57 protein-coding genes and 1 pseudogene (1 of these 58 running past the window's edge) are annotated in these 57,671 nt (G+C 35.7%); 10 read left to right on the plus strand and 48 right to left on the minus strand.

Features of this window, described 5'->3' with window-relative positions:
- Positions 1–269: 269 nt before the first annotated feature.
- From AC59HC_RS19925 to speB, 3 genes are all read right to left on the minus strand, one after another.
- Positions 270–878 (minus strand): alpha-ketoglutarate-dependent dioxygenase AlkB family protein, encoded by a 609-nt coding sequence (locus AC59HC_RS19925; protein WP_496559242.1) that lies wholly within the window; start codon positions 876–878, stop codon positions 270–272.
- Positions 879–1,065: 187 nt separating this feature from the next.
- Positions 1,066–1,908, minus strand: coding sequence for a bifunctional helix-turn-helix domain-containing protein/methylated-DNA--[protein]-cysteine S-methyltransferase (locus AC59HC_RS19930; RefSeq protein ID WP_496559243.1), 843 nt, complete (start codon positions 1,906–1,908; stop codon positions 1,066–1,068).
- Between the two features lie 70 nt (positions 1,909–1,978).
- Positions 1,979–2,836 carry an agmatinase gene (gene speB / locus AC59HC_RS19935; RefSeq protein ID WP_062674087.1) on the minus strand — a complete coding sequence of 286 codons (858 nt, stop codon included), beginning with the start codon at positions 2,834–2,836 and terminating at the stop codon, positions 1,979–1,981.
- 240 nt (positions 2,837–3,076) lie between these two features.
- On the opposite strand from speB, the gene AC59HC_RS19940 reads away from it, so the two are divergent.
- Positions 3,077–3,736, plus strand: a complete 660-nt coding sequence (locus AC59HC_RS19940) for an HAD family hydrolase (protein ID WP_429813046.1) — start codon at positions 3,077–3,079, stop codon at positions 3,734–3,736.
- A 116-nt stretch (positions 3,737–3,852) separates the two neighbouring features.
- Here AC59HC_RS19940 and AC59HC_RS19945 read toward each other — a convergent pair whose 3' ends face one another.
- The 6 genes from AC59HC_RS19945 to AC59HC_RS19970 form a co-directional block, all read right to left on the minus strand.
- Entirely contained in the window at positions 3,853–5,247 is a 1,395-nt protein-coding gene (locus AC59HC_RS19945; RefSeq protein ID WP_002977177.1) for a type III PLP-dependent enzyme domain-containing protein, read from the minus strand.
- 122 nt (positions 5,248–5,369) lie between these two features.
- Positions 5,370–6,245, minus strand: coding sequence for a tyrosine-protein phosphatase (locus AC59HC_RS19950; RefSeq protein WP_496559224.1), 876 nt, complete (start codon positions 6,243–6,245; stop codon positions 5,370–5,372).
- A 201-nt stretch (positions 6,246–6,446) separates the two neighbouring features.
- Positions 6,447–7,094 carry a thiamine diphosphokinase gene (locus tag AC59HC_RS19955; RefSeq protein WP_411413562.1) on the minus strand — a complete coding sequence of 216 codons (648 nt, stop codon included), beginning with the start codon at positions 7,092–7,094 and terminating at the stop codon, positions 6,447–6,449.
- Positions 7,084–7,653, minus strand: coding sequence for a cob(I)yrinic acid a,c-diamide adenosyltransferase (locus AC59HC_RS19960; protein WP_034699206.1), 570 nt, complete (start codon positions 7,651–7,653; stop codon positions 7,084–7,086). The genes AC59HC_RS19955 and AC59HC_RS19960 overlap by 11 nt, the downstream gene beginning before the upstream one ends.
- A 156-nt stretch (positions 7,654–7,809) precedes the next feature.
- Positions 7,810–10,230 carry a TonB-dependent receptor plug domain-containing protein gene (locus tag AC59HC_RS19965; protein WP_496559225.1) on the minus strand — a complete coding sequence of 807 codons (2,421 nt, stop codon included), beginning with the start codon at positions 10,228–10,230 and terminating at the stop codon, positions 7,810–7,812.
- A gap of 346 nt (positions 10,231–10,576) precedes the next feature.
- Complete coding sequence (locus tag AC59HC_RS19970; RefSeq protein ID WP_496559226.1) at positions 10,577–11,161, minus strand: hypothetical protein; 585 nt, start codon at positions 11,159–11,161, stop codon at positions 10,577–10,579.
- A 173-nt stretch (positions 11,162–11,334) separates the two neighbouring features.
- On the opposite strand from AC59HC_RS19970, the gene AC59HC_RS19975 reads away from it, so the two are divergent.
- Complete coding sequence (locus AC59HC_RS19975) at positions 11,335–11,826, plus strand: DinB family protein (RefSeq protein ID WP_110009992.1); 492 nt, start codon at positions 11,335–11,337, stop codon at positions 11,824–11,826.
- Positions 11,827–11,985: 159 nt separating this feature from the next.
- Here the strand turns inward: AC59HC_RS19975 and AC59HC_RS19980 are convergent, their stop codons facing one another.
- The 3 genes and pseudogenes from AC59HC_RS19980 to lptB all read right to left on the minus strand — a co-directional run.
- Positions 11,986–12,939: a helix-turn-helix transcriptional regulator gene (locus tag AC59HC_RS19980; protein WP_496559227.1), complete on the minus strand. Its 954-nt coding sequence runs from the start codon at positions 12,937–12,939 to the stop codon at positions 11,986–11,988.
- 62 nt (positions 12,940–13,001) lie between these two features.
- Positions 13,002–14,729 carry an ABC transporter ATP-binding protein gene (locus tag AC59HC_RS19985; protein WP_395974892.1) on the minus strand — a complete coding sequence of 576 codons (1,728 nt, stop codon included), beginning with the start codon at positions 14,727–14,729 and terminating at the stop codon, positions 13,002–13,004.
- A gap of 503 nt (positions 14,730–15,232) precedes the next feature.
- Positions 15,233–15,958: pseudogene (gene lptB / locus AC59HC_RS19990) on the minus strand (LPS export ABC transporter ATP-binding protein); the annotation flags it as partial.
- 152 nt (positions 15,959–16,110) lie between these two features.
- Here lptB and AC59HC_RS19995 point away from each other — a divergent pair.
- Positions 16,111–16,404: a TM2 domain-containing protein gene (locus AC59HC_RS19995; protein WP_496559228.1), complete on the plus strand. Its 294-nt coding sequence runs from the start codon at positions 16,111–16,113 to the stop codon at positions 16,402–16,404.
- Positions 16,405–16,483: 79 nt separating this feature from the next.
- Here the strand turns inward: AC59HC_RS19995 and hemB are convergent, their stop codons facing one another.
- Positions 16,484–17,473 carry a porphobilinogen synthase gene (gene hemB / locus AC59HC_RS20000; protein WP_062674069.1) on the minus strand — a complete coding sequence of 330 codons (990 nt, stop codon included), beginning with the start codon at positions 17,471–17,473 and terminating at the stop codon, positions 16,484–16,486.
- A gap of 118 nt (positions 17,474–17,591) precedes the next feature.
- On the opposite strand from hemB, the gene AC59HC_RS20005 reads away from it, so the two are divergent.
- The 3 genes from AC59HC_RS20005 to AC59HC_RS20015 all read left to right on the plus strand — a co-directional run bounded on the left by AC59HC_RS20005 (position 17,592) and on the right by AC59HC_RS20015 (position 20,278).
- Positions 17,592–17,942, plus strand: coding sequence for a T9SS type A sorting domain-containing protein (locus AC59HC_RS20005; RefSeq protein WP_110009998.1), 351 nt, complete (start codon positions 17,592–17,594; stop codon positions 17,940–17,942).
- Between the two features lie 109 nt (positions 17,943–18,051).
- Positions 18,052–18,963, plus strand: coding sequence for an ABC transporter ATP-binding protein (locus AC59HC_RS20010; RefSeq protein WP_496559229.1), 912 nt, complete (start codon positions 18,052–18,054; stop codon positions 18,961–18,963).
- 4 nt (positions 18,964–18,967) lie between these two features.
- On the plus strand, positions 18,968–20,278 hold the full coding sequence (locus AC59HC_RS20015; protein WP_429813028.1) for an ABC transporter permease: 1,311 nt from the start codon (positions 18,968–18,970) through the stop codon (positions 20,276–20,278).
- 104 nt (positions 20,279–20,382) lie between these two features.
- Here the strand turns inward: AC59HC_RS20015 and AC59HC_RS20020 are convergent, their stop codons facing one another.
- From AC59HC_RS20020 to AC59HC_RS20060, 9 genes are all read right to left on the minus strand, one after another.
- Positions 20,383–21,054, minus strand: coding sequence for a porin family protein (locus AC59HC_RS20020; RefSeq protein WP_202840991.1), 672 nt, complete (start codon positions 21,052–21,054; stop codon positions 20,383–20,385).
- A gap of 15 nt (positions 21,055–21,069) precedes the next feature.
- Positions 21,070–21,942 carry a succinate--CoA ligase subunit alpha gene (gene sucD / locus AC59HC_RS20025; RefSeq protein ID WP_002977143.1) on the minus strand — a complete coding sequence of 291 codons (873 nt, stop codon included), beginning with the start codon at positions 21,940–21,942 and terminating at the stop codon, positions 21,070–21,072.
- A 90-nt stretch (positions 21,943–22,032) separates the two neighbouring features.
- Positions 22,033–22,935: a UDP-3-O-(3-hydroxymyristoyl)glucosamine N-acyltransferase gene (locus AC59HC_RS20030; protein WP_062674061.1), complete on the minus strand. Its 903-nt coding sequence runs from the start codon at positions 22,933–22,935 to the stop codon at positions 22,033–22,035.
- A gap of 67 nt (positions 22,936–23,002) precedes the next feature.
- Entirely contained in the window at positions 23,003–23,569 is a 567-nt protein-coding gene (efp, locus tag AC59HC_RS20035) for an elongation factor P (protein WP_002977139.1), read from the minus strand.
- A 17-nt stretch (positions 23,570–23,586) separates the two neighbouring features.
- Positions 23,587–24,258, minus strand: coding sequence for a hypothetical protein (locus AC59HC_RS20040; RefSeq protein WP_137905072.1), 672 nt, complete (start codon positions 24,256–24,258; stop codon positions 23,587–23,589).
- A complete protein-coding gene (gene lpxA / locus AC59HC_RS20045) occupies positions 24,258–25,052 on the minus strand; it encodes an acyl-ACP--UDP-N-acetylglucosamine O-acyltransferase (protein WP_076596575.1) in 795 nt (264 codons plus the stop codon). Before lpxA ends, AC59HC_RS20040 begins: the two co-directional genes overlap by 1 nt.
- Positions 25,053–26,450 (minus strand): bifunctional UDP-3-O-[3-hydroxymyristoyl] N-acetylglucosamine deacetylase/3-hydroxyacyl-ACP dehydratase, encoded by a 1,398-nt coding sequence (locus AC59HC_RS20050; protein ID WP_110010003.1) that lies wholly within the window; start codon positions 26,448–26,450, stop codon positions 25,053–25,055. It abuts the gene before it with no gap.
- A complete protein-coding gene (gene lpxD / locus AC59HC_RS20055; RefSeq protein ID WP_343639478.1) occupies positions 26,443–27,474 on the minus strand; it encodes a UDP-3-O-(3-hydroxymyristoyl)glucosamine N-acyltransferase in 1,032 nt (343 codons plus the stop codon). The genes AC59HC_RS20050 and lpxD overlap by 8 nt, the downstream gene beginning before the upstream one ends.
- A 71-nt stretch (positions 27,475–27,545) precedes the next feature.
- A complete protein-coding gene (locus AC59HC_RS20060) occupies positions 27,546–28,772 on the minus strand; it encodes an HD domain-containing protein (protein ID WP_496559230.1) in 1,227 nt (408 codons plus the stop codon).
- A gap of 294 nt (positions 28,773–29,066) precedes the next feature.
- On the opposite strand from AC59HC_RS20060, the gene AC59HC_RS20065 reads away from it, so the two are divergent.
- The 4 genes from AC59HC_RS20065 (at position 29,067) to AC59HC_RS20080 (ending at position 33,676) form a co-directional block, all read left to right on the plus strand.
- On the plus strand, positions 29,067–30,650 hold the full coding sequence (locus AC59HC_RS20065) for a S41 family peptidase (protein ID WP_496559231.1): 1,584 nt from the start codon (positions 29,067–29,069) through the stop codon (positions 30,648–30,650).
- 132 nt (positions 30,651–30,782) lie between these two features.
- A complete protein-coding gene (gene porX / locus AC59HC_RS20070) occupies positions 30,783–32,327 on the plus strand; it encodes a T9SS response regulator signal transducer PorX (RefSeq protein WP_110010007.1) in 1,545 nt (514 codons plus the stop codon).
- Between the two features lie 118 nt (positions 32,328–32,445).
- A complete protein-coding gene (locus tag AC59HC_RS20075; protein ID WP_411413556.1) occupies positions 32,446–32,823 on the plus strand; it encodes an MliC family protein in 378 nt (125 codons plus the stop codon).
- A gap of 88 nt (positions 32,824–32,911) precedes the next feature.
- The gene (locus AC59HC_RS20080) at positions 32,912–33,676 is read left to right on the plus strand and encodes an exodeoxyribonuclease III (protein ID WP_202840999.1); all 765 of its coding nucleotides are present in this window, start codon (positions 32,912–32,914) and stop codon (positions 33,674–33,676) included.
- A 62-nt stretch (positions 33,677–33,738) separates the two neighbouring features.
- Here the strand turns inward: AC59HC_RS20080 and AC59HC_RS20085 are convergent, their stop codons facing one another.
- The 26 genes from AC59HC_RS20085 to lhgO form a co-directional block, all read right to left on the minus strand.
- Positions 33,739–34,110, minus strand: coding sequence for a septal ring lytic transglycosylase RlpA family protein (locus tag AC59HC_RS20085; RefSeq protein WP_202841000.1), 372 nt, complete (start codon positions 34,108–34,110; stop codon positions 33,739–33,741).
- A 566-nt stretch (positions 34,111–34,676) separates the two neighbouring features.
- On the minus strand, positions 34,677–35,324 hold the full coding sequence (locus AC59HC_RS20090; protein ID WP_202841001.1) for a hypothetical protein: 648 nt from the start codon (positions 35,322–35,324) through the stop codon (positions 34,677–34,679).
- 81 nt (positions 35,325–35,405) lie between these two features.
- A complete protein-coding gene (locus AC59HC_RS20095; RefSeq protein WP_202841002.1) occupies positions 35,406–36,032 on the minus strand; it encodes a phage tail-like protein in 627 nt (208 codons plus the stop codon).
- 371 nt (positions 36,033–36,403) lie between these two features.
- Positions 36,404–37,705 carry a 30S ribosomal protein S12 methylthiotransferase RimO gene (gene rimO / locus AC59HC_RS20100; RefSeq protein WP_202841003.1) on the minus strand — a complete coding sequence of 434 codons (1,302 nt, stop codon included), beginning with the start codon at positions 37,703–37,705 and terminating at the stop codon, positions 36,404–36,406.
- Positions 37,706–37,800: 95 nt separating this feature from the next.
- The gene (gene rfbC, locus AC59HC_RS20105) at positions 37,801–38,346 is read right to left on the minus strand and encodes a dTDP-4-dehydrorhamnose 3,5-epimerase (RefSeq protein WP_110010014.1); all 546 of its coding nucleotides are present in this window, start codon (positions 38,344–38,346) and stop codon (positions 37,801–37,803) included.
- A 14-nt stretch (positions 38,347–38,360) separates the two neighbouring features.
- Positions 38,361–38,930: a sugar transferase gene (locus AC59HC_RS20110; protein ID WP_496559232.1), complete on the minus strand. Its 570-nt coding sequence runs from the start codon at positions 38,928–38,930 to the stop codon at positions 38,361–38,363.
- Positions 38,931–38,945: 15 nt separating this feature from the next.
- Positions 38,946–40,082: a DegT/DnrJ/EryC1/StrS family aminotransferase gene (locus AC59HC_RS20115; RefSeq protein WP_202841007.1), complete on the minus strand. Its 1,137-nt coding sequence runs from the start codon at positions 40,080–40,082 to the stop codon at positions 38,946–38,948.
- Positions 40,083–40,102: 20 nt separating this feature from the next.
- Entirely contained in the window at positions 40,103–40,696 is a 594-nt protein-coding gene (locus tag AC59HC_RS20120; RefSeq protein WP_110010017.1) for an acetyltransferase, read from the minus strand.
- A 9-nt stretch (positions 40,697–40,705) separates the two neighbouring features.
- On the minus strand, positions 40,706–41,308 hold the full coding sequence (locus tag AC59HC_RS20125) for a sugar transferase (protein ID WP_496559233.1): 603 nt from the start codon (positions 41,306–41,308) through the stop codon (positions 40,706–40,708).
- A 21-nt stretch (positions 41,309–41,329) separates the two neighbouring features.
- Positions 41,330–42,535 (minus strand): glycosyltransferase family 4 protein, encoded by a 1,206-nt coding sequence (locus tag AC59HC_RS20130; protein WP_202841011.1) that lies wholly within the window; start codon positions 42,533–42,535, stop codon positions 41,330–41,332.
- Positions 42,532–43,668, minus strand: coding sequence for a non-hydrolyzing UDP-N-acetylglucosamine 2-epimerase (gene wecB, locus AC59HC_RS20135; RefSeq protein WP_202841013.1), 1,137 nt, complete (start codon positions 43,666–43,668; stop codon positions 42,532–42,534). Before wecB ends, AC59HC_RS20130 begins: the two co-directional genes overlap by 4 nt.
- Positions 43,669–43,672: 4 nt before the next feature.
- On the minus strand, positions 43,673–44,746 hold the full coding sequence (locus AC59HC_RS20140) for an EpsG family protein (RefSeq protein WP_202841015.1): 1,074 nt from the start codon (positions 44,744–44,746) through the stop codon (positions 43,673–43,675).
- Between the two features lie 3 nt (positions 44,747–44,749).
- The gene (locus AC59HC_RS20145) at positions 44,750–45,868 is read right to left on the minus strand and encodes a polysaccharide biosynthesis C-terminal domain-containing protein (RefSeq protein ID WP_202844137.1); all 1,119 of its coding nucleotides are present in this window, start codon (positions 45,866–45,868) and stop codon (positions 44,750–44,752) included.
- Positions 45,869–45,870: 2 nt separating this feature from the next.
- On the minus strand, positions 45,871–46,293 hold the full coding sequence (locus AC59HC_RS20150; RefSeq protein WP_496559234.1) for a WxcM-like domain-containing protein: 423 nt from the start codon (positions 46,291–46,293) through the stop codon (positions 45,871–45,873).
- Between the two features lie 3 nt (positions 46,294–46,296).
- Complete coding sequence (locus AC59HC_RS20155) at positions 46,297–47,331, minus strand: polysaccharide biosynthesis protein (protein WP_343639502.1); 1,035 nt, start codon at positions 47,329–47,331, stop codon at positions 46,297–46,299.
- The gene (locus AC59HC_RS20160) at positions 47,315–48,445 is read right to left on the minus strand and encodes a glycosyltransferase family 4 protein (RefSeq protein ID WP_482400164.1); all 1,131 of its coding nucleotides are present in this window, start codon (positions 48,443–48,445) and stop codon (positions 47,315–47,317) included. Before AC59HC_RS20160 ends, AC59HC_RS20155 begins: the two co-directional genes overlap by 17 nt.
- Entirely contained in the window at positions 48,442–49,077 is a 636-nt protein-coding gene (locus AC59HC_RS20165; protein ID WP_343639504.1) for a hypothetical protein, read from the minus strand. Before AC59HC_RS20165 ends, AC59HC_RS20160 begins: the two co-directional genes overlap by 4 nt.
- A gap of 710 nt (positions 49,078–49,787) precedes the next feature.
- On the minus strand, positions 49,788–50,906 hold the full coding sequence (locus AC59HC_RS20170) for a glycosyltransferase family 4 protein (protein WP_343639506.1): 1,119 nt from the start codon (positions 50,904–50,906) through the stop codon (positions 49,788–49,790).
- The gene (locus tag AC59HC_RS20175; RefSeq protein WP_496559235.1) at positions 50,899–51,798 is read right to left on the minus strand and encodes an MATE family efflux transporter; all 900 of its coding nucleotides are present in this window, start codon (positions 51,796–51,798) and stop codon (positions 50,899–50,901) included. The genes AC59HC_RS20170 and AC59HC_RS20175 overlap by 8 nt, the downstream gene beginning before the upstream one ends.
- A 353-nt stretch (positions 51,799–52,151) precedes the next feature.
- The gene (locus AC59HC_RS20180) at positions 52,152–52,793 is read right to left on the minus strand and encodes an LbetaH domain-containing protein (protein ID WP_202841024.1); all 642 of its coding nucleotides are present in this window, start codon (positions 52,791–52,793) and stop codon (positions 52,152–52,154) included.
- Complete coding sequence (locus AC59HC_RS20185; RefSeq protein WP_120232066.1) at positions 52,783–53,739, minus strand: NAD-dependent epimerase/dehydratase family protein; 957 nt, start codon at positions 53,737–53,739, stop codon at positions 52,783–52,785. Before AC59HC_RS20185 ends, AC59HC_RS20180 begins: the two co-directional genes overlap by 11 nt.
- A 32-nt stretch (positions 53,740–53,771) precedes the next feature.
- On the minus strand, positions 53,772–54,878 hold the full coding sequence (locus AC59HC_RS20190; RefSeq protein ID WP_343639513.1) for a DegT/DnrJ/EryC1/StrS family aminotransferase: 1,107 nt from the start codon (positions 54,876–54,878) through the stop codon (positions 53,772–53,774).
- A gap of 2 nt (positions 54,879–54,880) precedes the next feature.
- The gene (locus tag AC59HC_RS20195) at positions 54,881–55,894 is read right to left on the minus strand and encodes a Gfo/Idh/MocA family protein (protein ID WP_411413552.1); all 1,014 of its coding nucleotides are present in this window, start codon (positions 55,892–55,894) and stop codon (positions 54,881–54,883) included.
- A gap of 8 nt (positions 55,895–55,902) precedes the next feature.
- The gene (locus AC59HC_RS20200) at positions 55,903–56,475 is read right to left on the minus strand and encodes an acyltransferase (protein ID WP_202841031.1); all 573 of its coding nucleotides are present in this window, start codon (positions 56,473–56,475) and stop codon (positions 55,903–55,905) included.
- A 12-nt stretch (positions 56,476–56,487) separates the two neighbouring features.
- On the minus strand, positions 56,488–57,612 hold the full coding sequence (locus AC59HC_RS20205) for a DegT/DnrJ/EryC1/StrS family aminotransferase (RefSeq protein WP_496559236.1): 1,125 nt from the start codon (positions 57,610–57,612) through the stop codon (positions 56,488–56,490).
- 31 nt (positions 57,613–57,643) lie between these two features.
- Positions 57,644–57,671, minus strand: partial view of an L-2-hydroxyglutarate oxidase gene (gene lhgO, locus AC59HC_RS20210; protein ID WP_202841035.1) — the 3' portion only. Its footprint extends 1,163 nt past the window's final position; 28 of the gene's 1,191 nt are visible here — the last part of the coding sequence; its start codon lies beyond the right edge, outside the window; it ends in the stop codon at positions 57,644–57,646.

The following is a 57,671-nucleotide window of genomic DNA, read 5'->3' on the forward strand; positions in this document are numbered from 1 at the left end:
AGGGTAAAAATCAAAGACGTTCACCCTACGCAAGCTAACTCAAGGTCGCTTTTATAAATATAAATGTATAAAAAATATTTGGAAGTTAACACAGAATCTAAAGCCGGATGATTTTGTTCTTTTGGTTTAAGTGGGCTAAAGCCCACTTCTATTGATGGAAATGATAAGCGTAATTCTCTAAAGTCTGCATAAACAGCTTGCCATTAGATAAAGCATCATTAGGACTCCTTCGGAGTGACAAACGTTATGGATAAAATTTCTCTTAAAAACTATTCTTCAATGGTTCTGAAAGTCAGGTTTACTCTTGGAGTTTTCACTTTTGTAGTGGGTGGAAGCCTGTGAAGCCAGTTGTCTTGGGTAGTTCCTTTCATAATTAATAAACTTCCGTTTTCGAGGAATATCTCAACTTTTTCTTTGGTTACTTTATGTTTAAATAAAAATTTTCTTTCGGCTCCGAAGGTCAGAGAAGCAATGGCTCCATGTTTTTTCAGATCTGTCTCGCCATCGCTATGGTAGGCCATTCCTTCACTTCCGTCGTGGTACAAATTAAGCAGACAGGAATTGTAGGTTTCTCCCGACACTTCTTCACATTTTTTCTTCAGTTCCAGTAATTCGGGAGTCCAGAATTGGGCATATTTTGTTCTTTTTGAATAAGTGTATTCAAATGCTTTTTCTCCAAACCAGGCCACTTTTCTTTTGGTTAAAATCAGTTTTCCAAAGATTACCGCCTCATCATTCTCCCACGGAATCTGATTAAGCAGATATTTATAGTAAAAATCTGATTGTTCTTTGGAGAAAACCTTACCATAATAATGAACGGTTCCATCATGGGGAAGGATATTCAGTGGATAATCTGATATTTCTTCGAAAAGGCTCATCATAATATTCTAATTAAATGTTTTTTGGTAAAACGTACAATGTAAAATGTATATATGATTTTTATATTTAAACACAAATTACACCAATATTTTTCACAAATAACACGAATTTTTATATCAATAGGAATGGACTTTAGTCCGTTTTATTAATATGATCCTTTATAAAATCTTTTGTGGTAAAAATACGTTACGAGTATACCTGTGATCCTTCCCAGCCTACTATCAACTGTTTCCTGTCACTTCCCCAGCGATATCCACCGAGATGTCCTGTAGACTGAATCACGCGGTGGCATGGGATAAGAAATGCAACCGGATTACTTCCCACAGCTGTTCCCACAGCTCTGGAGGCTTTAGGATTTCCTATTTTTTCGGCTAAAGTGCCATAAGTAGACAGTTTACCCATCGGAATAGTCAGCAGACTTTCCCATACTTTCAACTGAAAATCGGTTCCTTTTAAGTGTAGTTTTATTGTGTTGAGTTTTGTCCAGTCTTTATCAAATATGGACAGTGCGTTCTTTTGAAGGGCATCCTGTTTTTCAATAAAAGAAGCATTGGGGAATTTTTGTTTCAGTTCCCCGAATGCTTTTTCTTTATCGTCTTCAAAAGCCATATAACAGATTCCTTTTTCTGTAGAAGCTACTAAGATATTTCCGAAAGGACTTCCGGAAAAACTGTAATGAATACTAAGGCTTTTTCCTCCGTTTTTATATTCTGCCGGAGACATTCCTTCAATCTTTACAAACAGGTCATGAAGCCTGCTTGTACTTGAAAGTCCTGTCTCATAGGCGGTATCAAACAAGCTTGCTTTTTCTTCCTTCAATAAATTTTTAGCATGTTCAAGACTGATGAACTGTAAAAATTTTTTCGGACTTGTTCCTGCCCAATCTGTAAAGATTTTCTGGAAATGAGCCGGACTTAAGTGAATATTCTCTGCCACTTCCTCCAAACTTGGCTGAAGCCTGAAATTGCTCCGGATATATTCTATCGCCTTGGCAATTCTGTTATAATCTATCTGACTTTGTGTGGACATCATATTATTGTTTTTACCTCACAAATTTCCAAAGAATATACGGCAGAAAAAATCCGATTCTTGCGGAATATTAGTTGTTGTTATAAATATCGTAGTAAGCAAGCATTTTGTAATATAACTTTGCAGACAGGAAAGCTGTTGGCTTAGCCATTGGTGAATCCATTAATTCTACAATGTCAAATGCTACAACGTTACATTTTTCAAATACTTTTCTTAATAATTCCAACGTTGGATACCATTGTAATCCACCCGGCTCAGGAGTTCCTGTAGATGGGGCAATAGAAGGATCAAAAGCATCTAAATCAATCGTGATATACACATTTCCTGATACTTTCTCCAGTACATCGTTGATCCAGTTTTCGTTGTTGGCAATTTCGTGAGCAAAGAATACTCTTCCCTCAGGTAAATATTGCGCTTCTTCAATATCCATAGAACGGATTCCCACCTGCACCAGGTTATGCTTTTGATTGGCTTCAAAAACAGCACAAGCGTGGTTGGAAGTAGAACCGTGAAACTCTGGACGTAAATCTGTATGAGCGTCTAATTGAAGTACCGTTAAATTTTCAAATTTTTCTCCTACTGCACGGATAGAACCGATAGAAACAGAGTGCTCTCCACCGAAAAGAGTAAATAATTTACCGTCATTGTTCAAAAGCTCTTTTGTTTTCTGATAAACAGCTTCCGTCATTGCTTCCGGACTAGAGTTTTCAGACACTTCTCCTGCTAAGTAAACTCCCTGAAGGTATGGTTCTGTTTGCGTTTCAATATCATAAAGCTCCATGTTTTCAGAAGCGTTTAAGAATAATTCCGGACCTTTATCAGCTCCTTTCCCCCATGTTGAAGTTCCGTCATAAGGAACAGTTACCAACATTACTTTCGAATTCTCTAACGTTGCGTTTTCTTCGGGAATTCCTGCGTATGTTCTCATGCTTTATTTAAAAATTTTAATGTTTTAAAATTGAAATATTGACCACAAAGATACAAAGAGTTTATGAGTTGGAGAGTAAGAGTGTAGGAGAGTTTATGAGGATCAGAATTTACCACTCGCAGTCTATTACCTGCTACCTAAAACCTATCATCTATCATCTATCATCTATCATCTATTATCTGTTACCTCTTCCCTTTCCACTCTCAACTCAAATAACTATTTTTGTATAAAACTCATTATATGCCTTTAAAAGCTGTACTTTTCGATATGGATGGTGTTATTGTAGATACGGAACCATTACATAGAAAAGCTTATTTCAAAACTTTTGACGAACTGAAAATCGTAGTTTCCGAGAAGCTGTACACTTCTTTTACTGGTGCTTCCACCAAAAGAGTCTCTGAAACATTGATTAATGAATTTAATTTAGATCAGACTTATGAAGCCATTGCTGGAATCAAAAGATCTCATTTCAAGGATTATTTTTACAATGATGATGAGTTTGATTTAATTCCGGGAGTAAGAAAACTGATCGAGCATTATCACGAAAACGGAGTCAAGCTGATTCTGGCTTCTTCTGCAACAATGGTAACCATCAATATGGTTTTTGAAAAATTCGGACTGGAGCAATATTTCAGCGGAAAGATTAGTGGTGCGGATTTAAAAGAATCAAAACCTCATCCTGAAGTTTTTTTACTGGCCGCAGAAATGGCAGGAGAACCTGTTGAAAACTGTATGGTGATTGAGGACTCTACCAACGGAATTCTGGCAGCCCACAGAGCAAAAATTTTCTGTGCCGCATACAGAAGTCCTCATTCTAAAAATCAGGATTACACGTTGGCAGACACTGTAGTTTCTGATTATGAAGATCTGGAACTGGATAAAATTTCAAAATATTTTTAAAATAAAAAAGCTCTCAGAAAAACTGAGAGCTTTTGTTTTCTATAAGTTTTGGCTAAAGCCAAATTGATTTTTCTATTGATTGTAAACGGGCTAAAGCCCGTTACTATTGATATAAATTATTTATACCCAAGAAGTTTCAATACATCTTCAGGTTCCTGCTTTTCGCGGAAAATCTCATATTGTAATTCGCCGTTTTCATCTTTCTGAATCAGGACGTGTCTCGGCTGAGGCATCAGACAGTGGTGTACTCCGCCATATCCTCCGATTGTTTCCTGGTAAGCTCCGGTATGGAAGAATCCGATATACAAAGGTTTTGTATCACTGAAAACAGGTAAATAAATGGCATTGGTATGCTGTTCAGAGTTATAATAGTCATCCGAATCACAAGTCAGTCCTCCTAAGAATACTCTTTCATATGTATCTTCCCAACGGTTAAGCGGAAGCATGATAAAGTGTCTTGAAATGGCCCATGTATCAGGAAGAGTGGTCATGAAAGAAGAATCAATCATATTCCATTTTTCTCTGTCGTTCTGACGTTTCTGAGAAATGATTTTATAAAGATTGGCCCCACTTTCCCCTACGGTAAAGCTTCCGAACTCGGTATAGATATTAGGTTCTTCTACTCCTTCCTCTTCACAGAATTTTTTGATCTGAGAAACGATTTCTTCCACCATGTACTGATAATCATAATCAAAATTCAAAGAAGTTTTAATTGGGAAACCACCTCCTATGTTCAGTGAATCCACCTCCGGAGCGATTTTTTTCAGACGTGCATATACACGAAGACATTTATACAATTCATTCCAGTAATATGCTGTATCCTTAATCCCTGTATTGATAAAGAAATGAAGCATTTTCAGTCTTGCGTTCGGATGTTCCGCGATCTTCTGGCTGTAATAAGGAATAATATCTTTATATCCGATTCCTAATCTTGAGGTATAGAATTCGAACTTCGGTTCTTCCTCTGATGCAATTCTGATTCCGATATCAAAAGTGGAATCAATACTTTCAGTAAGCTTATCCAGCTCTCTGTAATTATCAAGAATCGGGGTAATATTTTCAAATCCGCTATTGATCATATCTGAAATCTTTGCCAGATAATCATCGGTTTTAAAACCATTACAGATCACTTCGATATTCTTATCTACCTTACCCTTCTCATAAAGAGATTTTACGATATCCATATCATAAGCTGAAGATGTTTCTATTGAAATATCATTCTTCAGGGCTTCTTCCAATACAAAATTAAAATGACTGGATTTTGTACAGTAGCAGTAGGTATAATTCTTTTTATATTCGGTTTTCTCAAAAGCTTCTTTAAACCAGCCTTTCGCTTTCTGAATATTTTGAGAAATTCTCGGCAGGTAGCTAATCTTTAGCGGGGTGCCAAATTGTTCAACAACATCCATTAACGGAATATCGTGAAACAACAAATTGTTCTCAGAAACATTAAATTCCTCCGTAGGAAAATATAATGTCTGATCAATAAGTTCCGAGTACTTTATTTTCATTTCTAAACAAGTGAATTAAGAAATGCAAAATTGCTAAAAAAGTTTCATTTTTAGGTGTTAAAATTATTATAATTTTAAATTAACACCCGATATTGAATCTCAGAAAAATTTATCTCTGATAATCAATACGTAAACTTCTGAATGTATTCTTTTCTTTTGGCATCTGAAATCCCTAATACCTGCTGAATATAGACATCTGTAGAGCCATACTTTTTATTGATCTCCTCAAAAGCCGCATCAAGGTATCTTTTTTCTACCCAGCTGAGTTTTTCCAGCACCTGTAAATCCATCTTCGGATAGAGGAAATGTAAAGTATGGGCAAGGCGTAATCTTTTTTGAACAAGATTTTTTCTGTAGTTATTGGATAAAAGATATTCATTATAAACAGTCTCTTTATCAAACTTCAGAATGGTAAGAATTAATGCGGTGGTAATTCCGGTTCTGTCTTTTCCTGCGGTACAATGGTAAAGGATAGGATCTTTGGATTCCAGTATTTCCGTAATAATTCTTTTTATCATTTCCGGATTTTTGGTAACATACTCACGGTAGAAATCGATCATTCTTTTATCAGCATCGGAAGCATTTACTTTACCTTTAAGAACAAGTTTTTTGGCCTGAGCCAGCTGGTCTCCTTCATCTTCAAATGCTGAGAAGTTTTTGTAAACATTTTCCGAAGGCAGCTGATCGGGCTTTTGAGCAATTTCCCTGGAGTTTCTGAGATCAATAATTTCTTTGATTCCCAGTTTTTCAAAATCGTCAAAAGATTTCTTTTTAAGCTTATGAAGATGGGCACTCCGGTAAAATTTCCCTTCTTTTAAAGTTCTTCCATCTGTATTTTTGATATTTCCTACCGTACGGAAATTGGTTACTTTCCTGATCGGGATCACTTTTTCAGTTTCATTTTTACCATATTCAGGTGTTTCAAAATGCTGTGTTTTACATGAGAAAATACAGCATAATGAAATGGTGAAAACTGATATTCTGATTAGTTTATTCAATGGTTTTTAATAAGTTTTGGCTGAAGCCAATGGATTCTTGTATTTTATTAAACGAGCTTCCTTCGTCTAAGCTCAGGATTATTGCCCGTTTCTATTGATGTAAAAATTCGTGCCACTTGTGAAAAACATTGGTGTAATTTGTGTTTAATGACAGTCTTTTTTTACAATAGGTAAGGTCCATTTCTATTGATAATAATCACTCTAATAAATTGCCGGATATTCAATCTCCTTGATCCCTACAAAAAACAAGACATCTCCTGATTCATACTCTATAGAAACCTCATCTTCAACGGCAAAATTCCGGGTTCCTATTCTTGAAGTAATGCTAAGGCTTTCATTAGTCAAAGGCCAATTGAGACCTTTTGTCGTGATATTATTCACTGATGGAAACGGATAAAGAGAAATCATCCTGTTTTTCACTCCTCTCAATGTAAAATGATTGGGAATAAAATAATATTCTGAAAACTCATCATAAAATTTAATATTCATCAGGTCTTTGAATGCAAAAGCAACGGTAAGATTTCCAAGAAAATGATCCTGCTCACCACCGCTTCCTCCAAAAACATCAACTGCTGAAAAACCTTTTTCCTGAATAATTTCCAGAGCCTTATGAAAGTCTGTTTTTTCCTGATCTAATGTAAGGATAAATTTTTCCTCATACATATCTTCATCTGATCCGGAGTGCGAATCAAAATCGCCGGATATAAAATCCAGCTTATCCAAAGGAAATCCCATTCTTTTTAAATAATGAAAGGCACCGTCTGTGCAGGCAATCAATTCATAATTTTCAGGGCTGGGTAATGATTTTGGAGCATCTCCGTTGATGAAAAGTACTGCTTTATCTTTCATTCGGATTCCAGTATTCTTCCGGTTCGTTGTTCAGTTTTGATATGTATCTGGCCAATACAAAAAGATAATCTGAAAGCCTGTTTAAATATTTAATTAATTCGGGACGTACTTCTTCTGATTCATTCAGAAATACCAGTGAACGTTCTGCTCTTCTGCAGATGGTTCTTGCTGCGTGTAAAAAAGTTGCCGATTTTCCTCCACCTGGCAAAATAAAATACTGAAGCGGCTCCAGTTTTTCATCAAAAGCATCCATCCATTGTTCCAGTTCCTCAATTTCTGTTTCTGAAATAATGATCGGAAGGCGGGATTTCCCATTGGCAAGCATCAGCTTATCCACAGGTGTTGCCGCTTCTGAACCTACAGTGAACAAATCAAACTGGATTTTCTTCAGCTGTCTCAGCACTTCTTCATCTTCGATATGGCTTTTTGCAATCCCTATGAATGAATTCAGCTCATCTATATTTCCATAACTGTCTACTCTTGCACTGGCTTTGGAAACTCTTGTTCCACCATACAGTGCAGTCTGACCTTTATCTCCTGTCTTTGTATAAATTTTCATAGTACTAAAATACCTTTTTTTATACAATGTAAAAAGTAAAATGTAGTAATAGCTTCCTGTCCGGCCTGAAAAAATAAAACTGACATTAAAAATTAATGTCAGTTAAATATTTGCATAGTTAAGTTTTGTTTCTTTTGAGTTACTTTTTCTTTTAGATTAAAAAGTATAATTGACATTAAGCTGAAAAGTGGTTCCGTTAAATCCAAACTGGTTGACCTCCCATGGATACTTGAATCTTCCTCCAAGATCTGTCACTACATCTCCTTTGCTGTCTATGACGTCCGGGTAAACATTAAATAAATTATTTACAACTCCGGAAACTTTAAGGTCATTCGTAATTTTATAGGTTAAAACTATATCTGTAACCACCTTACCGGAAAATGTCTGATCTTTGGCAGGATCAGTGGCATGCTGCCATGTAACAGAACCAAAGTAAGTATTATTAAGGTTAAAATTAAACTTTGTAATGTCATAAGACAGACTAAGGATTGTTTTTGTTTTTGGCCTTGCAGAAGTAATTCTGGATTGTTCCTTTCTGTCAAAAAAGTTTTCTGAATAGCCATTTTGCGCCAAAATAGACGGAACGGCAATATTATCTACTATTTTAGTCTCGTTATAATTGAAGGCAGCAATAACGCCTAATCTTCCTTTTCCAATAGCAGAAGTATAATAATTCGCGACAAAGTCTACTCCCTGAGTAACTGTATTGACAGCATTGGTGAAAAACTTCAGGGAAGTTATTTTATTATTGTTTAATATGACTTCCACAGGGTTTGACAGGTCCGGACTTCCGGGAGCTCCGGTTTTGTATCCAATATCTCCTGAAAAAAGTACACGGTCTTCAATTTTTATTCTGTAATAATCTGCTGTAATAGTAAGGTTTTTAAAAGGTTTTACGGCCAATCCCCCGGTAATGTTAAAGGCTTTTTCAGCATTTAATTTTGGAACACCAAGATCAGATCTTACAATTTGAGAGTCATTATTAAAGGTACCTTGATTGGCTACCGTATTCCCTGTAATTTTGGTCTGAACATTGGAATAATATATCTGGTGTAAGGAAGGTGCACGGAATCCTGTAGAAACAGATCCACGGAAAACCAATTTATCATCCAGCAATTTATATCTTGCATTTCCTTTCCAGGAAACATTATTTCCGAAATCACTGAAGTTTTCATATCTCACCGTTCCTCCAACTAATAAGTTTTTTGTAACATCCCATTCAGCATTGAAATAGGCTCCGATATTCTGACGGTTTTTATTGACTTCATTTTGAGGCTGCAGTCCCGGAAATGATTCTGCGCCACTTCCCATATAAGAGGCTTCTTCTCCTGCCCTAGCCTGATAGTTTTCATTGCGCACCTCAACTCCGGCTCCTAAAACAAGCGCACCAAAATCCCGGCTGACATCTATGTTTCCTATAATATTACTGAACTGATGACCACCTGCCTTAAAACTTGTTGGTGACTTTGCACCCAAAGATGTATTAATGGTATTTCCTACTACATAATCTACTGCATTAGAGCCAAAGGTGGCACTCCCGTCAAAACTCCATTTTCCAAACATTCCTTTCCATCCGGAGGTTAAATTATAATCATAAACATCTGTTTTAAATTCCGGCTGAAATCCATTGTAAACCTGCCCTTTTGGAGTTAATAAACCAAAATCTGACGGTACCCAATAGGGTGTTCTATACAAAGCGAAACTGGTCCCATTTCTATAAGTTGTACCCCCAAAAGCATAAAATTTACCCGTCTCACCTGTTGGCAATTCAAAATTTACAAACATATTGCCCACTTTGGTCTCCGGTTGCCCGATGATCATTCCTAAACCGGGATTGGCCTGAGTCCAGGCATTATCTACACCAAAAAGTTCATCTTTTGTAACAGAACCTGCGCGGTTCGTTTTATTTTGGGAAGAAAATCCTAAGGTAATATTCAGGCTTCCTGTTTTTGCAACCCTGATTCCTGTATTAAAATCTGCACCGATATTAAAACCGTCTCCTTTTGAAGTAATTCCGGAAAAGAGATTCACTGTGCTTTTCCCAACACCATTCTTAAGGATAATATTGATCACTCCTGCAATAGCATCAGATCCGTATTGTGCAGATGCTCCATCCCTCAGGACCTCTACGTTTTGTAAGGCTGCTGAAGGAATACTTTTCAGGTCTGTACCTACTTCACCTTTTCCCGGTGTATCATTTACGTAAATGAGAGCACTTTGATTTTTTCTTTTATTATTAACTAAAACTAATGTTCTGGAAGGCCCCAAACCCCTTAAGTCTGCCGGATCAAAATGGGCCGTGGCATCAGAAACAGTTTGTTGTGATGAATTAAAAGAGGGAACAGCATAGGTTAAAGCTTTGTCAAAAGTAACCTGTCCTGTAGATTTTAGCTGCGCTGCTGAAATATTGTCTATAGGAATTGCTGAGGTAATGATGGTTCTGGGCTTAGTTCTCCCCGTGGTCACCACCACTTCGTCTATTTTATTTTGTTTTATGCTGTCCTGAGCATATCCCATAACACCAGCTCCGCTTAATACTAAGACATAGATTTTTCTATTCAATAAATTTTCCTTCATGTTGATTGTTAATTATTCAATAAAACTAGTAAAAAAATTAACATTAAACATGAAAATAAAAAATATAATAACAATTATATTTCATAATTGCGAAAACTATGCCATTTAATAAAAATAGGAATTAATACTCGAAACGTAAAGTGAATTATTAATAACATGAAAAAATATAAATCAACAACATCATATTTGTATAAAAAAATTAATTAGTTAACATCACAAATAAACATGATTTTATTCGTTCTGAAAGGTAATTTTCAATGAGTTAAGATGGGTTCGCTTTGGCTCGCAATGACCGGAAAATGAATGGAAATAAAAAAATGGCCAGGAGAAACCGGCCATATCCAAATTATTTATTTACCTCTACGTATTGTATGATGGTCTGATTTTTTGGGTTGTAGATAATGGTACTACTGTTCGGAAATCTTTTCAGCTTATAGTACTGAATATTTTTATCGGATTTAATATCTTCGAGAATACTGGTATCAAATGTATTATCAGGAAGAAATTTTGATAGAAAGCTTATTTTATCAATAATGTTCTGGCCATCAATCTTTCTGGCAGTTTTATCAGATTTATTTTCATCAGACGTTGGCTGACTTTCCAAAAATGGCAGCAACACTGCAATGTCGGCTTTATATTTAAAGATATATCCTTCTGGTCTTCCCGGAATTTTAATTTTCTTTCCTTTTTCTTCAGAAACAATGGAAGCCCCTGTACCAGGGAAAACGGTATTAAACTTTACGTCTTCAGCGTTGGCTAAAGAATTTATAGATTCATTGACTGTTTTCTTTACTGTTTCTTCTACAGCCTGCTGTGTTTTTTGTTGTACTGCTTCGGTTGTTTTCTGAACAGTCTGGTCAATTTTTTCCTCAATCTTATTGCATGATACTAATAAAAAACCAGTAATAACAGGCAAAATATACTTCTTCATAATTCTAATAATAGCGATTTTTTTATTAATATCCTCTTTTCTAACGTAAAAACAGGCCTGGATATTTTAGCAAAGAAAAAAATATTTTTTCAATATGAAAAATCCTGCTGACAAACTGTTGTCATAACCCTCTCTTACCTTTGTATCAACAACAAACAAAAAAACAAAACATTATGACAACTACAGCAACAGCCACTAAACAATTCATGACTACAGATCAGTTATTAAAAGACTGGCAGGGACACAGAAATCTTACAAGAAGAGTGATTGAAGCTTTTCCTGAAAAAGAATTATTTGAATTTTCCGTTGGAGGAATGAGACCTTTTGCCAAACTTGCCACAGAGATGATCAGCATTGCAGGTCCTGCTTTGAAAGGAATCATTGAAGGGAATATGGAAGGTTATAATGAAGAAGGCTTCAATCCTTCAACTAAAGAAGAGTTATTAAAAAAGTGGGATGAAGAAACAGAAGTAATCAACCACTATTTCAATCAAATTTCTGAAGAGCGTTTCCAGGAAGTATTCAACCTGTTCGGACAATATGAATTCCCGGTGTATGAGAATATCCTTTATTTTATTGATAACGAAATCCACCACCGTGGACAGGGATATGTTTATTTAAGAGCTTTAGGAATTGAACCACCTTTCTTCTGGGAGAGATTTTAATACAATGGGAAGGTAAGATTGCAGAAAGGATAAACAAAACTTATATCTTTTTTTGCGACACAACAAATTTTCTTATTTGCAATTCTGCCTTTTCCTTAAACCATTTCATTTATTGCCTCAATTAAGTCTTTAAACCTCAACAGTCTTGTTGGGGTTTTATTATTGATGTCTTTCAACCATTTTTACAAGCAGTTCATTCAAACGGATGCGAAGACTTTCCGGTTCCAGAACGGTAGCATAATCTGCAAAAGTAATGAGCCAGCGGGGAAATCCGTCACTGATCCACTCTGTTTCAAACGTGAGTTCCATCCCCTGCTCGGTTTCCACTTCTTCTATCAGTCCGTAATATTTTTTAGAATTTACAAGATGATTCATGATCTTTTTATCAACCAGCAGTTTGGCTTTAACCTTATTTCCGTTTGCTTTTTTACGGTAATCATTCACTTGTCCGTATTCCTGTAAAAAAGGATTCTGTGTTTTTGAGATTTCCAGAATTCGGTCGATACGAAACTGTCTAAAATCTTTTCTCAAGGTACAGTAGGCCATGATATACCAGAAATTAAATTCGAAAAACATCCCGACTGTTTCAATCGTTCTGTTGTTTACTCTTTCATCTACGGTTTTATACCTGATATTGAGCTGGGTTTTCTCCGCAATACTTTCGAGAATAATAGGAATTACGTTTTTAAGAGAATCTCCGGAATCTGTATGAAAACTGAAAACATCTATTTGCTTCTCGATATTTTTAATCAGATTTTTATCAGAATATTTCAGTACTGAACGTACTTTTTCCATGGCAGCCTGATAATGATTTCCTAAGCTTTGGTGGGAAAATTTCTGCATCAGCTTTTCAGCAGTAATGAAACTTAACACTTCTTCTTTGGTAAACATAATCGGAGGAAGCTTATAGCCTTCCATTAAAGAATAGCCGTTTCCCGCTTCTCCAACAATAGGAATACCCGCATTTTCCAGGGTTTTTACATCACGGTAAATAGTTCTGATACTTACATCAAACTTTTCAGCCAGATCCTGAGCGCGTACAACAGGTTTCGACTGCAACTGGGTAAGGATAGCCGTTACCCTATCGAGCTTTTTTAAATAGTGATCGTTCATGATGGAACAAAGCTAAAATTCTTTTTTGAGGTATGACTTATAAATGAGATGGCTTTTTGACTTTAATTTTCTTTAAAAGTATTCACCAGTTTATCGAGATTAAGACTGCGGGCTGAGGCATCAAAAATCTCACGGTATGTTCCTTCTTTATTGTATAATTCATCATGAGTTCCATTTTCCACCACTCTGCCTTTTTTCATCACATAAATCGTATCTGAATCCAGAATCTGTGAAAGAGAATGGGAAATGATGATCACCGTTCGTCCTTCTTTAATAGCATCCAGAGAATTCTTGATCTGTTCGGTGGCAATAGCATCAAGGCTGGCTGTTGGTTCATCCAGAAAAATAATCGGTGGATTTTTAAGGAACAGTCTGGCAATGGCAATTCTCTGCTGCTGTCCTCCTGAAAGCTGAGTAGCATCATGCTGATATTTTTCAGGAAGATCCATGATCTGATCGTGCAGATAAGCTTTTTTTGCAGCCTCCTGAATTTTTTCAAAACCGGCATTCATATCTCCGTAACGGATATTATCTTCTATGCTTCCCTGAAAGATATGATTTTTTTGAAGTACCAACCCAAGATCACTTCTCAGGAAAGTATTTTCATATTCATTAAGGTTGACTCCATCCAAAAGAATCTCCCCGGAATCCGGAAGATAGAATTTACACAAAAGATTGATAACCGTTGACTTTCCTGCACCGCTCAATCCTACCAAAGCAGTCGTTTTTCCGTTTTCAATTTTCATGGAAACATTATGTAACGCTTTTGTACCGTTGGGATAGGTGAAATCAACATTCTTCAATTCAAAAGTTCCTTTGATTTCTTTTTCTACAAAAGTACCGTTTGATTCTGTCTCACTATCTGCATTTAAAATATCGAAATATCCTTCGGCATAGATCATGGCATCGTTCATATCATCATAAATCCTGTGAAGCTGCCGGATCGGTGCCGAAACATTGTTGAAAAGCATAATATGAAGCATAATTGCTCCAATGGTCATTTGCTGGTCAAGTACAAGATAAACGGTTAAAAGGATAATCAAAACAACACCGAACTGCTCAATAAAAGTTTTTAAACCATCATAAATAAAATTGGTTCTTCTTGTGATCATCTGGCTTTCCATCAGCTCCATCTGAAGGTCATATTGTTTTTTCCCTTCAAATTTTTCCCGGACAAAACTTTTAATGACCATAATAGAATTGATCAGGTTCAAAAGTCCGGAGGTCTTTTTTTCTCTCTGATTTCTAAGCTGGCGTCTCACTCCACCCAGTTTTTTGGCCTGCAGAGAACTAATGTAGAAATAAATCGGAACAATGATGGTAGAAACGAGCCCTACATACACATTCTGCATATACATAATGATGAGTGCAATAATGGCATTGGAAAAAAGAGGAAGGATATCAATAAAAAAGTTCTGAACCAATCTTGTCAGACTTTCTATTCCGCGGTCTATTCTGATCTGTAATTTTCCGGACTCATGGTTTTCATCATTAAAATAAGCAACTCTGTAGGTCAAAATCTTATCAATGGCTGATTGTGCCAGCACGGAGCTCACATTGATCCTTATTTTTTCGCCATAAAATTTCTGTCCGAAGTTGATAAAGATGTTCAACAATTCTTTCCCCAGTAAAATAATGGAAATAATAATGAGAATATGAATTCCCTCCGACATCGGATGCGGAAGATGCGTAAGTTTAGTGACTTCATCCACCGTGTATTTCAGAACAATCGGGTTCACCTGTGCTGCCAGAGCACCCAGAAAAGTAAGAAACAAGGTTCCGTAAATCATAGGTCTGTAAGGTCTGATGAACGGGACAAGCTGTTTATAGATTCCGAATAAGGTGACAGTTCTGTTAAAAGGTTTAGCCATAGAAATCATTTTAAATGAAAAACGTACCGCTTTCAAAAGAAAAAGGTACGTTTTATTATCATGTTCAGCAAGTGAATGCTTATATTTTATCCTTCAAATACATAAGTTGTAAGGTAGTGCAGTTCTTTTCTGCTGGCTTCTTTAGACTCTGCTTCTGCCTGTTCTAAAGAATAATGGGAATTGATTTCCTTCTTCTGGAAAATAAATGAGTTGTTGGCATTCTTATCTATAACTTCATCAAAGATATGCTTAATTTCAGGGTTTCCTAGTGAAGAAAAACTGATATCTTCAAAACCGTACATCCGTCTCAGATCATCAAACTGACTGAAATTTTCATTGACAAATGCCTGCAGCTGTGCTTTGGAATCAAAATTACCAGCCCAGATATTGTAAGCATATTTCTTCTTTTTAGGCTTATCTAAAATACTCTGATACACGAAGTTTTCACCCAGATAGGCTTCTCTTACCTGTGGATCATTGGCAAGATCTTCCGGAAGTCCTTCTTTAAGGATCTTTCCTTCAAACATAATATAGGTTTTATTGGTAATCGCCAGGGTTTGCTGTACGTTGTGGTCGGTAATCAGAATTCCGATATTTTTATCAACAAGACTTCTTACGATTTTCTGAATATCTTCTACGGCAATCGGGTCTACCCCTGCGAAAGGCTCATCCAGAAGAATGAAGTTCGGGCTTGTGGCAAGACAGCGTGCAATCTCGGTTCTACGTCTTTCTCCCCCGGAAAGAAGATCACCTCTGTTTTTACGAACGTGCTGTAAAGAAAACTCTTCAATCAGTTCATCACATTTGATCTGCTGTTCACGTTTTGAAAGCTTGGTCAGCTGTAATACGCCCATGATATTTTCCTCTACAGATAGTTTTCTGAAAACCGAAGCTTCCTGAGCCAGATACCCGATTCCCTTCTGGGCTCTTCGGTACATAGCATCGGTAGTAATCTCCTGCTTATCCAGAAAAATTTTTCCTAAAGTGGGCTTAACCAACCCTACAATCATATAAAACGATGTGGTTTTCCCTGCTCCGTTCGGACCCAGCAAACCAACAATTTCTCCCTGTTGAACCTGTACAGAAACGCCTTTTACAACTTTTTTAGGACCGTATTCCTTGATTAAGTTTTCTCCTCGTAAAATCATAGGGCAAATATATCAAAAATATAAACTTCACTTATAGGTTAATATCAACTTGTTTACGTTAAACGCAAACTTATTCATTTACAACCTATTGTAACTTTTCACTACTTTAATCTACTTATCGTAAAACATCAATCAATTATAAATAGTAAGAAATGGAAAATTACGGTTATACAAAAACAGAAAATGTGCAAAACCAGCAAAGCAATGTTCCCTACCGTTCAGAAAAGAAAATCCCTGCTGCTATATTGGGAATTCTTGTGGGATGGCTGGCTTTAAATAAATTTTATCTTGGATATACGAAGGAGGGAATTATTCAGCTGCTTCTGAATATCGTTACTTTTGGTGCTGCCTCTGTTATTCCTTTTATCGAAGGTATTTTATATCTTTTTATGAGCGATAAACAATTCGATGATACGTATGTCTATGGAAAAAAAGGATGGTTGTAAAAAATTATCATCACCTCATTAGAAATAAAAAGAAACTACCGATTGAGTAGTCTCTTTTTTATTGGAATGAATTTAATCATTATTTATTTAAAAGAATAGCTGCTTCTTTTGCAAAATAAGTAAAGATCATATCTGCACCAGCTCTTTTAAAACAAGTCAAACTTTCAATGATTGTTTTGTCGTTATCCAGCCAGCCGTTTTGAGCCGCTGCTTTTACCATGGCATATTCTCCACTTACATTGTATACTGCAATCGGAAGATCGATGGCTTCACGTACTTTGGAAACGATATCCAGGTACGGAAGTCCTGGTTTAATCATAATTACATCAGCTCCTTCATCTATATCTTTAAATACCTCATTCAGGGCTTCGCGTGAGTTGTGGAAATCCATCTGATATGTTTTTTTATCTTTCGGAATTTCCATATCATCTTTCGGAGCACTGTCTAAAGCACTTCTGAAAGGGCCGTAGAAAGAACTTGCATATTTGGCAGCATAACTTACAATTCCTACATCTGTAAATCCGCTTTCTTCCAAAGCTTCACGAATGACCATTACTCTGCCATCCATCATATCACTTGGTGCTACAAGATCAGCTCCTGCTTCTGCATGAGATACCGACATTCTTGCCAGTGCATCATTGGTAGCATCATTTACAACTTTTCCGTTTTCAATAATTCCATCGTGTCCGTAGATTGAATAAGGATCTAAAGCTACATCGGGCATCACAATCATTCCCGGAACGGCATCTTTAATGGCTTTGATCGTATTCTGCATCAATCCGTCTTTGTTCCAGGCTTCTTTTCCTGTATTGTCTTTCAGATGTTCTGACACTTTCATATACAAATTGACAGCTTTTACCCCCAAAGAAAATAATTCCTTACATTCCTTCACCGTTAAATCTATACTGCGCCTGAAAATTCCCGGCATAGACGGTATTGCCTCCTGCTTGTTTTCGCCCTCCATTACGAAGATCGGCATTACAAAATCATCAGTTGTAAGCACATTTTCTCTTACCAGACTTCTGATAGATTCATTAACTCTAAGTCTTCTATTTCTTGAATGTATCATTTTGGAATACTTTTTGAATAAGTTTCTACAAATTTAATATAAGTTCTGCAAAAAACTATTGTACGAAATTGCAGAATGTATTACATTTGTTATATATATTCGAGAAATTATAAATTTGATGAAAAAACTTTTACTTTTATTTCTATTTGTAGGCACTTTTGTTGGTTTTTCCAACAATTTCAAAGCTCAGCTTAGAGAGCCGGGTTCCACCACTCAAAAGGCGGATGACGGCGTATTGCTTGCCTATCCAAATCCTGCAAAGGATTTCCTTATCATTAAGGCAAAAGATTCTTCTTTAAGAATCAAAAGCGTGACTTTTTATTCAATTTTGGGTATGCAGGTCGCTAATTATACGGTGAATATGAATTCCGGAGAGATTAATATTGAAAAATTAAAGCCCGGAAAATATATGATCCGATATATTTTAAGTGACAACACACAGAAAGTTACTCAAATCGTGAAACAATAAATTAAAATCCTGATAATCATCAGGATTTTTTCTTTTTACATTAATTCTGTTTTAATATTTCCGTAACTTTCGGGACTTTTTCATACTAATAGTAAAAAAGAACAATTTAATGCTAAAAGCTGAACATATTAAAAAGACCTATAATGCCGGAAAAAAGGTCGCCCTGGATGATTTCAGCATCCATGTCCCGAAAGGCAGTATTTATGGCCTTTTAGGTCCTAACGGAGCCGGAAAGACTTCTTTTATCCGTATCATTAACCAAATTACTCAGGCAGATTCCGGAGAAATCCATATCAATGGCCAAAAGCTTAATCCAGGTCATATTAAAGATATTGGCTATATGCCTGAAGAAAGAGGACTGTACAAAAACATGACGGTTGGTGACCAGATTCTCTATTTCGGGGAACTGAAAGGCATGAAAAAAAGTGATGCCTTGAATGAAGCCAAAAAATGGTTTGAAAAGCTGAACATCGACCAATGGTGGAAGAAAAAGCTTTCTGAACTTTCTAAAGGAATGGCTCAAAAAATCCAGTTTGTAGTTACTGTTCTTCACAGGCCTCATCTTTTAATTCTTGATGAGCCGTTTTCAGGTTTTGATCCGGTGAATGCCAACTTAATTAAAGATCAGATCATTGACCTTAAAAATAACGGAACGACCATCATTCTTTCTACCCACAGAATGGAAAGTGTGGAGGAAATGTGTGATTATGTTGCGTTGATCAACAATTCAAAGAAGATTATTGACGGAAGAGTTTTTGATGTAAGAGAAAAATTTAAGAAAAATATTTTTGGGATTACGCTTTCTGAAGTAAGCAATGATCACTTTGAAAATTTCAGAAATAAATATGAGATCTTCAATTTATCCAATGAAAATAATCTTGTTTCTTTTGACCTGAAAAATGAGCAGAGCCAGAATAATGTTCTTCTTGATCTTGTACAGGTAGGTAAAGTGAGATCATTCGACGAAAGAATACCAAGTATGAATGAAGTTTTTATTAATGCTGTAAGTAACCATTCTTAATTTTATGAATAATATTTTTTTAATTACCAAGAGAGAGTTTCTTACCCAGGTTAAGAAAAAATCCTTTATCATATTGACTCTGCTTGCCCCTGTCCTGATTATTGCTTTCGGAGCAGTGGTAGGGCTAATGTTTAAGGCGAATGAATCACATAGTATCATAGAAGTGGTTGATAAGAGCGGCTTGTTTACCAATCAGCTTCAATCAAATGATAAATTAAGCTATGTTTTTGTTTCTGCAGCGGATGAAAAGTCCAAGATTAACAATCTAAAAGGGAATGAATCTCTCGATGGCATCCTGATTCTTCCGCAGCTGAAAAACCAGAATTTTGATGAGCTTGAAAAGGAAACCAGACTAATTATCAACAGTAAAATCGGGTTTGACACAAAACAGAGAATTGTATCTGATATCAGCAATGTTGTCCGAAAAGAAAAGATCAAGCAGCTGGGTATTCAGGAAACTCAATTAAATGATCTTGATAAAAACTTTACCTTAAAAACCATCAACGTTACGGATAATAATAAAGAGGACTCGGATCTTGTTTTCGGGGTGAAATCCGGATTGAGCATGGTACTGATGTATGTTACTTTTATGTTCATCATTATTTACGGAGTAAGGGTGATGAGAAGTGTACTTGAAGAAAAAAATAACCGTGTTGTGGAGATCATTATTTCTTCTGTAAAACCTTTTGAACTGATGATGGGTAAAATTCTGGGAGTAACCATGGTTGCACTGACCCAGTTTCTGATCTGGATTACCATGTCTGTTATTGGTGCATTGGTACTCAATACAGGGTTCTCTCCTCTTCAAAAGAATATTCCGGGGGGAAATGAGGAGATGGCAAGTAAACTGGATATGGGACAGCTTGCTACCCAGATTTCTCACAGTTTACTGGAGTTGAACTTCCCGCTCATCATTTTTGTATTCATCGTATTTTTCCTTTTAGGGTATATCTTCTATAGTTCTATTTATGCAGCTATTGGTTCTGCAGTGGATAACGAAACAGAAACCCAGCAGTTTACTTTATTTGCTATTTTACCGCTGACATTAGGAATGTATGGAAGCTTCACATTGATGAACAATCCGGAAGGTCCTTTAGGCTTCTGGCTATCCATCATCCCGTTTACTTCACCGGTTGCTATGATTGCCCGAATTCCGTTTGGAGTTCCTGCATGGCAGATTGCATTGTCTATTACATTATTGCTGGTAACTACTATTTTCATGATCTTCCTTGCCGGAAAAATCTATCGTGTAGGAATTTTAATGTATGGAAATAAAGCTACGTTAAAAGAGCTTTGGAAGTGGATTAAAGGGTAATGGCTAAATAACGGAAAAGCTGAAAACGCTGATTGATTTGCCAACAGATAAAAAAAAAAATCCCGGAAGCTGCGTTTCCGGGATTTTTTATATTCTGAAATATTCTATTTGAATATATAGCTTAAAGTAAGTGCAATTACCTGTTCTGATTTTTTCTTATCAGTACCTTTGGTTTCTTTAGCAAGACCAGGATAAGTATCGCTTAGACCTAAGTCATATTTTACCGCTACTTCAAGTTGTCTTTTGTAGCTATATCCTACGCCCAGACCAAGTCCCCAGTTAAAACTGTTGGCCTTACCGTTTACGCCTGCCGGCTGGTTAGGATCAGTAACATCGGGATCATAATAAGGTCTGCTTACTGGAGCGTCTTTAACGTTCTGGCTCAGCAAGAAGTTAAATCTAGGTCCTATCAATCCAAAGAATTCTGATTCTGCTTCAGAAAAATATCCTTTAAAATAAAGAGGTACACTCAGGTAGTTATTAGCATATAATGCGTCATAACCACTTACCCCTTTAGCATCTTTATCTTTTCCTGTTTCTCCTGCACCATAATACAGAACTTCAGGTTGAATAAAGAATTGGTTTGCCTTTCCTACGGGAATCAATGCCAAAGCTCCAGCCTGGAAAGTATATCTTGGGCCTGAAGGATTATGGGCGTTAGATACTCTGGAGTAGTTTAAACCTCCTGTCACTCCAAATCTTGTACTTTTCCACTGCACTTGTGCAAATGATAAAGCAGAAAGCATTAAAGCTGAGGCTAATAAAAGTTTTTTCATATGTTTGGTTTTATATTATCCTAGAATTTTAGCTACAGTAGCACCAATATCAGCAGGAGAATCAACAACGTTGATACCGTTTTCTCTCATGATTTCCATTTTAGCCTGAGCTGTATCTTCAGCACCACCTACGATAGCACCTGCGTGTCCCATTGTTCTTCCTTTTGGAGCAGTCTGTCCTGCGATGAAACCTACAACCGGTTTAGTAGATCCGCTAGCTTTGTACCATCTTGCAGCTTCAGCTTCAAGACCTCCACCGATTTCACCGATCATTACAACAGCTTCAGTTTCAGGATCGTTGATGAATAGCTCTAATGCTTCTCTTGTAGTTGTTCCGATGATTGGGTCACCACCGATTCCGATTGCAGTAGAGATACCGTAACCTGCTCTTACTACCTGGTCAGCAGCTTCATAAGTAAGCGTTCCTGATTTTGAAACGATACCTACTTTTCCTTTTTTGAAAACGAAACCTGGCATAATACCAATTTTAGCTTCTTCAGAAGTAATGATTCCAGGGCAGTTTGGTCCGATTAATCTGCAGTCTCTGTCAGCGATGTAAGATTTTACTTTTACCATATCAGCTACAGGAATACCTTCAGTAATACATACAATTACTTTGATTCCTGCTTCAGCAGCTTCCATGATAGCGTCTGCTGCGAATGCCGGTGGTACGAAAATGATACTTACGTTTGCTCCTGCTTTTTCAACAGCGTCAGCTACTGTATTAAATACCGGTTTTCCTAAGTGCTCGCTACCTCCTTTTCCCGGAGTAACACCACCTACTACGTTTGTTCCGTATTCAATCATCTGACCAGCGTGGAAAGTTCCTTCGTTCCCTGTAAATCCTTGTACAATTACTTTAGAATCTTTGTTTACTAAAATTGACATTTTATTGTTGTTTTAATTTATTTATTATTTTATTAATGCTCACAAATTTACTCAAATTTCTTTGATTTTGGATAAAACCTTTGGAATTGTTTATTTGAGATTTCTCAGTTTTACTTCTTTTTTCAGATAAGTTTTAAAATCTTCTGCAAACATCCCGATATAGGTTCCTTTTTCAAGATCTCTGTTGACGCCGGTTTTTCCCAAAAGTACAGATCCCGACTCAATTTTGTTTCCAGAAGCGATTCCTACCTGTCCCCATAATGTCACTTCATCACCGATGATACAGCATCCTGCAATTCCAACCTGAGAAGCAATCAGACATTTTTTTCCGATAACGGTATCATGTCCGATCTGAATCTGGTTATCCAAAACGGAGCCTTCCCCAATGATGGTAGAGTCTGTAACTCCTCTGTCAATGGTACAGCCGTTTCCAATCTCCACATTGTTTTCAATAACAACATTTCCAACAGAAATCAGACGGTCAAAATTTCCGTTTAATTTTCTGTAATAAAATGCATCACCTCCTAAAACGGTGTTGGACTGAATAATTACGTTATCTCCGATTTCCGTACGGTCACCAATGACAACATTAGGAAAGATTAAGGTATTTTTCCCGATTTTCACGTTGTTCCCGATTACTGCCGAAGAATGGATTTTTGTTCCCTCTCCTATTTCAACATCGTGTAATTCTTCCGTGAAATTATAGATTCTGGTAAAATGGGTATTGATTTTATTAAAGTCTCTGAAAGGATCATCAGAAACCAAAAGCGCTTTGCCTTCCGGGCAATCTACTTCTTTATCAATTAAAATAATAGTAGCTGCAGAGTTTAATGCTTTGTCGTAATATTTAGGGTGATTCACAAAAACAATATCACCTGGTTTTACCATGTGAATTTCATTGGTGCCCAATACTTCGAAATCTTCAGGGCCTACAAATGCAGAGCCTATTAAATCTGCAATGGTTTTAAGCTTTTGCGGAGAATGGAATCTCATAACAATAGATTTTCTTATAAAACAAAATTCGGAGTGCTGATGCAAACCGAATTTATGTAAATTTTATTTATTCTTTTACTCTTTCTAAGTAGCTGCCGTCTTCAGTGCTTACTTTAATTCTGTCTCCCGGTTCAATGAACAAAGGAACCATTACTCTTGCTCCTGTTTCAACGATTGCGTTTTTAAGAGCATTGGTTGCTGTATTTCCTTTTACACCCGGATCAGCTTCGATAACATCAAGGTATACGGATTGTGGAAGTTCAGCAGAAAGTGGAGTTTCATCAGCTTCTTTCAAAATGATAGTCACTTCTTCACCCGCTTTCATAAACTGAGAGTTCTCAATCATTTCTTTGTTGATGTATAACTGAGAGAAATCATCATTGTTCATGAAGTGGAATCCGTTCTCATCATCATACAGATACTGGAATTTTCTGGTGATTACTTTTACTTCATCAATTTTGTGTCCTGCAGAGAAAGTATTATCAATTACTTTACCGTTCGTCACTGACTTTAATTTTGTTCTTACGAAAGCAGGTCCTTTTCCCGGTTTTACGTGGAGGAACTCGATTACTTTATAAATATCATTGCTATATTCGATGCATAGCCCTTTTCTGATATCGTTACTTGTTGCCATTAATATATTATATTCTTTTATTTATTATTCTCTTTGTTCACCAAATCAATTATATCCTCTAAGTAATACTGATTGGTCTTTAGTTTTGAAATGACTTCAGGATCATTATCTGTGAGCTTCACAATAAGTTTTGTATCTACTACCAATCCGAAGCTGACATCTCTTTTATCAGAGGTATTATTTGATTTTTCAATATCAATCAAAAGAACCTTGTAAGAATTTCCTTTTTTATCCTTCCATGCAAACTTAGGAGTCAGCCCTGCATTTAAAGCACCTCCCAGCAAACCTCCTCCATAAGGATTATTGTATGAAATTGCTTTTTTATCTTTTACTTCATCAAGATAGACCAGAAAATATTTCTTCCCAATTACATTGACTCTTGCAAATGTATCAAAAGAATAGATATACGCTGCATAGGTCATACTAAAATACAGATTATCCTGATATTTCATCAGCCATGCTCTATTCTCCTTCTTTGCTTTTTTATCCGTATCTGTATATCTGAATGGAGATATTTTGATGTAATCTTCATTCTGACTTTTTACTTCTGCATAAACACTGGGTTTAGCAAGGCTGTCTTTTTTATAGTCCGAGAAGCCGTAATAGAACTCCATACCTGTTATTCTCTGGTTCTGGGACAGATAAAAATGGGAAATCGCCAGTACAAAAAGGAAAGACAATTTTTTCATCAGTTACTCTCTTTACCGGTTCCGTATCCTTTTACGATACCTCTTGGTGAGTTTTGAATAAACTGTAAGATCTCATCTCTCTCAGCCGTTGGAAGCATTTCTTTTTCAATATGGGAAATAGCCTGTGAAACGTTCATCTTCATCTGGAAGATGGCTCTGTAGATTTTCTGGATTTCAAAGATTTTCTCATTGGTAAATCCTCTTCTTCTTAAACCCACAGAATTGATACCGGCATAAGACATAGGCTCTCTTGCAACTTTTACGTAAGGCGGAATATCTTTTCTTACCAGAGTACCTCCGGAAATCATGACATGTTTTCCGATTTTACCGAATTGGTGAACTGCTGATAAACCTCCCATTACAGTATAATCTCCAATCTCCACATGTCCTGCAATACCACAACCGTTTACAATGATAACGTGATCTCCGATAACACAATCATGGGCAATATGCGAGGTAGCCATAATAAGGCAGTTCGCTCCTATTTTAGTATATCCCAAAGCCTTTGTCCCTCTGTTTACGGTAACACATTCTCTGATTGTTGTATCATCACCGATAATTACCTGGGTATCTTCACCATCAAATTTCAGATCCTGAGGAATTGCAGAGATTACAGTACCCGGAAAAATCCTACAGTTTTTTCCTATTCTTGCGCCATCCATAATGGTTACATTAGGACCAATCCATGTTCCTTCTCCAATTTCTACATCCCCTGCAATGGTAGTGAAAGGTTCTACGATTACATTTTTGCTGATTTTCGCACGTTTATCTACGGCTGCTAATTGATGAATCATTTAATCAACTTTATTTTTTGCAACTTGAGCCATAAGCTCTGCTTCTACTGCTACAGTATCTCCAACATATCCATACCCCTGCATATGAACAATTCCTCTTCTGATAGGCTCTATCAATTCAATTTTGAATATAAGTGTATCTCCCGGAATTACTTTTCTCTTGAATTTCACCTTATCAATTTTGATGAAATAAGTAGAATAGTTTTCAGGATCCGGAACGCTGGCCAATACAAGAATTCCTCCTGTCTGTGCCAATGCTTCTACCTGAAGAACTCCAGGCATTACAGGTTCTTTAGGGAAGTGTCCCACGAAGAAAGGTTCGTTCATGGTTACGTTTTTCAAACCTACTACGTGAGAGTCTGAAAGTTCAAGAACTTTATCGATCAATAAGAACGGAGGTCTGTGAGGCATAAGCTTCATAATTCCGTTGATATCGAATACTGGTTCTTTTGTCAGGTCAAAATCCGGAACGTTTTTCTTTTTCTGCAATTTCCACTGGCGGTTTAGTTTTTTCGCAAACTGAGTATTCACAAAGTGTCCCGGTTTGTTAGCAATAACTTTACCTTTTATTTTTACTCCTGCCAAAGCAAGGTCACCGATTACATCCAGTAATTTGTGTCTCGCCGCTTCGTTAGGATAGTTTAAGTTAAGATTGTCAAGAATACCGTTGGGTCTTATCGATACATTATCTTTCCCAAAGGCTTTCTTTAATTTTTCTGTAGTTTCAGGAGTAAGATCTTTATCTACATATACAATGGCATTGGAAATATCTCCACCTTTGATCAAACCATGATCTAAAAGCATTTCCAATTCATGCAGGAAGCTGAATGTTCTTGCTGATGAGATTTCGTCTTTAAATTCTGAAATATTTTTAAGAGTAGCATTCTGAGTACCTAATACTTTAGTCCCAAAATCTACCATAGTAGTTACCTCGTAAGTATCCGAAGGAATGATGGTGATTTCCGAACCAGTAGCCGGATCACTGTAGGTAAGAACCTCTTTTACAACAAGATATTCTCTTGCAATGGCTTGTTCTGCTACTCCCACACTTTCGATAGCTTCCACAAAGTATTTTGAGGATCCATCCAAAATTGGTGGTTCAGAGGCATCCATTTCTAAAATTGCGTTATCAATATCACAGCCAACAAGGGCTGCCAGAAGATGTTCGCAAGTGGTAATTTTTACCCCTAATTTTTCTAATGTAGTTCCTCTTTCGGTTGCTACCACATAATTTACATCAGCTTCTACCTGAGGATGTCCCTCCAAGTCTGTTCTTACAAATACAAAACCTGTATTTTCTTTAGCAGGTTTAATGGTAAGTTTTACTTCTTTACCTGTATGAAGGCCAATTCCAGAAAGAGTTACCTCTTGCTGAAGTGTTTTTTGCATATCACTCATTAGTATTATCTTTTGAGTTATTCTCAAGATTATTTATTCTATTTACAATTCCAGGCAAGTTCCTGAAATGAACATAACTCCTTAAATAGTCATTGTAACTGATTGCAGGTGAACCGTACAAAGTTTCTCTGTCATTAACACTGGAATTCACGCCACTCTGAGCCTGAATTTTCACCTGGTTTCCTATTTTGATATGTCCTACGACACCTACCTGGCCACCAATCTGATTCCAGTCTCCGATAGTGGTGGAACCTGCAATTCCTGCCTGTGCAGCAATTACGTTGTTCTGACCAATTTTCACGTTGTGGGCAATCTGAATCAGATTATCAATCTTGGTCCCTTTTCCTATTATTGTAGAGCCTATTGTAGCTCTGTCGATACTACAGTTTGAACCAATTTCTACATCGTCTTCAATGATTACATTTCCAAGCTGCGGAATTTTCTTGAAGCCTTCAGCCGTTGGCTGGAAACCAAAACCGTCTCCTCCGATTACCGTGTTGGAATGAATCACACAGTTATCTCCAATAATACAGTAGTCGTAAATTCTGGCACCACTGTCTATCTTACAGTTTTTACCAATTTTCACTCCTTTCCCTATATATACATGTGGATAGATCTGTGATCCTTCCCCGATCTTAGCTTTCTCGGAAACATAAGTAAATGCCCCGATATACGCTTTATCTCCTATGATAGCGGTATCATGAATAGATGAACCGTTCTCAATACCTTCTTTTCTTCCCTGCATTTCCTGATATAAATTCATCAGAATCTGAAAAGAAAGATAGGCATCTTTTACAACGATTAAGGTAGGGTTATAATGATTTTTCTCCAGAAGTTTTTCCGAAACGATGATAACAGAGCATTTTGAGCTATCCAAAAAATGAGAAAACCGATCTTGTGCTATAAAAGAAAGATGTCCCGATTCCCCATTTTCAATTGGTGAAACTCCCGTAATAAGTGCATTCTCGTCACCTATTATTTTTCCGTCAATAAAACTTGCAATTTGCGAAGCTGTAAATTCCATATTCTGCAAAGATAAGAAATTCTATAATTTGCAAACATGTTTTAGTTTCAGATCGTAAATTTTAATATTCTTTAAGAGTCCAGTCTTGAGATATCTCTTGGAAACATAAGGATATAGCGGGTCGTCTTATTTACGATTAATCCTGATAAAAGCTGATCTTCCGACTCATGCAGCCTTGTTCTTTTTCCATTTTTATGCAGTAAATAAATGGGCTGTTTCTCTGCATGATAAGGCAATAATTTTCTTTTAATTTCATGAACCAATTCATCACCATTATCGATTCCGAAAAGTTCGTTACTCTTTTTTATTTTTTCCTCAATTATTTCCTGGCCAAAAGGATGTGATGAAATAATTGTTTTAGGCAAATTTCTCTGAATTACACATTTACACCAGTATGACAATACAAAATCTTCTGAATTCTGCCATTCTTTCATGGCCTGAATTACATCATTATCATCAAGCTGAGTAAATCTTTCTATATCTTCATCTGTGGCACCGCTCTTTTCACGGTATAAAAAATATTTCAGATTGTCTGTTGCCGGAAGTTCTACCCCCTGGGAAATCAGATATTTTGCCCTTTCAAGGATTTTAACCAAAAGAAACTCTGCCAAGGCTGAAGTTTTATGATAATACACCTGCCAATACATAAACATTCTGGCAGTAAGGAAATTTTCAATGGAATAAATTCCTTTTGCATCAATCACCAGTTCGCCTTCTTCGCAGACATTCATCATAGAGATAATTCTCTGGGTATTAATATTTCCTTCGGAAACACCTGTAAAAAAACTGTCTCTTTTAAGATAATCCAAACGGTCAACATCCAGTTGGGAAGAGATCAGCTGATTAAAAAACTTTCTGTGATACTTCCCCTGAAACATTTCAATAGCCATGGATAGTTGGCCTTCAAATTCCTCATTAAGCTTATTCATCAGCAGCAAAGAAAGATTTTCATGATGCCAGTCATCCATCAGCATACTTTCCAATGCGTGTGAAAACGGACCATGACCAATATCATGCATCAAAATGGCCAGCATCGCCCCTTTTTCTTCTTCCTCAGAAATTTTCACTCCTTTCTGCTTCAATGTTTCTAAAGCTGTAAACATCAAATGCATCGCTCCAAGAGCATGATGAAATCTTGTATGGGTAGCACCGGGAAATATCAGGTTCAGAAGTCCGGTCTGCCCGATTCTTCTCAATCTCTGAAAGTAAGGATGCTCAATGATATCAAATAAAATTTCGTGTGGAATTTTGATAAACCCGTGAACAGGATCGTTGATGATTTTTAGCTTATTCTGCATTGAAACTTCAGTATTAGTAAACAAAGTTAGGCATTTTAAAATTTAGCCTTTTATTAAATTACTATTAAGATTTTGGGATAACATGATTATACACCAAATATTTTTCATCAAAAACATCTTCATATCAACTTCAGAAATTCCTAAATATCTATTTATTATCAATTCGAGATTTTTTGAAAACCTTTTGCGTCTGTTATATTAAAGGATTATCTTTGAGAGAAAACACGGCAACCTTTAATGAGACGCTTCCCGCTTTTCCTCTTTTTACTTTTAAGTTTGAACTTTTCCGCACAAATGATCACTGAGACCCAAAAGCTGGAATCTCTTTGCAGGATTTGGGGATTTTTAAAATATTACCATCCCCGTGTGGCAAAAGGAAATCTTAACTGGGATAAGCAGCTTTTTCAAAAAATCAATGAACTTGAAAATATTAATGATAAGCAGTCTCTCAATAATTTTTATTCTGAATGGATTGAGAGCCTGGGAGAAGTTCCGCCATGCAAAGAATGTTCAGTTAAAGATCAGAAGGTGTATTTCCTTAAAAATTTTGATCTACGCTGGATGGACAATTCACAAATTTTCTCTGATGATGTATCTCAAAAGCTTCGTTACATCGAAAAAAACAGAAATCTTGGAGACAATCACTATGTGGGAAAAGGGGGAAGAAAAATATATTTCAGGAATGAAAAATCCTATGGTTCTCAATTCACTTCCACAGCCATTAGTTTACTGGAGTTGTTCAGATACTGGAATTACGTGGAATATTTCTTTCCTTATAAATATGAAACCGATCAGAACTGGAATGATGTACTTACAGAAATGATTCCCAAATTTCTATTGGTTGATAATGATGAAAATTTTCACTTAACATTAGCAGAACTAGTGGCTAAAACGGATGATTCACACGCTTATCTTTCTTCAAAGGAGATTCAGCTTCATCTGTATGGTCAACGAAAAGTTCCTGTAGAATATATTTATGCTGAAGGAAAACTAGTGATTACAAAAGTTAATGACACACGGCCTGAACATCAAGGCCCACTGCATACCGGAGATGTTATTTATGATATTGAAGGAAAAACTATTCCACAGATGATCAACAGTTTGGGAAAGTATGTACCTGCCTCCAATTCATGGGGCAAGGTCAGCAAAATAAAAGAAAAGCTGCTTTTCACTAACAATGATTCTGTTTCTTTAAAGATTGAAAGAGAAGGACAAAATATAGAAATAAAAACCAGAACATATCTTAGTAAGAATATTATTCATGAAAAGAAACCTGTTGTAAAAAAGTGGAAATTGATGGATGATGAAAAGACAACCGGATATGTTAATATGGGGATGATAGAAAAGGATGATCTTGATGAAATGTACAGCAGTTTAAAATCCACAAAATCCATTATCTTTGATCTCAGAAATTATCCAAAACAAACGATTGTACCCTTAAGCTTTCTTCTTCTTCCCAACCCGTTAATCTATTATCAGTTTACTTTTCCTGATACCAGCTATCCCGGCAAATTCTACAGCAGAAAAAATGTCACCGGCAGGAAAAATCCTGAATACTATAAAGGAAATGTCATCGTTTTAGTAGATGAGAATACACAAAGCCAGGCAGAAACCACGACAATGATGTTCAAACAGCATCCGAAAGCTAAAATTATCGGGAGTAATACTTCAGGAGCCAACGGAGATGTCATTATGTTTAAAATTGCTGATCTCGAAACACGGTTTACAGGCCTTGGTGCTTATTATCCTGATGGCAGGGAAACCCAAAGAATAGGAATTATTCCCGATATTCTGGTAAAACCAAGTATTGAAGGGATAAAAAAGGGAAAAGACGAAGTGCTGGAAAAGGCTTTGGAGTATATAAAAACTACTGATTAAATGAAGTGAAAATGTGAATTATTCTACGCTATTTTCATTTAACTTATATTTAACTTTTAATCTTTCGAATTTGTGAGATTTTAAAAGGATTTGGTCAACATTTTGATACAATAACCATGTAAAAAATAAATTATGTCAGAAAAGATATTATGGATAGATGATGAAATAGATTTACTTAAACCTCATATCGTATTTTTAGAAAAGAAAGGTTATCAGGTAACGCCTGTTAACAATGTAAATGAGGCTTTGGAACTTATGGATTCAGAGAAATTTGCTTTAACGCTAATTGATGAAAATATGCCGGGTATTTCCGGTCTGGAGGCAATTCCTATGATTAAGGAAAAAGATAATGCCTTAAAAATCGTCATGGTAACCAAAAGCGAAGAAGAACACATTATGGAAGAAGCGATCGGTTCCCAGATTGCCGATTATATATTAAAGCCTGTAAATCCCAATCAGATATTACTGTCTTTAAAGAAAAACCTTCAGCAGGATAATCTTGTGGAACAAAAAACAATTTTACAATACCAGCAGGAATTCAGAAACCTTTCCATGGAACTTTCTTATTTGAGAACGTATCAGGAATGGGCTGAGTATTATAAAAAGATTCTTAGCTGGGAAATCAAATTTGATAAGGTAGCAGACAATGAATTTGCCGATCTTCTGCAGTCTCAGAAGGAAGAAGCCAATATTCAGTTTGCCAAATTCATTGAGAAAAATTATGAAAACTGGCTTACAGATTCAGACAAACCGATGATGAGCCACACGCTTTTCAAGGAAAAAGTGAAGCCTGAAGTGGAAAAAGAGAAAGTTCTTTTACTGATGGTGGATAATCTTCGGTATGATCAGTGGAAAGTAATCGAACCTTTATTTACAAAATACTACAATAAAATATCGGAAGATTATTATTATAGTATTCTTCCGACAGCAACACAATATGCAAGGAATTCTTTCTTTGCAGGATTAATGCCGTCTGAGATAGAAAAACGCTTCCCTGATAAATGGTTTAATGATAACGAAGAAGGAAATAAAAATGAGTTTGAGCGTGACTTCCTGGAAGATCAGATGAAGAGAATCGGTCTTGGTTCAAAGTCTATGAAGTATCTTAAAGTACTGAACGCTGATTTTGAAAGAAAGATCTATGACGATTTCAACCAGCATAAAAATAATGACCTGCTGGTTATTGTGTACAACTTTATTGATATCCTGTCGCATGCAAAAACAGACAATCATATTGTAGACCAGCTGATTCGTGATGATAAGACTTTCCGTTCCCTTACCTTCAACTGGTTTGAAAACTCTTCTTTATTGAAGATCATTAAGGCAGCTGCAGAAAACGGATATAAACTGGTGATCACAACAGATCACGGTACTGTATATGTTAAAAAGCCAAGTAAAGTGGTAGGAGACAGAGAAACTTCTACGAATATCAGATATAAAACAGGCAAAAGCTTAACGTATGATGACAGTGATGTATGGGCTATTACCAATCCGGAAAAACTTTTCCTGCCCAAAGGAAATTTAAGTTCGAAATATATTTTTGCTAAAAACAATATATTCCTGGCGTATCCTAAAAATTACAATCATTTTGTTAATTACTATAAAGAAACTTACCAGCATGGTGGAATTTCACTTGAAGAGTGTATTATTCCTATCAGTATTTTAGAACCCAAGTAGTTTTTTTCATAGTTTATTTAATTTTGGGTTTAAAGGCGGAAAAAATCTTGCGATTTTTTCCGCCTCTTTTTTAAGGCACTTATTTTGCATATCAACAGACAACCTTAAATATATATTTATGAAAAAACACATTTTTATTGCAGCAGCATTCTCAGCATTATTTTTAACCTCATGTAATAAAGAAAAGACAACAACAGATTCCACTCCCGCTTCTGTAGACAGTGTTGTATCCAAGCCATCTGATTCAGCAGCTGTTTCAGGTACTCAGGATGAAATTGTAAAAAGTACTTCGAAAGACAAGAACGGGAAAACCCTGGATATGACTTTCAACAATACCAAAAATACGGCTACTGTAGTATTCAACAATGAAACCATTGAGCTTCAGGGACAAAAACCTGCATCAGGAATATGGTACAAGAATGACCATTATGAACTGAGAGGAAAAGGCGAGGAAATAGAACTGACAAAAGACGGTAAAACAGTTTTTAAAAATTAAAATCACTTACTCAGTATATAAAAGTCGGATTTGAAATTCAGAACCGGCTTTTTTTATTTCCCTACATTTGAAAAAATTTATTTTGTTTATGAGATTAATCACCTACAATGTTAATGGAATCAGGGCGGCTTTTACGAAAGATTTTCTGGGCTGGCTGAAGACTGCCGATCCGGATATCATCTGTATTCAGGAGAGTAAGGCCGGAAACGATCAGATAGACATCGAAAGCCTTGAAAAATTGGGATATCACAGTTATTGGCACTCAGCGGTAAGAAAAGGCTACAGCGGGGTCGGAATTGCCTCAAAAATAAAACCCAACCATGTAGAGTATGGTTGTGGTATCGAAAGCTATGATAATGAAGGAAGAATCATCCGTGCAGATTTTGACGGATTTTCCGCGATTTCGGTATATGTTCCTTCTGCATCTAATATTGAGAGGTTAGATTTTAAAATGCAGTTCTGCCATGACTTTCTTGGGTATATTAAAAATTTAAAAAAAGAAATTCCTAATCTTATTATCTCCGGAGACTTTAATATCTGCCACGAGGCTATCGATATTCACAATCCTGTCGGTTTAAAGAATGTTTCAGGGTTTCTTCCTATGGAAAGAGAATGGATGACCAATTTTATCAATGAATGCGAACTGATTGACAGTTTCAGGTTCTTTAACAATGAACCTGACAATTATACATGGTGGAGCTACAGACAAAACTCAAGGGAAAGAAATAAAGGCTGGAGACTGGATTATAATTTCACTTCCTATAGTTTAAAGGATAAGCTCAGCAGGGCTGTCATTTTAAAGGAAGCGGTACATTCCGACCATTGTCCTGCTTTAGTCGAACTGGATGTATAAAACAGATATCCATACAAAAAGCCAGCTGAATCAGCTGGCTTTTTTTAATTTAAATCATAAAATTAATCGACAATTTCATATTCGACTGGAATAGTACCATGACTGATATCTCCAATCTCATCGAACGCAGCTTTAGACATATCTAAAGATCTTGATGAATGGTAAGGCCCTCTGTCATTAATTCTCACTATTACCTCTTTACCATTTTTAAGGTTGGTTACCTTAACGTTTGTTCCAAATGGAAGCGTTCTGTTTGCTGCAGTAAACTTTGAATTATCAAAGATTTCTCCACTAGCGGTTTTTCTACCGTTAAATCTATCGTGGTAGTACGATGCATAACTTGTTTTTTTCGCATCTAAGGTATTACTTGTAAATGAGTAAACACCTAGGGTTGAAATCATCATTATGATTACGAGAATGAATCTTTTCATCATTTTGAACTTTTATTGGTTTTGACGGGACAAAAGTATCAGGAATCTTCAGAAAACCCTACTCCATATGTTAAAATCAGTTAACAAAACACTAATAAAAAGTTAACAATCCTTGCAAAGCACTATAAATAGGGCTTTTAAGTTACACTGTTAAAAAATGTTAAAAAAAGATCTAAAAAGTTAACATAATTAACTAATTCATGCATAATTTAAAAACAACAAATCTAAAATAGATTGATAATCAATATTTTACAAAAATCATAGAGTTAAAATAAAATTTCAAAACTACTTGTTAAAATTTTAAAGTCTTAAAATTCAACTTTAGGAAAAAACTTTTCTCAGAAGCTCTTTAGCTTCATCTGTTGAGATTATGCAATTGATTTTTAACACCTTTTTATTTTGTTAAAATGTAAAGTCTGATTCATTATCAGTCCATATTTGATTTCAATTGTTCAAAAAGTGATTCAATCACGATGTATTACCCGAAAAAATAAAAGAACATCCTTCTCTGTAAAAAGCAAAAAACCAATGATTTCTCATTGGTTTTTATTATATAATTAAGTATTATACTATTTTAAATATTCTAAAACATAATCATATGTACCACTTGGATATACTACAGACATACTAGGAGAACCTGTAACAGCAGCTCCAGTAGATATATCATATGAATACAATTCTCTGGAATATACATTATTAGTACCTGCCTTATAAATAGTAATTCCGTACAATGCTGTAATTCCACCTGGCGCTGGGATTGTTACTGCAGTAGTAGTTCCATTTGCAGTAAAAGTTCCTTTGATACCATAAATCTGCGCATTATTTACTTGTCTGTTTGTAACAGTTTCAGTAGTAAGAATATTTTCTTTCGGAGCAGACCCTAATGGTAACCATTGTCCTGAAGCCGAAGAGAATGCTGGTGTTGGAGTAGGGTTGCTGAAATAGTAAAAACCTACACCTACCGTTTGGTTTCCGATACCTGATCCTGTAGCAGGAGTAGTACCAGCAGTGGAGTTATATACAATCATCCCATCATATGCTGTAGGGAAATTAAGTGCACTAGTTACTGGTGTTACAAAAGTGAACGTAGTTAAATTTGTTCTAGGAAATGCTAATCCTTTACCATTACTAGTTGATGTTGTAAAGCCGTTTGCAGAAGCATCTAAGAATACGGATTGTGTAGCTACTGTAGCACTGACAGTACCATTTGATCTCAATTGAGCGAAAAAAGTGCTTGATGCCGCAACAATGGCAAACAATGCTGATGTTAAATATACTTTCATAATTGTGTTTTGTTATTAGAATGAACTATAGCTATACCAGTTTGTCCCATCACAAATATAAGACAAAGATCCACCTGATTGAAGAGGTGTCGTTGAAGCAGTACTATGAGCTCCCGATACACTAAAGAAGGCTCCATTGGTTGCATCTATAAATGTAATAGTTTTACCGTTGGTTTTCGTTAATGTAGCTAAGTTAAATGTAACATTTGAAGTAACCAGGATTGCATTATTCAAGTCTGCATCTGAGATTGTAGAAGCTGTTTGTGCTCTTACAGTCATTCCTGAAGGAGCTGCACCACCCCCAAAAGGCTTCCATTCTGGAACCGTATTATCAAAATAATAGAAACCAGGGCCAGTAATTTTAGCTTTTCTAGCTCCTGTACCGGTTCCTGAAGTAATGTAAACAATGGCTCCATTTTGAGGCGCAGCATATGTTCCACTAGTATCATCCTTAGCGGATAATTCGGCTGCTGTCATACGAGGGACTAATAAGGCGTCAGGTCTTGCATTATCCGTAGTGTTTGCTACTACATCTAAAGTCGCGGCAGGTGTGGTTGTGTTAATCCCCACTCGCCCCTGTTGAGCTTTAGAAACAGCCGAAAGGCCAACAAGCATAATTGCTGTTAATAAAAATTTTTTCATAAGTTTTTAAAGATTTTTAATTACATTTTTTTTCATCAATATTTCCAAAAAGAGATGATACATCTCAACTTGTGAACATTAAAACAAAGCCAAAGTAATACAATAACTATTTCAATTGACTTTTAGCTTATTTAATGATTAACTTGCTGAAAGCACATGATTTAAAAATATTGCTTCTTGCGCAAATTTAAGGATAATTTTCGATTTTAATTACATTATAAAAGAAAATTAAAAATTCTTAATTACACAAAAAACTCTAATTATATGATTATCAATAAAATAAAAATATATTACCGAGAAAATTCTATGTTAATTTTCATTAATAATTTGATTTTGGAAATACTATTTTGACTTGATTAGTAAGCCTTTAGCTAAACTAACTCTCCGTATAAGTCAAACTCTTCGGCAGAAGTAATTTTCACGTCTGCAAATTCACCAATAGAAATATAAGTATCTTCAGCTGAAACCAAAACCGTATTATCTACATCCGGTGAATCGTACTCAGTTCTTCCGATGAAATAATTACCTTCTTTACGGTCAAAAATACATCTGAATACTTTACCGATTTTTTCCTGATTTTTTTCCCATGAAATCTGAGACTGCAATTCCATAATTTCTTCTACTCTTGCCTCTTTTACTTCCTGTGGAATATCATCTTCCAAAACATAAGCTGTAGTATTCTCTTCATGCGAATAGGTAAAACATCCTAATCGGTCAAACTTCTGCTCTCTTACCCATTCTTTAAGTTCCTGGAATCTTTCTTCTGTTTCACCGGGATATCCAACAATAAGCGTTGTTCTGATTGCCATATCAGGAACTTTCTCTCTGAATTTTCCTAAAAGGGCATCTGTTTTCTCATGCGTAGTTCCTCTTTTCATAGATTTCAACAAGTCTGAATTGATGTGCTGAAGAGGAATATCTATATAATTACAGATTTTAGGTTCTTCGCGGATAATATCAAGAACATCTTCAGGGAAACCGCTTGGGAAAGCATAGTGAAGACGAATCCATTCTACTCCTTCTACTTTTACCAACTCTTTTAAAAGATCACCTAATGCTCTTTTTTTATACAGATCCAACCCATAATAGGTAAGATCCTGGGCAATAAGAATTAATTCTTTTGTCCCTTTTTTTGCCAGTTTCTGAGCTTCCAAAACCAGTTTTTCGATGGGTGTTGAAATATGCCCTCCTCTCATCAAAGGGATGGCGCAGAAAGAGCATGGCCGGTCACAACCCTCAGAAATTTTAAGGTATGCGTAATGTTTTGGAGTTGTTGTTAATCTTTCTCCTACCAGTTCATGTTTATAATCTGCTCCCAGATGTTTTAAAAGTACCGGAAGATCTCTTGTTCCGAAATATTGATCTACATCCGGGATTTCTTTGATCAGATCCGGTTTATATCTTTCAGACAGACATCCTGTAACGAATACTTTTTCCACCTCGCCTCTGTTTTTAGCGTCAACGTAATCGAGGATCGTATTGATAGATTCTTCTTTGGCATTATCAATAAATCCGCAGGTATTGATGACCACAATGTCCCCACGGTCTTCGTGAACCACTTCTTTGCCATTGGCTTTCAGCTGGCTCATTAATACTTCAGAATCATATACATTCTTGGAACATCCAAGAGTGACTACATTGATTTTCTTCTTCCCTACAGATTTTGTACGCATCGTTTTGATTTTGAGTCTGCAAAGATACAAAATATTGGAGAGTTAGGATTAAAAAATAAAAACCACTTTATAAAAGTGGTTTTCAGGGATATGCTTTAAAAGTTTTTTTCTTTAAATCCAGGAGCGTTCTGATCTTTTTCGGAAAGTATGGCATCTTTTTCATCTACCTTCCAATCGATATTAAGATCAGGATCATTGAATTTTACACTGCCTTCTGACTCTTTATTGTAAAAATTATCACATTTATACGAAAATACAGCATGGGTACTTAATACAGAAAAACCATGTCCGAAACCTCTCGGCACATAAAGCTGTAATTTGTTTTCAGCAGTAAGTTCTATTCCGAACCATTTTCCGAATGTAGGAGAATCTTCCCTAAGATCTACAGCCACATCCCAAACGCTTCCTTCAAGACAGGAAACCAGTTTTGCCTGGGCATGTTCTCCTTTCTGAAGATGCAGGCCTCTTAATACTCCGTAGGAAGATCTGGAAATATTATCCTGCACAAAGTGCCCGTTCATTCCGGTAAGTTCTTCGAATTTTTTTTCATTAAACTTTTCAAAGAAGTAGCCTCTTTCATCTTCAAATATGGTAGGCTCTATGATGTAGCAGTCTTTAAGCGGGGTTTCTTTAATTTTCATAATAGTTAAAAACTCTATTTCAATGTGGTTATTAATGTTTTAAACAAGATCTTTATATCGTTTTTGAAAGACATCTTTTCAAAATAGTCCAGATTCATTTTTACTTTGTTCGGAAATAACACTTCATCATTGTAAGCTAAAGGATCTTCCTGGTTTTTCAGAAGGTATTCTTCGTCTCTATATTTAATACTTGCTTCACAGGTAAGCCCGGGTTTCAGCTCCAGAACTTTCCTGTCTTCTCCGACAAGTTTATCGTAATATCCTTCAATATCAGGCCTGGGACCTACAAAACTCATATCACCTTTTATAATATTAAACAATTGCGGAAATTCATCGAGCTTAAATTTTCTGAGAGTCTGCCCTATTTTTGAGCATGTTCTCTTCTGTTCATGAATTGTTTTAATCTTAAAAATGGTAAAAGGCTTTCCATACTGCCCTATCCGGGTCTGAAAAAAGATTCCGTTGGAAGATGTATCCAGACTTGCAATCACAAATAAAATAATCAGTACAGGCATAAGAAAAAGGATCAATATTGCCGATAAGACAAAATCAAAAACTTTTTTCCAATATTTATACTGATTCATTAAGTTCAAATAATATTAAAGTCCAAAGTAAGAATGAACAACCTTTGCTATTCTTTCTTTGTCATCCTCTGACAGATTAGAGCCTGAAGGAAGGCATAATCCGTTATCAAAAAGTTTTTCAGAAACATTCCCGCCATAATAAGGAGAAGTTTCAAAAACCGGCTGCAAATGCATAGGTTTCCAAAGCGGTCTTGATTCTATATTATCTTCTAAAAATGCAAGTCTTAAACCTTCTCTGTTTTTTCCTGTCATTTCCGGATCAACAATCACTGCAGATAACCAGTGGTTGGAATAAAAATCATCATTCGACTCTGAGAGTACAGTTACCCCTTCAATATTGCGGAAAAGGTCAACATAGAAATTGTGCATTGCTCTACGGGCAGCAACCCTGTCCTTAAGCACTTCCATCTGTCCTCTTCCTATTCCTGCTACAATATTGCTCATTCTGTAGTTGAAACCGATGTGTGAGTGCTGATAGTGGGGAGCATTATCTCTGGCCTGTGTAGAAAGGAAAACGGTTTTATCTTTATCTTCCTGAGTATGACAAACCAAAGCTCCACCTCCTGAAGTGGTAATAATTTTATTTCCGTTAAAACTTAAAATTCCAAAACGGCCGAATGTACCGCAAGCCTGTCCTTTATAAGTTGAGCCCAGGGCTTCAGCAGCATCTTCTATCAAAGGGATCTGGAATTCCTGAGCAATGGCAGTAATTTCGTCCATTTTTGCCGGCATACCATACAGATGTACTACAATGATTGCTTTAGGTTTTGTTCCTTTTTGGATTCTGTCTTCGATGGCTTCTCTCAGTGCTTTAGGGCACATATTCCATGTAACCGGTTCACTATCAACAAAAACAGGGATTGCTCCACAATACGCAATTGGATTGGCTGAAGCAGAGAAAGTCATGGATTGACAGATCACCTCATCGCCATGTACAATTCCGCATTCGATAAGAGCAAGGTGTAATGCTGCAGTACCTGCAGACAGCGCAGCCACTTTTACACTTCCACCTAAAAACTGCTCCAGATCACCTTCAAATCCGTTAACATTAGGTCCCAACGGAGCTACCCAGTTTTCTTCAAATGCTTCGTTGATGTATTTTTGTTCATTCCCTCCCATATGCGGTGAGGACAGCCAGATTTTAGTATTCATATTTTTGATTAGTAACTTGTTTATATAATATTTTTCTTGATAATTCTCCCCGGATTTCCCACAATAACTGAGTAATCGGGAACATCGGTAATGATGACTGCACCGGCACCAATTACACACCATTTTCCTATTTTGATTCCCTGGATTACAGAAGCTCCTATTCCAATCTGAGAGCCTTCACCTACTTCCACTCCTCCGGCAAGTGCTGAGTTGGGAGAAATATGAACAAAATCTTCAATCACACAATCATGATCTACAGATGCATTGGTATTGATGATACAATGTTTTCCAATGGCCGTATCTGCATTAATTACCACGCCTCCCATGATTACTGTTCCTTCTTCTATTTTCACAGAACCTGAAATGATTGTTTTGGGATGTATTAAAGTGCCAATTTTATGATTAATCTGTTCTGCGATTTTCTTACGGATCAGATTGTTGCCAATTGAAATAATCAGTTTTTCTTTATCATCCGGTAAATTATTCAAAACCGGAGATCCATAGCATTCCTTTTTAGTGACATCCTGATCTATAAATGCCTTAATTTTTATGTCATTAGCAGCAGCAATATCTGCAATTACCTTTCCATGTCCGCTTGCTCCAAATAAATACATAGCTATTAATTAATTTCCTTGAAATGGTTCTATGGTAACGTGTCCATCGGCTGAAATACCTTCTTTTATAAAAACTTTCTTTATAGTAAGAAATATTATTTTCAGATCCAGGATAAAGGATACATGATCCACATACCAGACATCTAAATTAAACTTTTCTTCCCAAGAAATAGCATTTCTACCGTTAATCTGTGCCCAGCCGGTAATTCCCGGTCTTACTTCATGTCTTCTTGCCTGATGATCATTATAAAGCGGCAGATATTGTACCAGTAACGGTCTTGGCCCTATTAATCCCATATCTCCTTTCAAAACATTAATCAGTTGAGGAATTTCATCTATAGATGTTTTACGGACAAACGATCCCACTGCCGTAAGTCTCTCTGCATCTGGCAATAGATTACCTTCAGAGTCTGTTTTGTCATTCATTGTTTTGAATTTTATAATGGTAAAAATTTTACCGTTTTTGCCAGGTCTTTTCTGAAAGAAAAAAGGTTTCCATTCATTTGCGATGGCCAAAGCAATAAAAAAAACAATAAACACAGGACTTATTATAAGCAAACCGGTTAAGGCTAATATAAAATCAAAAACTCTTTTTACAAAAACACGATACATCTTTTTCTTTTCTCTTTATTTTTAAGCGTTAATAATTTTATCATAAGATTGTTGTACCAAAAATTCTCTTTCCAGGAATTTTCTGCTGTTTTCTCTCATTTCTTCAAAATCATTACTGTCCATTTCTACAAATTTATCTATTGCTTTTATCATCTCCTGAAGATTTGCCGAATGCACGGCTATGCCACAATTATTCTTAACTACATCTGTTCCGATATCTGTAGAAGAGTCTGTAGCTGTAAGGACCGGCAATCTGAACTCAAGATATGAGAGTAAACGAGATGGATAATTCGGGATGGTGAAATCTTTATGCAGAAAGATCAACCCGACATCACAGGACTGTACCAGCAGGTCATACTCAGTTTTTGGAATAGCAGACAAAAGCAAAGCATTTTTGGGGCGGAAAGTATCAAACCACTTCCTCATTTTGCCAAATTCTGTTCCTGAGCCCACTATCACAAAAAATAATCTGTCATCTTCTGATTTAGTTTTTAAGGTTTCTATCACAAAATCAATTCCCTGAGGTTTTCCCAAATTCCCACCATAAATAAAGATTTTCCTATTTTCAGGGATGCCATACTTAGCATGAATTTCTTTATATTGGTAACTCATTTCTTTATTTATAGGTAAGAGCTCAATAGCATTTGGATTTACCTCCAGTTTTTCTTTGGGAATAAAAGGATTATGCTCCATCACAAATTTTAGATTGGCATCAGACATACACCCAATTTTATCTGAAATCAAATATAATTCTTTTTCTTTATTTCTAAAGTAGTTGTATAGTAATCCTTTCTTAGACATCAGCTGCATATCAACAGCATTCTGGGGGAAGATATCCTTTAGGAGCAGATATGTTTTAGCCTGATCTCTTTTTTTGATATATTTAATAAGGTTTGTAAAAGTAATAGGAGGCGTGGCATAAATAATCAGATCAAATTTTACTTCTGGCAAGTGTTTATTGATGGCTCTCAGAAATAGTTTATCGATTGTTAAGGTAGAAATTCCCTTTTCAATAAAGTTCGTTTTCTGGATATTAAGTGTCTTTACATTCAGAAAAACAGTATTCCCTTCTTTTTTCACATTAGTTTTTTGATTTTCGCATCTTTCAACAGGGGAAACTATATACAGGTAATGCCCATGCTGGGAAAATTCCCGCATTAAATCTTGATAAATACCACGTTCTTTTAAGGTATTTATCTTCACTAAGGTAAGAAACATTATATTCATAATTTACTCCAGACTACTCTGTTAACGTAATCGGTATAGCTTACAATAATTCTAACCGTTTTTTCTGACACATTGGGCATAGAATAATCTGCCACAAGTCTGTAGTTTCTATTTTCTCCTGTCTGCTGCTGCTTAAGCTGTACCAATCCCTGCAAAATTCTCTCAGGAGATAATCCCACCATCATAACAGAAGCTTCTTCCATAGCTTCAGGTCTTTCATGTGCTTCTCTGATGTTAAGCGCTCTGAAATTAAGGATTGAGGATTCTTCTGAAATAGTACCGGAATCCGACAGTACAGCATAACTTCTCATTTGAAGAGCATTGTAATCATGGAACCCAAGGGGTTTTAGAAACTGAATTTCAGATCTCACCTGCACCTGCATTTTATCAATCATATTTCTTGTTCTGGGATGAGTTGAAAAAATGATTGGATATTGATATTCTTCTGCAATTGCATTAAGGCTGTTGATGAGTCCTCTGAAATTTTTATCTGAATTAATATTTTCTTCTCTATGGGATGATACTACAAAATACTTTCCTTCTTCAAGATTTAATCTAGTAAGAACATCGGAATTTTTAATTCTGGGAAGATAATGATTCAGAACCTCGTACATCGGGGATCCCGTCTTAATGATTCTGTCAGCAGGAAGTCCTTCTCGCAAAAGGTATTCTCTGGCAATATCAGAGTATGTTAAATTGATATCTGAAATGTGGTCTACAATTTTCCTGTTGGTTTCTTCGGGAACTCTTTGATCAAAACACCTGTTTCCGGCTTCCATGTGGAAAATCGGAATCTGTCTTTTTTTGGCAGGAATAGCACATAAACATGAGTTTGTATCTCCGAGTACTAAAAACGCATCTGGCTTCACTTCCTCGAGAAGCGGATCAATTTTAACCAAAATATTTCCAATTGTTTCTGCAGCTGTTTTTCCTGCTGCTTCCAGGAAATGGTCAGGTTTTCTTAAACCTAAATCGTCGAAAAAGATCTGGTTAAGTTCATAGTCGTAATTTTGTCCTGTATGGACTACAATGTGTTCTACTGCTTCAGAAGTATCTAAAGCGGCTAACACTCTTGATAATCTAATGATTTCCGGCCGTGTGCCCACGACTGTCATTACTTTTAATTTCATCATATGGTTATAAAAAAGTTATTCTTATAAAATGGAGAACTACAAAGGTAAAAAACGCGAGTAAAGTTTGCGAGAACAACCTGTATTTGTTTCTCAATTTTTCATCGTTATTAATAAAAAACGGATAAAAAATGATTAATGAAGCTAAAAACCAGGATAAATAGGCAAATCTATGAGCGTGATTTACTCTTACCAAAAATAAAAATATAGTATTTGTAAAAATAAAAACATTCACTATCCTATGATAAGTGACATCTTTTATCTTTTCAATGAATATAAAATAATAAGAAATTGCCATGATAACCGAACTATAGGCAATCAGATCCCAACGGAATACCTGCTCATCAATATTTTCTATAAAATATTGTGCTCTTTCATCCGGGATTAAGTTGGCAACAGTATGTTCAATTTCAATTCCAAAAAAATAAGAAGCAGGAATTGCCAATCCCCAAATCCAATAGAATTTTCTATCAACTTTGCTTATCAGTCCTGAGAAGATATATACCAATACCGGAAGTCCCAAAGAAAAATGAGATCCAAATGCTAGTAACATGAGTAAAGACTTCCACCATTTGTTTTTAATAAAAACCCCATATAAAAACATGACGGATGCCATCCCCTGTCTGATACCATATACATTATAATTCCAGTAATAAAGGGAAGCTGTATGACAGATAAAAAATAATATCCAGTGCTTTTTAGAAATATGTTTTGATACCAATACCAACAGTGCTACCGATACTAAACCACATAAGATAAAAAAACCTCTCTCATTGGTAATATAAGAGGTAAACAAAATAAAATACCCGAAAAACAAATCCTTATTCGGCATGGGCGAAATACCTTCTACACGTGCTATATCAAAGAATTCCCTATACATTTCGGAGTCTGTGAAACCAGTGATACCTACGGGTCTGAAACCAATAAGGATAACTAAAAACAGAGGAATAAGATAGAAATAGCCTGTATTTCCATCTATACTGAGTAACCGTTTTTTTGAATAACTATCTATCACAACTGCTGTGACCAGCAATGATGTAAACAGATAGAATACAATTGAAAAAGCAACCGGTGTATACATTGATTATACTTTTACGAAATATGTATCAGGATCTTCCGGGTTGAATGCTTCGTTAATCCAAAAAATGGTATAAAGATCTTCATTTCCTATATTCTTAATATTATGGGTATACCAGATAGGCATATCTACATAAGCGGGCTCATCCCCTTTCAGATAAAAATCGAAAATTTCATCAGTATCAATTTTTCGCAACTGGATAAGTGCTTCTCCTTTTATTACTGCGAACCTTTCAATTTTTCTGGTATGAAAATGGTCTCCTCTCGTAATTCCGGGAACTGTTGTAGAGAATGAACACTGACCGCCTATTCCAAGTCTGATCACCTCTACAAAAGCTCCTCTCGGATCTGTATGTTGTGTGAATTTGACAGGATAATGGTTTTTAATATCAAAATAACAACGGAAAGTATTAAACAAGTTCAGATCAAAAGCTGATGTAAGCTGTGGAACCTCACCATTATCAAAATATAATTTTTTATAATTTTCAAGTTTTAACAATACTTCAGAGACTTTATTTACTGAAGTATGCTCTACTTCGTAAAACTCTTTGGAATCTGACGCTTCTATCTGGCCGATGATTTCCTGTACGAGCTCTCCTACGTAGATTAGCTTCACTTCGCCGTCATTATCAATAACAGGGGTTTCACCATGTGTAAGCTTGTAACAGAAGGTGGCAACGAAAGAGTTATAGTTTGGCTTTCCAAAAGGTCCGAAAACATTAGGAATAATCATTCCTGTAAATTTTCCGCCAGCTTTTTTTGCCCAGTCTGCCAAAAGCATTCTTCCTTCTTTTTTCGATTTTCCATATAGATTATCTCTTTCTTCCTGAGAAGATGATGAAAATAAAACATGAGCCTTTGATTCCGTTCGTTCCAAAGAATCTATTAATTTCCTTACGAGTTCAATATTGTTACTGAAAATCACTTCAGGATCCGGATGACGATTCATTGCTGCAAGATGTACAATGACATCACATTGTTTTGCAAATGCATCCAGCTGATCCGGATGATCAAAAAAAGATCTGTCAAACTCAATCCTTTTATACCGCTCAGGCTTTAGCCCCAGTGTATTGTACAGATGTGATCCTACAAAACCGTTTTGTCCGGTTATTCCTATTTTTATCATCATTACATATTTTCAAAATAATCCAGAGGGAAACGATGGTCATCATCAATTTCACCTAAAGAATAATTTACCATTACTAAAAGTTTCGATCCCTTTTCTTTTGCCTGAATTGCAGAGGCATACCCTGCCGGCATATGAAGTACATCCAATTTTTCGTCATTCAACTCAAAAGTAAGAATCTGAAGATCTTTTGAGGGTTCACCCCAGTGATCAATTTTTACAAATTTAATCATAAAAGCTCCCTGGATGGCTGTAAACCAACGTTGTTCTGTCTTATGTCCGGCCCATCCTCTTATATAATCGATATTACTATTCTCAATGCAATATATTCTTTTTATTGCAGAAGCATTATAATTATTATTGAAAAACAGATTTCCTCTTTCATCAGCATATTTTCCACCCTCAATAATTTCCGGATTATTCATTTTTTAGTCTGGATATTGCATTACATCTTCTCCTAATACTTCTTTTCTGATCAAAGGAAGCTTCAAAAGAAGTTTTTTCATTCCTTCAACATCCTGCTGCTTCGTATTATGAGAATGATAATCTTCTATTTTTGAAATGTCTTTCATACCTTCTGAAAAATACTTATCATAATTAAGATCTCTGTTATCTGCAGGAATTCTGTAGAAATCTCCCATATCTTCTGCCTTCAGCATTTCTTCACGTGTACAAAGAGTTTCATAAAGCTTTTCCCCATGTCTTGTTCCAATTACTTTTATCGGACTGTCTGCTTTAAACAATTCTTTAAGAGCCTGAGCCAGATCACCGATAGTTCCTGCCGGTGCTTTATTGACAAATAGGTCTCCAGTATTTCCATTTTCAAAAGCAAATAAAACAAGTTCGACAGCTTCCTCCAATGACATTAAAAATCTCGTCATCTTTGGATCTGTAATAGTAATAGGTTCACCGTTTTTAATCTGTTTAACAAATAATGGAATCACAGAACCTCTGGATGCCATAACGTTTCCGTATCTCGTAAGACAAACTGTTGTATTTTTCAAATTTCTGGAGGCTGCTACTACTACTTTTTCCATCATTGCTTTGGAAATACCCATAGCATTGATAGGATAAGCTGCCTTATCCGTACTCAAACAAATCATTTTCTGAACATGATTTGCTTCAGCTGCATCAATTACATTCTGTGTTCCTTCTACATTGGTTTTTAATGCCTGCATCGGGAAAAACTCACACGAAGGTACCTGCTTCAAGGCTGCAGCATGAAAAACATAGTCTACTCCTCTCATAGCCTGTTCAATACTTCTGTAATCTCTTACATCTCCGATATAAAATTTCAGTTTATCATTTTTAAATTGATTTCTCATATCATCCTGCTTCTTCTCATCACGGGAAAAAATACGGATTTCTTTAAAATGATCGGTATTGATAAATTTTCTTAGAACGGCTGTTCCGAAAGAACCTGTTCCTCCAGTAATTAGTAATACTTTATTTTGAATATTCATGGAAAATTTTTATTATATTATTATAATGACTGATAAAAGAATAGCTGTTCTTAAAATGTTTCTGAGCATTCAGACTCATTCTTTTAAAGTCTTGTTCATTCACGTTACTGATCATTTCTGCAATAGCCTCAGGATCGTTATAATTTACAAAAAAACCTGTTTCTTTATCCAGATTCATATACTGAATGTCTCTGTATTGGGTTGTAATCAGCACACAGCCATTCTTTAATCCTTCTATCAGAGATATAGGCTGCCCTTCTGCATTATAATTGGTGGGTAGAATCAAAAAGTCAGCATTCTTTAAAAGCTGATCTTTGGCTTCACCCTGAACCAACCCTTTATAGACAACATTGTCTTCCAGCTTATTTTCTTTCACAAAATTATGAAAGTAATCTTTTGCTTTTTCAACGCTGTCAAAAGTCACATCATCCGAGTTACTTAAAAAGTTTCCACAGAAATAAACTTGTGGAGAAATATTATATTTTTCTTTAAGAATCAGGGACGAATGCAAAACATCCAGATAGCCTTTACTCTCAATAAGATTAGAAAGATACAGGATCACCGGTCTGGTCGGATTATATTTTTTTTCTATTGACTCGTCGTTATCAAATTCCGGAATTCCATTAGGAACTACCTTTACTTTTTCTTTATAGTTATCTACAAAATCAAAAAGATCAGTATATACTCTGGACAAAACAATAATACAGTCACATTGGTCGTATGTTTTTTTGATTATTTTCTGAAGGAAAGGAGACTGTTCAAGATAGAATGTTTTAAAATTGCCTCCATGCAGGTGGGCTACGATTTTCTTTCCGAATAATGCAGAAATCCAGACAAACATAAAATCTCTGTAAAAGCCCAGTCTGGACTGTGCAACTGCAATGTAGATCATCTTTGATTTACCCATTGTCGTCATATAAAAGTAAATCAGTTTGATGCAGGCTGTAAGATATTCCAGTACCTTCTGAAAATTACTGTCGGTATCTACGCTTACTGTGATATACTTGAACGGAATCATTTGCTTTTTCAGTTCGTCCAAAAGCATATCAAAACATATAGACTGACCACTTATATTTTTAGGGGAGGATTTTACTCCCATTAAAACAAATTTCATCTTTGTAGTTTTATATTACCCGGGCTAAAAATTCTGATAATAACAAATACAATTACCAGGGTAATAGAGTTAATAATAATATTAAGGAGACCAATATTCGAAAAGGCAACAGATCCCGAAATAAAGAGTGTATAAAAATAAATATATTTAAATCGTCCTTTCTTACATCCCTGATAGAGAGTATTGGCAATTCCTCCAAGAAGAAAGTAAGCCAATAACAGTCCTATAATTCCAAAGTTCATATAGGCTGCATAATTACCTACAGGAAAGGAAGTCATATAATCATCATCTACACGGTAAGGTTTATCAATAAACCGTTTTTCGTTTGACATTACTGCCAGGTAAAGGCCATCATCTCCTTTTGGTAGCTTACTTACATCGCTTCTTATAATGGGATGCAGTAAAATTTTTACTACATCTACATATCCTTCTCCATACCAGAAGCCATGTCTGTCAAACATATCTATGATAAATAAATACCTATCCAGTCCACTCATATCAGAAAGCAACTGATAAGACTGATAAGAGTTTTCATCTTTAGTTGTCATCACAGATACCAATCCTTCATTATTCCATGCTGCCGTTCCTCTGAATTTTGGGATGATATACATTACTCCGAAGAAAAGTGCCATCAATAAGATGTACTTGGGCTTAAAGAATTGTTTAATAGATGCTGGCTTTTTTATTTGTATAACAATAAAACAGAATATAAGCATGTACAATATCTGAGTACGTCCGCCGGTAAGCAGGGAAGATAACAGGAAGGTAATAAAAAACACTCCCAGGTTGATCTTTTGTACCAAGTTTAACCGGTCTCTTAAAAGATAGAGATATAATATATAATATCCGATAATTTGTTGAGTGAAATAGATATATCCCAGTTTACTTATATTTTCATTTCTATTGATAAAAATTTGAAAAAGATTGTCAAGCTGTAAGGATTTAAAGTTATAAACAGAAAGTAAGTAAAATATAATACTTAATAAAAATAACAAATTCTTACTTTGTCCCACCGTAATAATATCCAGCTTACTAATCAAAGAACTTAACATTTTTTTCAGAAAAGATACAGTCCCTACAATAAAAAAAATAATACAGCCTACATGCAAAAGAATATACTTGAACAGCAAGTTATTTAAATTATCAGGATCAACAGGTGTATAGATAATATCAGGATGTTTCACTATATAGAACATATAGGGAGTAGCCAATACCGAAAAAAACAATATAATATTTATGGGTAAAAGAAAATCATACTTTTCATACCCAAAAAGTCTGTAATTCTTCCTAAAAAAGAAAAATACCAGAGTAAGAAATATTATATATAATATTATAAAAAAAGTCATCTAAACTGTTTTAGAATTTTCTCATTGATAGAAAGAAATGCGGGCCATGAATATTTTTCTTCTGCCAGTTTTCTACATCTTGCAGGCATTCCATCCTTTTCAGAAATATTTAATATTTCCAACACTTTTAAAGCTATATTTTTAGGATCTGTAGTAGATATTCCACCTACATTTTCGTTACAATAGGTATCAAGGATCATAAATCTTTCTTCCTCATTATCAGCAAGCATAATGACTGGGACTCCTGAACTGAAAGCTTCAAGTGTTACCAGTCCTAAATTGGGACCGTCCACAGTTTGTAAGTAAAGATCAAACATTGGAATAACTTCATTAACATTATCTATAAATGGTCGCAAAAAGACTTTATCCGATAATTGAAAATCTTTTATCATACCCAGTAGTCTTTCTTTTTCAGGACCTTCTCCATAGATAACACCTATTGTATCTTCATCCTCAATATGTCTGAAGGCTTCTACAAAAAGATCAACCCTTTTTATAGGATAGAGTCTGCAACATATTCCAACAATCCTCTTATTTAGAGGTAAATTAAACTGCTCTCTCTCTTTTTTATCGGCAACATTAAATTTATTAATATCTACAGGGAGCCTGTTGATTATTACTTTCGAAGGATCTACCTTATTTTTTTGCTTTAGCTGTAAAGATAGGTATTCACTCAGTCCGATAAAAATGTCCGTACTTCTATTAGGCAGGTTAGTTTTCCAGATAAATTTTTCTTTGGCATCAGCATTTTCATATACATGCATGGTTATATATATGATTTTAATTTTTTTATTAAAAATTTTTAATAACCAAAAAATCAGTGCAGAATCAGGCTGGCTACAGTATATTGTATCAATATTATGATCCTTAAGGTATTTTTTTACTTTAAAAATCTTTGAAAGCATTTTAAAAGTATTGGTTCTATCAGAATCATCAAACTGATGTATTTTTTTTCTATCAATAGCAGGGAAACGTTCCAGTAAATCCATATTGCATGAAAAAACAGCATAATGCAGATTATCATACTGCTGCTCCAAATTTTCGAATAACTGTGCAGAAAAACTTTCTGCCCCCCCAAAACACAGTGTATTAGAAACAATCAATATGTTATTCATTTCCTTTTAAAATTTGTTTGTTAATAATATACATAGAAATACCAAATAAGCTACCACACCAAAGTATATTATATCCTAAAAAAGCAATTACAGACCCCGTAAGACCAAAATAAAACGTAAACGGATAATATAATAATGCTGCAACAACAATCATAAAGACTGAAAAATACAAGGCCACTTTATTTTTATCCATCACTGTAAATAGGTAATTGTAAGGTATCTGGATGAAATAAACCAAAATTGAAATTAAAGATAGTTTCAATAACCACAAGTGGTTCATATCAAAATTCTTGAAGAGATAATTGATGTAGTCTGAAACAAAATAAGAAATCAATAAAATAATAAGTCCTGCAGCAAATAATGGAATTGCAAGTTTTATTGAATTTATTTTTAGCCTTTGAAGTGACACTTTATACCATTCTACCTGTTTATTAATCAAAAAACTACTGATTGCACTTGTAAAAATAGAAAATATCCCCAGAATAGTAATAATTATACTAAACAGACCAAAATCCTCTGGGCTGCATATCTTTTTTACAATAAATAAATTCAGCCTTGCAGATAATAAGTATATGGTGCTGCTCATTAACAGGGGCAATGTTCTTTTAAAAAGATCAGTCTGATAAGTATCAAGAAATATGATTTTTTTAACAATTCCCTTTTCAAAAAAAAGAAGAATAAAATTGACCAAACACCAGATTATACTGTTGAATAAAAATATATAGCTGATCTGATGGAGATCAAACCCCTTATAAATCCCAAGAATGACAAAGGATATAAGGCTTATATAGTGCATGCTTTTTAATATTGAAAATTTTAAAATTTCCTCCTTAGAAAGCAATGTATAATAATAAGTTTCAGACAAAGAATCGATTCCTCTGGAAACTATCATTAGCAGTACTATTTCGCTGAAAAGGTTTAGTTCCAATAGTACAAATGAAATAATAAATATAGATAATGAAATCAGGATTCTAATGATATATAAAGATATGGCATATTTATCCCTAAGTGCTGTCTTCAGTACAAAATCACGCCGCATAGTTGTTAACAAGGCAACAGCTAAAACACTGGAAACCAACTGCCCCACAGTATTAGCAAATGTAAGTTCTCCAATTTCTGCTAGAGATGCTTTCTTGGAAAAAGAGATCAGGATAACAAAAACTGAAAATCCGGCAATATACTCCGGTGCAGACATCAACAGCATATTTTTGAAAGCTCTAATTTTATGTTTCATAAATCTCCTATTTAGTCTGATTTCTCAGAATATTCCTTTGCAGGATTACCTTTTACCATTTTATTATCTCCAATGTTACCAACCACATTGCTTCCTATACCAATAAGACTTCCATTGCCTATCTTTACTCCATTTCTGAAATTTGAAGAAGCTCCCAAATAACAGTTCTCTCCGATGATGACATCTCCACAAATAGTATTATTCGCTGCAACCAAGGTATAATCCCCGATTTTAGAATCATGATGAACAACAGTATTAGGGAGAATACAAATATGATTTCCTATTTCTGCGTTTGCAGTAGCTACAACTCCGGCCATAATAAGGACGTTTTTTCCTACCTTTACATTCCTTCCGATAACAGCTTTAGGATGGATAAGTGTTGTAAATCTGTCAGTCTCTATTTCAAGCCCATCAATTATTTGCTTTCTTTTTTTATAAGAATCAGGACTGCCATTGACAGCCAGGACTTTAGCTTCAGGAAATTCCTGAAATGCCTCTCTGCTATAAATTTTAATGCCATACTGTTCCGTTCCGATCATCGAAGGATTATCAGAAATAAAACCTATACAACACTGCTCTTCAGACAGACAGTCTAATGCCTCAATACCAGTCCCGCTATAAGGAAATATTAATATTTCTTCTTTAGTTTTCAATAGATTTAAAGTATTCAGCTGTTCTTAAAATACCTTCTTCAAGATCTACTTTTGCTTCAAAGCCTAAAATTTCTTTTGATTTTGCTACACTTGGGATTCTCATTTCAATGTCAGCACTAAGAGCATCTTTGAAGATGATTTTACTGTTGCTCTTCAGTACTCTGCATACAGATTCAGCTAAACCTAATGTTGTAATAACCGTTCTCTGGTTACCTAGGTTAAAGCTTTCTCCGATAGCTTTCGGATCTTCAATACATCTGATCAGGCAGTCTACAAAATCATCAACAAAGCACCAGGCTCTGATTGCCGTACCGTCTCCATAGATATAGATATCTTCATTTTTAAGCGCTTTTTTGATGAAAATCTGTAAAGCACCTTCCCCGGTTTGTCCAGGACCATATACGTTGAAAGGTCTTACAGTAACCACCGGAAGTTTATGCTGCTTGTAATACGCGTGAGCCAAATGTTCTCCGGCAAGCTTACTTACTGCATATACCCATCTTGCTTCTCCTACGCTTCCTGCAACCGCAGTGTCTTCTTCTCTACTTTTGAAAGCGTGGCTACCAAAAATTTCAGAAGTACTGAAGTCTACAAATCTGTCTTTTATTCCATTTATTTTTGCTGCTTCCAACGCATTCGCAGTTCCGATCATGTTTACGCTCATTGTTCTTACCGGATCTTTGATTACAGTATCAATACCTGCAATACCTGCTGCGTGAACAACAACGTCAGCACCTTTCATGCTTTCTGTTAAAAATGCTAAGTCTAAAACATCTCCTTTGATGACCGTCAAATTCTGGTGATTTGCTAACCCGCTTGAACTTAATGTATCTCTGTGAAAGTTATCATACACCACAATTTTATTATTCTCTATGTAATGTTTAATCAGAGTATTGGCAATAAATCCTGCACCTCCGGTGATAAAAATCGTTTTGTTAGTTATCATTTTAAATAAATTTTTTTTGATTCGTTATATCGTTATATTTTGTTGACTATTTGCGAGATTTTGAAGACTGTATCTTCTGTCAGTTTTTCATACAATGGTAAGGCAATTCCCTTAGAATATGCCCTGTAAGCATTCGGGAACTTTTCTCTATAATCCAGATTGTATTTGTCTGCATAGTATTTCATAGCAGGAATACATTGAGCTCCGTAGTTTGCCCCAATTTTATTACTTCTTAAAAATTCAAGCACTTCATTTTGCTGTAAACTGTCGTCGATTAAGACGTGAAAAGTCTGCCATGTATGGTTTCTTCCTTCAGGCACTACAGGTAATGTGATCTTTGGGTTATTAATTTCAGATAGATACACCTCTGCCAAAGTTTGTTTCATCGTAAGGATATTATCCAGTCTCTGGATCTGGCTGTGAGCCAGTGCTGCCTGAAAGTCCGTCATTCTATAGTTGTATCCTGCTTCTACAAATTCCATTCTGCCATCCTGCATTTCAATACCATGATTTCTAAGTATTCTTACCTTAGCTGAATACCCGGGATTATTCGTTGTCAGAATTCCTCCTTCACCGCTGGTAATACTTTTACGTGGATGTAATGAGAATGAACCGAAATCACCAAATGTCCCTACTTTTTTGTTATTCTGAGTTGCTCCCAAAGCACATGCAGCATCTTCAATAACATACAGATTATGCTCGCGGGCAATATCCATTACACTTTCTATGTCGCAGGCTAAACCAAACTCATGAACAGGGATAATAGCTTTTGTATTCGGAGTAATAACTTCTTTTATTTTATTGACATCAATATTAAATGTATTTTCATCAATATCTACAAAAATACATTTTGCGCCTACCAGTTCCACTACATTAGCTGTAGCCACATAACTGAATGCAGGAACAATGACTTCATCACCAGCACCAATTCCTAATGTAATTAATGCCAGGTGCAAAGTAGAAGTTCCGTTACTCAGAGCTGAAGCATATTCTGCTCCCAAATAATCAGAGAAGAAGGTTTCTAATAAACCAACATTCTCTCCCTGCACCAGCATTCCTGATTTTAAAACATCCACAACACGGTTAATATCTGTTTCATTAATATCCGGGCTTGCCAGCGGAACAAAATTTGACAACATAATTATTTTTTTAATTGATAAATCCTTTCAATAATATCTACTACTTTCAACCCTTCCAAAGCATTTGTTGTAATAGTATTTCGTCCTTTTAACACGTCTACTACATTTTCAATAATGTAGTGATGGTTGGCTGCAGAGCCTTTGTATGCGCCATAATCATTTCCAGGGTTTGTAGGTGGTAATTCTGGCATTACATAATCTTTCACATTGCATACCTCCACTTTATCCATATATTGGCCGCCAATTTTTATAGCACCGTTCTCTGCAATAATTGTCATTGAACTTTCAAGGTTTTGATTCCATACTGAAGTAGAATAGTTTAATGCTCCCATCCCACCGTTTACGAAATCGAAACTAATAAATCCTGAGTCTTCAAAATCTGTAAGAGTCTGATGATTAAAATCTGCAAATTTTGCCTGTATATTGGTAATATCACCGAAAAGCCAATACATAATATCGATAAAATGAGAAAACTGTGTAAATAATGTTCCTCCATCCAGATTTTTCTTTCCGTGCCATGACTCCGGCTTATAATATCTGTCATCACGATTCCAGTAGCAATTAAGCTGAACCATGTATATTTCACCCAATTTTCCGTTTTCTACCATACCTTTCACCCAAGCAGAAGGTGGAGAATAACGGTTTTGCATTACCGCAAAAACCTGTTTGTGTTTGTGCAAAGCCTGGAAAATAAGTTTTTCCGCATCCTGCTTGTTCAAAGTCATTGGTTTTTCCACTACAATATGCTTTCCGGCATCAATGGCTTTATAAGATTGTTCAAAGTGGAATCCGTTGGGAGAAGCGATATTGATAACATCTGCTTCTATCCCTGATTTCAAAAATTCATCTAACGATGCAAAGAAAGGAACATCGTAGCTTTCAATTCCTAAAGCAGCTTTATCCTTTATGTCTATAAGAGCTACAAGCTCACATTCTGAATTTCTTGTGATCATCTCGGCATGTCTCTTGCCAATATGTCCGCAGCCCACTACTGCAAATTTTATTTTTTCACTCATTTGCATATTTAAATTTTTGAAACTTTATTATTTTCTAATTTATATTTTTCTCCACTTTCTTCACAAACGGCAATATTATCTGCATCAAACTGAAGTTTATGCCCGAATTCGCTCATCCAACCCATTTGTCTGGCAGGGTTTCCCACTACCAATGCATAATCCGGAACTTCTTTTGTAACCACAGCTCCTGCACCGATAAAAGCGTACTGACCTATATTGTGCCCGCAAACGATAGTTGCATTAGCACCGATGGAGGCACCTTTTCCAACATGAGTCTTCAGATATTCATTTTTTCTGTTTACTGCACTTCTGGGATTTATCACATTGGTAAAAACCATTGAAGGACCTAAGAAAACGTCATCATCACATGTTACTCCTTCATAGATGGAAACATTATTCTGAACTTTTACATTTTTCCCCAAAACGACTTTAGGTGAAATGACAACATTCTGTCCAATATTGCATTTTTCGCCCAAAATGCAACCTGTCATCAGATGTGAAAAGTGCCAAATTTTGGTTCCGTTTCCTATTTGACATCCATCGTCAATAACGGCCGTTTCGTGTGCAAAAAAATCCGACATATCTGCTTTATATTAATTAAAATAATTCTTAATTTCTGTAATAATAATATCCAGTACTTCCTGATCAAATTCTGTATGTACAGGAAGAGAGATTACTTCTTTGCAAAGCTTCTCTGTAACCGGAAGACTAAAACCTTCTTTCACATATTGAAGAAAAGCTTCCTGTTTGTAAAGAGGCAAAGGATAATATATCATACTTGGAATACTCTTTTCTGCCAGATATTTTTGTAATCCATCTCTTTTTCCATTTTTCACTCTAAGGGTATACTGATGAAATACATGGGTAGAATTCGCAGCTCTTTTAGGAGTTTGAATTTCTGATATACCAGCAAGATTTGCATCATAATAATCCGCCATTCTGTTTCTGGAAGCTGAATACTCATCCAAATGCTTAAGCTTAACTTTCAATACAGCAGCCTGTATGGTATCCAATCTTGAGTTACAGCCTAAAACTTTATGATAGTATTTCTTTTCCTGTCCGTGATTGGCAATCATTCTGATTTTGAAAGCCAGTTCATCATCATTCGTCATCAATGCACCTCCATCGCCATAACATCCAAGGTTTTTTGATGGAAAAAACGAAGTACATCCGATATGTCCGATAGTTCCCGTTTTTTTTACAGTTCCATCTGAAAATGTATAATCAGAGCCTATTGCCTGAGCGTTATCTTCTATAACAAAAAGGTTGTGTTTTTCTGCAAATTTAAGAATTTGTTCCATATCAGCACTTTGGCCATATAAATGAACAGGAACAATCGCTTTGGTATTGGGGGTAAGATATTTTTCAAGACCTTCCAGCTGTATATCAAAAGTATCTTCATTTACATCTACCATTACAGGTTTTAATCCTAAAAGACCAATAACTTCAGCAGTCGCTACGTAGGTGAAAGCAGGGCAGATTATTTCATCTCCAGGCTGCAGATTAAAGGCCATCATGGCAATCTGAAGAGCATCTGTTCCGTTAGCACATGGAATCACATGTTTTACTCCCAGATATTTTTCAAAATCCTGTTGAAATTCTTTTACAGCAGGACCATTAATAAATGCAGTATTATCAATACATTCTTGAATACTAATATCTACCTCTTGTTTTATTTTCAGGTACTGACCTTTAAGGTCAACCATTTGAATTTTCATATTTTAGTTTTTTGAGTGGATATAAAGTGTTTTAACTTATAATAAGTTCACTAATTTTA

Source organism: Chryseobacterium sp. DZ-32 (genome assembly GCF_059587025.1).

Coding starts and splice junctions, on each gene's coding strand:
- AC59HC_RS19925 (WP_496559242.1), bottom strand. CDS start 878: ATGAGCCTTTTCGAAGAAATATCAGATTATCCACTGAATATCCTTCCC.
- AC59HC_RS19930 (WP_496559243.1), bottom strand. CDS start 1,908: ATGTCCACACAAAGTCAGATAGATTATAACAGAATTGCCAAGGCGATA.
- speB (WP_062674087.1), bottom strand. CDS start 2,836: ATGAGAACATACGCAGGAATTCCCGAAGAAAACGCAACGTTAGAGAAT.
- AC59HC_RS19940 (WP_429813046.1), top strand. CDS start 3,077: ATGCCTTTAAAAGCTGTACTTTTCGATATGGATGGTGTTATTGTAGAT.
- AC59HC_RS19945 (WP_002977177.1), bottom strand. CDS start 5,247: ATGAAAATAAAGTACTCGGAACTTATTGATCAGACATTATATTTTCCT.
- AC59HC_RS19955 (WP_411413562.1), bottom strand. CDS start 7,094: ATGAAAGATAAAGCAGTACTTTTCATCAACGGAGATGCTCCAAAATCA.
- AC59HC_RS19960 (WP_034699206.1), bottom strand. CDS start 7,653: ATGAAAATTTATACAAAGACAGGAGATAAAGGTCAGACTGCACTGTAT.
- AC59HC_RS19965 (WP_496559225.1), bottom strand. CDS start 10,230: ATGAAGGAAAATTTATTGAATAGAAAAATCTATGTCTTAGTATTAAGC.
- AC59HC_RS19970 (WP_496559226.1), bottom strand. CDS start 11,161: ATGAAGAAGTATATTTTGCCTGTTATTACTGGTTTTTTATTAGTATCA.
- AC59HC_RS19975 (WP_110009992.1), top strand. CDS start 11,335: ATGACAACTACAGCAACAGCCACTAAACAATTCATGACTACAGATCAG.
- AC59HC_RS19980 (WP_496559227.1), bottom strand. CDS start 12,939: ATGAACGATCACTATTTAAAAAAGCTCGATAGGGTAACGGCTATCCTT.
- AC59HC_RS19985 (WP_395974892.1), bottom strand. CDS start 14,729: ATGATTTACGGAACCTTGTTTCTTACTTTTCTGGGTGCTCTGGCAGCA.
- AC59HC_RS19995 (WP_496559228.1), top strand. CDS start 16,111: ATGGAAAATTACGGTTATACAAAAACAGAAAATGTGCAAAACCAGCAA.
- hemB (WP_062674069.1), bottom strand. CDS start 17,473: ATGATACATTCAAGAAATAGAAGACTTAGAGTTAATGAATCTATCAGA.
- AC59HC_RS20005 (WP_110009998.1), top strand. CDS start 17,592: ATGAAAAAACTTTTACTTTTATTTCTATTTGTAGGCACTTTTGTTGGT.
- AC59HC_RS20010 (WP_496559229.1), top strand. CDS start 18,052: ATGCTAAAAGCTGAACATATTAAAAAGACCTATAATGCCGGAAAAAAG.
- AC59HC_RS20015 (WP_429813028.1), top strand. CDS start 18,968: ATGAATAATATTTTTTTAATTACCAAGAGAGAGTTTCTTACCCAGGTT.
- AC59HC_RS20020 (WP_202840991.1), bottom strand. CDS start 21,054: ATGAAAAAACTTTTATTAGCCTCAGCTTTAATGCTTTCTGCTTTATCA.
- sucD (WP_002977143.1), bottom strand. CDS start 21,942: ATGTCAATTTTAGTAAACAAAGATTCTAAAGTAATTGTACAAGGATTT.
- AC59HC_RS20030 (WP_062674061.1), bottom strand. CDS start 22,935: ATGAGATTCCATTCTCCGCAAAAGCTTAAAACCATTGCAGATTTAATA.
- efp (WP_002977139.1), bottom strand. CDS start 23,569: ATGGCAACAAGTAACGATATCAGAAAAGGGCTATGCATCGAATATAGC.
- AC59HC_RS20040 (WP_137905072.1), bottom strand. CDS start 24,258: ATGAAAAAATTGTCTTTCCTTTTTGTACTGGCGATTTCCCATTTTTAT.
- lpxA (WP_076596575.1), bottom strand. CDS start 25,052: ATGATTCATCAATTAGCAGCCGTAGATAAACGTGCGAAAATCAGCAAA.
- AC59HC_RS20050 (WP_110010003.1), bottom strand. CDS start 26,450: ATGAGTGATATGCAAAAAACACTTCAGCAAGAGGTAACTCTTTCTGGA.
- lpxD (WP_343639478.1), bottom strand. CDS start 27,474: ATGGAATTTACAGCTTCGCAAATTGCAAGTTTTATTGACGGAAAAATA.
- AC59HC_RS20060 (WP_496559230.1), bottom strand. CDS start 28,772: ATGCAGAATAAGCTAAAAATCATCAACGATCCTGTTCACGGGTTTATC.
- AC59HC_RS20065 (WP_496559231.1), top strand. CDS start 29,067: ATGATCACTGAGACCCAAAAGCTGGAATCTCTTTGCAGGATTTGGGGA.
- porX (WP_110010007.1), top strand. CDS start 30,783: ATGTCAGAAAAGATATTATGGATAGATGATGAAATAGATTTACTTAAA.
- AC59HC_RS20075 (WP_411413556.1), top strand. CDS start 32,446: ATGAAAAAACACATTTTTATTGCAGCAGCATTCTCAGCATTATTTTTA.
- AC59HC_RS20080 (WP_202840999.1), top strand. CDS start 32,912: ATGAGATTAATCACCTACAATGTTAATGGAATCAGGGCGGCTTTTACG.
- AC59HC_RS20085 (WP_202841000.1), bottom strand. CDS start 34,110: ATGATGAAAAGATTCATTCTCGTAATCATAATGATGATTTCAACCCTA.
- AC59HC_RS20095 (WP_202841002.1), bottom strand. CDS start 36,032: ATGAAAAAATTTTTATTAACAGCAATTATGCTTGTTGGCCTTTCGGCT.
- rimO (WP_202841003.1), bottom strand. CDS start 37,705: ATGCGTACAAAATCTGTAGGGAAGAAGAAAATCAATGTAGTCACTCTT.
- rfbC (WP_110010014.1), bottom strand. CDS start 38,346: ATGAAAATTAAAGAAACCCCGCTTAAAGACTGCTACATCATAGAGCCT.
- AC59HC_RS20110 (WP_496559232.1), bottom strand. CDS start 38,930: ATGAATCAGTATAAATATTGGAAAAAAGTTTTTGATTTTGTCTTATCG.
- AC59HC_RS20115 (WP_202841007.1), bottom strand. CDS start 40,082: ATGAATACTAAAATCTGGCTGTCCTCACCGCATATGGGAGGGAATGAA.
- AC59HC_RS20120 (WP_110010017.1), bottom strand. CDS start 40,696: ATGTATTTATTTGGAGCAAGCGGACATGGAAAGGTAATTGCAGATATT.
- AC59HC_RS20125 (WP_496559233.1), bottom strand. CDS start 41,308: ATGTATCGTGTTTTTGTAAAAAGAGTTTTTGATTTTATATTAGCCTTA.
- AC59HC_RS20130 (WP_202841011.1), bottom strand. CDS start 42,535: ATGAATATAATGTTTCTTACCTTAGTGAAGATAAATACCTTAAAAGAA.
- wecB (WP_202841013.1), bottom strand. CDS start 43,668: ATGATGAAATTAAAAGTAATGACAGTCGTGGGCACACGGCCGGAAATC.
- AC59HC_RS20140 (WP_202841015.1), bottom strand. CDS start 44,746: ATGTATACACCGGTTGCTTTTTCAATTGTATTCTATCTGTTTACATCA.
- AC59HC_RS20145 (WP_202844137.1), bottom strand. CDS start 45,868: ATGATAAAAATAGGAATAACCGGACAAAACGGTTTTGTAGGATCACAT.
- AC59HC_RS20150 (WP_496559234.1), bottom strand. CDS start 46,293: ATGAATAATCCGGAAATTATTGAGGGTGGAAAATATGCTGATGAAAGA.
- AC59HC_RS20155 (WP_343639502.1), bottom strand. CDS start 47,331: ATGAATATTCAAAATAAAGTATTACTAATTACTGGAGGAACAGGTTCT.
- AC59HC_RS20160 (WP_482400164.1), bottom strand. CDS start 48,445: ATGAAATTTGTTTTAATGGGAGTAAAATCCTCCCCTAAAAATATAAGT.
- AC59HC_RS20165 (WP_343639504.1), bottom strand. CDS start 49,077: ATGGCACTTTTCTTCGGAGTAATGTATATCATCCCAAAATTCAGAGGA.
- AC59HC_RS20170 (WP_343639506.1), bottom strand. CDS start 50,906: ATGAATAACATATTGATTGTTTCTAATACACTGTGTTTTGGGGGGGCA.
- AC59HC_RS20175 (WP_496559235.1), bottom strand. CDS start 51,798: ATGATAGTTTCCAGAGGAATCGATTCTTTGTCTGAAACTTATTATTAT.
- AC59HC_RS20185 (WP_120232066.1), bottom strand. CDS start 53,739: ATGATAACTAACAAAACGATTTTTATCACCGGAGGTGCAGGATTTATT.
- AC59HC_RS20190 (WP_343639513.1), bottom strand. CDS start 54,878: ATGTTGTCAAATTTTGTTCCGCTGGCAAGCCCGGATATTAATGAAACA.
- AC59HC_RS20195 (WP_411413552.1), bottom strand. CDS start 55,894: ATGAGTGAAAAAATAAAATTTGCAGTAGTGGGCTGCGGACATATTGGC.
- AC59HC_RS20200 (WP_202841031.1), bottom strand. CDS start 56,475: ATGTCGGATTTTTTTGCACACGAAACGGCCGTTATTGACGATGGATGT.
- AC59HC_RS20205 (WP_496559236.1), bottom strand. CDS start 57,612: ATGAAAATTCAAATGGTTGACCTTAAAGGTCAGTACCTGAAAATAAAA.